Here is a 57,671-nt window from a genome sequence, read left to right as displayed (position 1 = left end):
CTTATTCGCTGATTCAGAGAACCTCGATTACATGTCATTGCTTGCTATCGGTATTAACCACAATACGGCTTCCGTTGATTTACGTGAGAAAGTCGCATTTGGGCCGGATAAATTACCACAAGCACTTAAGCAATTAGGTGACAATCCCTATGTGAACGGTAGTGTTATCATCTCTACTTGTAACCGAACTGAGATATACTGCGATGTTAAAACGCTAGGAAAAAGTAAAGTTATAGATTGGCTAGCACAATTTCATCAGTTAAGTCCAGAAGATATAAAACCCAGTTTATATCTTTACGAAGAGCAGGCTGCTATTCGTCATTTGATGCGAGTATCATGCGGATTGGACTCTCTTGTTCTTGGAGAGCCTCAAATTTTGGGACAAGTGAAGCAAGCTTACTCGGACTCACGTCAACATAAGTCTGTTGATACCGCGATGGATAAACTGTTTCAGAAAGTATTCTCTGTTGCGAAACGTGTTCGTACAGAAACAGATATTGGTGGAAATGCGGTGTCGGTTGCTTATGCAGCTTGTACGCTTGCCAAGCATATATTTGAATCACTTCGAGAATCGACAGTCCTTTTGGTCGGTGCTGGTGAAACGATAGAGTTGGTGGCTAAGCATCTAGCCAGTAATGGTTGCTGTGATATGATCGTCGCCAACAGAACTTTCGAGCGAGCTCAACCTTTGGCTGAGCAGTTTGGAGCACAAGTGATCGGTTTACCGGATATACCTAACCATCTTGCTCGCGCTGATATTGTGATAAGCTCCACCGCCAGCCCTTTACCTATTATTGGAAAAGGCATGGTTGAAACAGCGTTAAAGGCTCGTCGGCATCAACCCATGTTATTGGTAGATATAGCCGTTCCACGCGATATTGAGTCGCAGGTCGCGGAGTTGGATGATGCTTACTTATATTCCGTGGATGACTTGCAGTCGATTGTCGAAAATAATATGGAGCAGCGTAAAGTAGAAGCTATTCAAGCTGAAGCTATAGTGAGTGAAGAAAGCGCAACATTTATGTCGTGGTTGCGCTCATTACAGGCAGTGGATAGTATTCGAGATTATCGCAATGCTGCCAACGATATTCGTGAAGATCTGCTGAGCAAAAGCTTGCATTCATTGGCGACTGGTGCAGAGCCTGAGAAAGTTCTGCTTGAGCTAAGTAATAAATTGACTAACAAGTTAATCCATGCCCCAACACGAGCTCTGCAAAGTGCTGCTGAGCAAGGTGAGCCGGCGAAGCTTGCCATTTTAAGACAAAGTTTGGGTCTTGAAGACTCTTAAATATCCTTGGTTGGTTTTCGCCAGCCAATTTAATAGAACCCTGAGTTAAGAAAACTATGAAAGCCTCTATTCTAACTAAGCTAGAAACACTCGTTGAGCGGTATGAAGAAGTTCAACATTTGCTTGGCGAGCCAGATGTAATTGGTGACCAAGATAAATTCCGTGCTTTATCCAAAGAGTACTCACAATTAGAGGAAGTGACTAAGTGTTTTCAAGCTTTTCAACAAGCTCAAGAAGATTTGAAAGCCGCTGAAGAATTGGCAAAGGAAGATGATGAAGAGATGCGCGAAATGGCGCATGAAGAAATAAAAGATGCTCAGGAAAGTATTGAGCGCTTAAATGATGAGCTGCAAATTCTGTTAATCCCCAAAGATCCCAACGATGATCGTAATTGTTTCCTAGAAATTCGAGCTGGTGCTGGTGGTGATGAGGCGGGTATCTTTGCTGGAGATTTGTTCCGTATGTACAGCAAGTTTGCCGAGAAAAAAGGCTGGCGTATTGAGGTTATGTCCTCAAATGAATCTGAGCATGGCGGATACAAGGAGATGATTGCCAAGGTCAATGGTGATGGAGTATATGGTATCTTAAAGTTTGAATCTGGTGGCCATCGTGTACAACGAGTACCCGCGACAGAGTCTCAGGGTCGTGTACATACATCAGCATGCACGGTAGCCATTATGCCGGAGATTCCAGAAGCTGAAATTCCAGAGATTAAAGCGACAGACCTAAAGATAGATACTTTCCGATCGTCGGGTGCGGGTGGTCAGCACGTTAACACAACAGATTCTGCTATTCGTATCACTCACTTACCGACAGGTACGGTAGTGGAGTGTCAGGACGAGCGTTCACAGCATAAGAATAAAGCAAAAGCAATGTCGGTACTTGCAGCTCGTATTAGTCAGGCTGAAGAAGCTAGACGTGCGGCTAAAGAATCAGACACTCGTCGGAATTTACTTGGTTCGGGAGATCGTAGTGATCGTATCCGGACATACAATTACCCTCAAGGGCGGGTCTCTGATCATAGGATCAATCTTACAATTTACCGCTTGAATGATGTTATGGAAGGTGAGCTTGTTAGTTTGATTGACCCTGTTATCCAGGAGCATCAAGCGGATCAGCTTGCGGCACTCGCCGAGAATAATTGATCCATGAATGTACCGTCCACTGTAGAAGAAACGCTAGCATTTGCAGTTGAAAGACTAAAAAAAAGTGGTAGTGATTCAGCCTCTCTCGATGCATCCGTGTTGCTTTGTTATGTACTTGATAAGCAAAGGTCTTTCCTTTTGACATGGCCCGAAAGAATGTTGTCGGTGGAAGATACTGAGGTGTTTGAAGTCATTTTACAGCGCCGTTTGCAGGGAGAACCAATTGCCTACATTGTGGGTGAGCGAGAGTTTTGGTCATTGCCGCTTCAAGTTGCACCAAGTACACTTATTCCTCGTTCAGATACTGAGCGTTTGGTGGAAATTGCATTAGAAAAAGCTCCTCAGATACGGGGTGATATTCTGGATCTAGGTACTGGTACAGGTGCGATTGCTTTGGCCATTGCCTCTGAGCTTCCACAACGTAAAGTTTGGGGGATTGATGTGAAAGAGGAAGCGAGAACATTAGCTGAGTCTAACGCATTGAAGCTCGGAATTGAGAATACGACTTTCCTCTCTGGTGATTGGTTTGCTCCTCTGGAAGATGAGGGTCAGTTTGCGCTGATTGTGTCTAACCCCCCTTACATAGAAAAGCAAGATCCTCATTTAGCTCAAGGGGATGTGAGGTTTGAGCCTTTAAGTGCTTTAGTTGCAGAAGATAATGGACTAGCTGATATTAAGCATATTTCTGAGCAGGCACTACGATTTTTACTGCCAGATGCTTGGTTAATGTTTGAACACGGATACGATCAAGGATCCTCGGTTAGAAATATTTTGAGTGCTTTGGGTTACCAGAGTATTACCACTTACAAAGATTATGGTGAGAATGACAGAGTAACAATTGGTCAGTTTTCGCCATGTCAGGAAGAGAAATAATTATGTACGAAGGTATAAAGCATTTTCATTTAATGACAGTCGTCATAAGCGCGACTTTGCTATCGCTACGTTATGCTCTGATGATGGCAAACTCAGGTCTTTTGGAAAAAAAATTCCTCAAAGTCTTCCCACATATCAATGATACCTGTTTGTTACTGTCAGGCATTGGGCTTATTTACATTACAGGTTTTATTCCATTTACCTCAGCTGCGCCTTGGTTAAGTGAAAAAATTACTTGTGTGCTTGCTTATATAGCACTTGGGTTCTTTGCATTAAAGTTGGGTAAAAATAAATTGCTGCGTACTTTTGCTTTCTTTGGTGCTTTAGGTTGGTTGGCTATGGCGGGTAAAATTGCGGTGACTAAAGCCCCAATGTTTTTAGGTTAAGGTGTGTTAGTGAATTCCATGGTTGAGTTATTTGATGAAGATTTTGATGCGATTGAATTGGCTGAAGGGGCATTGATATTAAACAAAGCGATTAATCCGGCGACCAAAGACTTATGGGCCAAAAAGGAACTTCAACGTCTATTAAAAGAAGCTGAGCTTACCTTAAGTAATGAAGTAAATGACCAGCAACGTTTTGAAGCTTTATTGCGACTTTTTTATCATGAGTGGGGTTTTATTGGTGATCAAGATGCTTATTATGAGTCTTCCAATGCTTTTATCGATAAAGTATTAGAACGTCGTAAAGGCATTCCTGTAAGTTTAGGTTCCATTCTTTTGTATTTGGGAAGGAAATTAGGCTTTCCCATCTCTGGAGTAACATTTCCGAGTCAGTTTTTAATAAAGGTTGAGTGGTTTGGCGAAGCGCCGAAGTACATTAATCCCTTTAATGGCGAATATGTATCTAAACAAATACTTAGAGCTTGGTTGATCGGTCATAGTGGGCCTTTGGCAAGGCTCAAACAAGCACACCTTAAATCGACAGATAACCCAACTGTAATTGGTCGATGGCTAGCCTTGGTTAAAAGTGCTTTTCTGCGTGAAGAGCATTACACATTGGCACTTAAATGTACCAATCTCGCGTTAACTTTTGTGCCTGATGATCCTTATGAAATTCGTGATCGTGGTTTTATTTATCAGCAGTTAGATTGTCACCAAATTGCTCTAACTGATTATCTGTATTTTATTGATCAGTGCCCTGATGATCCTGCTGCAGAGTTATTAAAGAATCAAGTTAATGCAATGAATTTGACTCCTGTGACCGTGCATTAAGCATGGTATTAGACAGACATAAATAGAGAATTAAAATGGAACAAAAAATCGTTCATGTTGGTGATATCCCAGTAGCCAATGACAAACCGTTTACCTTATTTGCAGGCATGAATGTTCTTGAATCTCGTGACCTTGCGATGCAGATTTGTGAATATTATGTCAACGTTACCGACAAACTAGGTATACCTTACGTATTTAAAGCTTCTTTTGATAAAGCTAATCGTAGTTCAGTCCATTCGTATCGTGGCCCTGGTCTAGAAGAAGGCATGAAAATTTTTCAAGAGTTGAAAGATACTTTTGGGGTCAAAATTATTACAGACGTACATACCGAGCAACAAGCGCAACCAGTGGCTGATGTTGTTGATATTATTCAATTACCAGCATTTTTAGCGCGCCAAACTGATCTCGTTGAATCTATGGCGAAGACGGGATCGGCCATCAATGTTAAAAAACCTCAATATATGAGCCCTAGCCAAGTGGGTAATATCGTAGAAAAATTTGCAGAATGTGGTAATGAAAACGTTATTCTCTGTGAGAGAGGTTCTTGTCTTGGATATGATAATCTCGTCGTTGATATGTTAGGTTTTGGAGTCATGAAGAAAGCATCAAATGGAAGTCCTATCATTTTTGATGTGACGCATGCATTGCAAATGCGTGATCCTTCTGGTTTAGCATCCGGCGGTAGAAGAGAGCAGACGGTTGAATTAGCGAAGGCTGGTTTGGCTACCGGTATCGCAGGCTTGTTTATCGAATCACACCCTAATCCAGCACAAGCTCAATGTGACGGACCTTCAGCTCTACCTTTAGATAAAGTTGAACCTTTCCTAGTACAAATGAAAGCCCTAGATGACCTTATTAAAGGTTTTGAGAAAATCGATATTACCTAAGGTTTGTATTTGCAAGTACTCACCAGGTTGACCTTCAAGGCTAGCATTTTTGCTAGCTTTTTTTACCTCTAGTATTTAATTTGTTAGTGGTTGCTAGGCAAGTGAAACTAAGTCACTTTATTACATATTTAAATATCAATTATGGTGATCTCAACAACATATCCATGAAAACAAGATGTCAGGAGCAATAGCTTAATTTAAACTATTCCAAATTTTTATTGAGTACTCGTTAAATAAGTACCCAATTTGCCTAATCGCCCATTCATTGAGCAATTCTATACGTCCAAAGGTATGATAATGAAGCAACGCCTTATTCTTAAAACCGCATTAAGCGCGGCCATTCTTACTACTCTTGCTGGTTGCGCGACCGCACCTAAGCATGAGTGGGAAACAGATAAAACCTATAAGTTAACTGTTCTGCACACCAATGATCACCATGGCCGTTTTTGGCAAAATAAATATGGCGAGTACGGCATGGCTGCACGTAAAACCTTGATTGATGAATTGCGCGCAGATATAGAGAGTGAAGGTGGTAGCGTTCTTTTACTCTCTGGTGGTGATATTAATACTGGCGTTCCTGAGTCTGATCTACAAGATGCAGAGCCTGACTTTAAAGGAATGAATAAGATTGGTTACGATGCTATGGCATTAGGTAATCATGAATTCGATAATTCGTTAGATGTACTATTTAAACAGATAGATTGGGCTAACTTTCCAATGTTATCTGCCAATATTTATGACAAAAAAACAGGTAAGCGTATGTTTCAGGCTTACCAAATGTTCGAAAAGCAAGGCATAAAAATAGCCATTATTGGTCTGACAACAGAAGATACGGCTAAAATTGGCAATCCAGAATTTATTAGCGGTATTGATTTTCGAGACCCCAAAGAAGAAGCTAAGCAGCTTATCGCTGAAATCAAGACAGCTGAGGAACCTGACCTGATTTTTGCGGTGACTCACATGGGGCATTACGAAAATGGTAACCGAGGAATTAATGCTCCTGGTGACGTTGCATTGGCGAGGTATCTTAAAGAGGGAGACTTGGACATGATTGTCGGAGGTCACTCTCAAGAGCCTGTCTGTATGGAAGGGCCTAACGTTATAAATAAAAGATTTAAACCGGGTGATGAATGTAAACCAGACTTTCAAAACGGCACTTACATTGTACAGGCCCATGAATGGGGTAAATATGTTGGGCGTGCAGATTATGAGTTCCATAATGGAGAGCTGGAAATGGTTAGCTATAACCTGATCCCAGTAAATCTTAAGAAAAAAGTGAACGTTGACGGTAAAAAACAGCGTGTTTTCATTCAAAATGAAATCCCAGAAAATAAGGAAATGTTAGATTTCCTGCGCCCATTCCAAGAAAAGGGTCAAGATCAGTTAGAGGTGAAAATCGCCGAATCTAATGGCAAACTTGAAGGTGATAGAAATGTCGTTCGTTTTAAGCAGACCAATCTAGGACGACTAATTGCAACAGCTCATATGCAGCGTGCAAAAGCAGATTTTGGTATTATGAACTCTGGTGGTGTGCGAGATTCTATCGAGGCTGGAGAAATCACCTATAAAGATGTGCTGAAGGTACAACCATTTGGTAATATTTTGACCTATACAGACATGACGGGCAAAGAGATAGTAGAGTACTTAAATTCTGTTGCAACTATGCCAGTTGATTCTGGTGCCTATGCCCAGTTTGCAGGTATCTCTATGACGGTAGCGAATGAAAAAGTATCGAATGTGATCATTGGCGGCAAGCCGCTTCGTTTAGACAAGATGTATCGATTCACTGTGCCGAGCTATAATGCCGCTGGTGGAGATGGTTATCCTAAAATCAGTGACCATCCTGGTTATGTCAATACTGGTTTCGTTGATGCTGAAATATTAAAAGAATATTTACAAGAAAATAGCCCAGTTGATATTAATAAATTCGAGTCGACTGATGTTGTTTACCACTAGGTTTAAAATATGAACAACAAAAGGCGCTGTATTTCTATTTCAGCGCCTTTTTTTAGGCAGTAGAAATGCTATGACTCCAGCAATTAACCTTGCAAAGAAGAAGAAAATTGTCCATACCATTCATGAGTATGAGCACGATTCTCGCGTAGATAGTTATGGTTTAGAAGCCGTTGAGGCTCTTGGGCAGGATCCAAGTTATGTCTTTAAAACTCTACTCTATAGCCTTAATGGCGATCCTGAAAATCTCGCAGTGGCTGTTATTCCGGTCGACCATAAATTAAACCTAAAGCTGGCAGCAAAAGCGGCAAAGGTCAAAAAGGCAGAGATGGCTAATCCTGATATTGCTCAGAAAATAACAGGGTATGTGATTGGTGGAATTAGCCCTTTGGGACAAAGGAAAGCCTTACCTACTTATATTCATCAAAGTGCAAAGAGCAAAAGAACTATTTGTGTAAGTGCAGGAAAACGAGGGCTGGAAATCGAACTAGCACCGCAAGATTTAGTGTTGTTGACCAGAGGGAAATTTGCCGAGTTGTGTCTGTGAGTCGCAGAAGAAATATGGGCTACCATTTTTACAGTAACCCATGAAAAGAGCATCTATTTTAGCTGTTTTCATCTTCCATTTGCGTGCTATCGACGATATGGTTTTCACCTAAATCTTTAGGAAGGATCAGATTCATTAATATCGCTATGATACCGCATAAACTGACCCCTTGAAGATTGAATTCGCCAACGCCAAAAGCCATACCGCCGATACCAAAGACAAGTGTTATTGCAACGATCACTAAGTTACGTGATTGATGTAAATCCACTTTGTTTTTTATCAAGGTATTTAAGCCTACTGTAGCAATCGATCCAAATAGAAGAATCATAATTCCTCCCATAACTGGCATTGGGATCGTTTGCAATACAGCGCCGAGCTTTCCTACAAGCGCAAGAACAATTGCGGTAACAGCTGCCCAAATCATAATTACGGGGTTAAATGCCTTAGTTAGCAATACCGCCCCAGTCACCTCTGAGTAGGTTGTATTTGGCGGAGCACCAAGCATAGAGGCGGCGATTGTCGCTAGGCCGTCACCTGTTATAGTTCGATGAAGACCTGGTTTTTTGAGGTAATCTTTACCTGTCACATTAGATATCGCTAGCATATCTCCAACGTGTTCCACCGCGGGAGCAATGGCGACGGGAATCATGAATAAAATGGCGTTGATATTAAATTCTGGCGCAGTGAACTGAGGTAAAGATAGCCAAGCCGCTTCGGCTACAGGGCTAAAATCAACCATGCCGTAGGCGAGGCTGGTGACATAGCCAGCCAATATCCCACCTAAAATTGGCATCAACTTAAGAAAGCCTCTAGCAAAAATACTGATAATAATCGTCGTAAGTAACGAGACACTAGAAATAACCAAAGATGCGTTTGCGTCAAGCAATTGCGCACCATCACCTCCCTTTCCTAATGCCATGTTAACAGCAACGGGTGCTAGCCCTAGGCCAATTACCATGATTACAGGTCCGACGACAACAGGAGGCAGAAGCTTGTGAATAAATTCAACACCTCTAACTTTAATAAATATACCCATAACGACATACACTAGACCTGCCGCCATAAGCCCGCCCATGGTGGCCGGTATGCCCCAAGTTTGAACTCCGTATAAAATGGGTGCAATAAAAGCGAAGGAAGAAGCAAGGAATATAGGTACTGTTCGGTGAGTAATAAATTGAAAAATAAGTGTGCCGAGACCAGCGCCAAATAGTGCAACACTTGGATCTAAACCAGTTAACAATGGCACTAATACGAGTGCGCCGAATGCAACAAAGAGCATTTGAGCTCCTTGGATGGCATTTTTCATCTTACATTATCCTTTATTGGCCTATGGTGGTATGGCAGTTGAGCGCCAGTCATAAAATTTGCAGAATCTTACCATCTTGGTAAAGGATTGTAATCTGAGGACGAGCAAATAAAAGTCAACCAAGTTGAATGAACTTAGCAGAGTGTTATGAAACCTTAGGAGTGATATCAAGATAAAAATGAGCTTTAGTTGCTCCGCAGAGGATAGTTGCTTATCATCGTAAGTTGCAATTAAAAATTGATGTTAGGATAGCTATGCGTCGTTTCGCTTTTTTGGTTTTAGGATTAGTATGTTTTCCTGTACTTGCTTTAACTAATGTGGATTTATATCAGACTGAGATTGTGCTGGAACAAAGTGTTGATAATGCTGATGCGAAGGCTCGTGTTAGTGGTATGAAAGAGATTATTGTGCGTGCATCTGGTGATTTTGATGTTACCTCTAATCCGGTCATTCAAAAAGCTTTGAAGCAAAATTCGCAGTATTTATCGCAAATAAGCCACGGTCAACGTGAAGGTTTACAGACGTTGAAAATGGGTTTTAGTGCACCACATATACGTTCTCTACTTAGTCAGGCTCAGGTGCCAATTTGGCCTGCAGCTCGTGCCAATATCTTAGTATGGCTAGTCGAAGAAGTTCAGTATGATAGAAGTGTAAGTTGGGAACATTCTGATTCTAAGATCCTCACTGAAATGAAAGCTGAAGCTTTCAAGCGAGGCTTGCCACTTACCGTCCCTGTTGGTGATTTTGATGATATTACTGGTGTTTCAGCCTCTGATCTTTGGGGAGGTTTTGCGCGACCTGTAGGTGAAGCGAGTCAGCGTTACCCTGTGGACGCGGCTTTAGTAGTCAGATCGGATGGCAACATGCTTCGTTGGACTTTATATGATCAAAAACCTGCAACTATAGGTGTTACGCGTCAGGCACCACTCTCTGGTTCAAGTGCTGGAAAAAATGCATCATCAAAGATGATCAATCAAATAAGCGACTACTATGCGAAGAAAAGCTCGGTTATAGTTGCTAGTGAGCCTTCTGAAACGGTGAAAGTTCGTTTCAAGGCGCTAAAGAATGCAGTGGATTTCTTCACTTTAGAGAATAATCTTAAGAAACTTAGCTCTGTTGCATCGCTTGATATTCTTAAGATTCAACGTGATCAGGTGACTTTCACTGTACACTTACTGACTTCTCAAGCAAAGTTTGAGCAAGAGGTAGGACGTATGGATAAAGTCATTCCACTGAGCAATATAATCGACTCGATACCCGCTAATCATCAAGAAAAAGAAAAGGAACTTTCAGGAGAGGTAGCAAATTCGGACTTGAGTTATGCAGATGGTACTTATGTAGATCTTATTCCGGCAGAGCAAATTTTAATGTTTGAATGGCGAGGAACACCTATTGCAGTTACTACCGAAGAACAACAAACCCCTGAGTCTGTGCTTGAATTTGATGAAATTGAAAATGAATATTAAAAAGTCAGGCATGCCTGACTTTTTTATTTTTATTCAAACCTTTGTTTTTCTTCTTTTTCAACCTTAGATAGACGTTTTAGTTTTAGTCCCAGTTCTTGTCCACGGGTCCGAGCGTATAAAGTGTTGCAGATGAAGGCAAGAGTTGTGAATGCCAATTCCACACTCGCTAACCATCGTTCGCCATTGCCAATATACAATATGGTGAGTGCATGTAAAAAGTACAGCATGAGAACAAAGTTAGCCCAAGCATGAGTATAAGGCTTGCCAGCCAGTATTCCTGGTAGAGGTAAAAGAAGTGGAATACTCCATGCAATCGCAAGCGCAACGTTGTTGATATGTGGGTGTGGGGATAGGTTAAGTTGCCAGACAAGAACCCAACTTAGTAGGCCCAAATGTCCGCATAGAGCGAGAAAGCGAAACGCTTTTGTGTTTGAGCACATTTTCTGCATTCTAGCCTTCCTTAAGTTTCATGGCAGTGGTCGCTAAACGCTTACCCAAGTTTCGTGCAAGCTCGATTTCATCTTTAGTGAGAGCACTCTCTCCATGGCTGACGGAGGTTGCGCCATAGGGAGTACCTCCTGATTGAGTCGTATGAAGCTTTGGTTCTGAATAAGGGATTCCCATAATCAACATTCCATGGTGAAGAAGCGGTAACATCATGGTTTGCAGTGTTGTTTCCTGTCCGCCATGTAACGTTGAGGAGGAACTAAATACACAGGCAGGTTTGTCGATTAAATCTCCTGATATCCATACCGAAGAGGTCTGATCCCAGAAATGTTTAAGAGCGGCTGACATATTGCCAAACCAAACCGGGCTCCCCATAGCTAAACCATCGCATGACTTAAGTTCTTCTATTGTGATTATGGGATCTTGAGTGCTGTCTTTCGTCTCTATATCTTCTACTGTTCTTATCCATGCTTCACAGTTAGGAATGGATTCAACACCTCTAGCTATGTGCCTTGCCAATGAGCGAGTAGAGCCGTGCCGACTGTAGTAAAGAACTACAAGGGTACATTTCATAGAATATCAAGCACCTGTTCTGGTGGACGACCGTGCTTTGCTTGGTCATTTTTTACTACGATAGGGCGTTCTATAAGCTTTGGATTCTTGGACATAGCTTCAAACAACTGCTCATCGGATACATTGGCGAGGTTAAGCTCTTTATAGATATCTTCCTTGGTACGCATCATGTCACGTACATTAGGGAGATTAAGTTGAGAGTATAAGGTTTTTAGCTCAGAGATACTCAGGGGTGACTCTAAGTACTTAACAATTTCAGGTTGGATATTTCTTTGTTCTAAAAGTGCCAGAGTTTGGCGGCTTTTTGAGCAACGTGGGTTGTGATAAATCACCACTGACATAGGTTAGATCTCCGGTTGATGTATGGCTTTAGTCACCATGATTGGAATGTCTTCATCTCGTTAAAATATGATAACCGATGATTTTATTATATTTTTAATTGAGCTATCGATTATTGCAGCGCCATAAAGCGATCTCTTTTAGCCATCAACTGGTCAATGCGTGCATCATAACGAGCTTGTTTAAGGCTTCCTAACTCTGCTATTTGACTTGCTTGAGTATAGTACTGAATGGCTTTGTTCCAGTTTGCTTTGAGGGCTAATATTTCAGCTCTCGATGCTAAGTCTTCGTCACTTTGCCCAAGGTGGATATTGGCCTCGCTGAGTAAGTGCCATCCGTTGACATCATTAGGGTTGTCGTGGGTATATCGTTGAAGAACTCGTACTGCTTCTTTGTTTTTATCTTGCTTCATTAAAACGTTAGCAAAATTTATCGTCAATACAGAATTATTCGGCTTAGATTTCAGTGCGTTGTTAAGCATAGTTTCTGCTTTGGATGCTTGGTCTTTTGCGAGGTAAAGATCGGTCATCGCATCTAGATAGAAGTTATTATCAGGCTGAGCACTGAGTAGAGTTTGCAGTAGAGGATAGGCTTCATCAAGCTGCTTATTATCGAGGTGAACTAATGCTCGACCATATTGAAACGATGGTTTAATACTTGTAGGCGCTTTTTTTTCAGTACGTCGAAACCAATCCATGGCAGCTTCTGCGTTTATATCGGCATATCTAGCAACAATGCGAGATCGAGCGAGACTGTAGTTAAGCGAAGGGGACACCCTTCGTTCTGGATAATTTCTGGCTCTTGCTCGGCTGTCAGTGATGCGGTCTTCAGGCAATGGGTGGGTCAACAACATCGGAGGCGGTGTACTTGCGTAGCGATATTCATCGGCAAGTCGTGAGAAAAACCTAGGCATAGCGTTAACATCAAACCCTGATTTTGCTAACGTTTCTATACCAAAACGGTCGGCTTCTTTCTCATTACTGCGTGTATAGTTAATTTGGCCCTGTATATTTCCAGCAGTGGTTGCTGTTATGGCGGCGATTCCCGCTTCAGGTGCTGCTATGGCAAGTAATAATGAACCTGCTAATGCAGCCAAAGTTGCAGGAGAACGGCGAGCCTGATCCTCCATACTTCGAGCTAAATGTCGTTGAGTGACGTGGGAAATTTCATGTGCCATGACTGAAGCAAGTTCACTTTCAGTTTTTGCATGAAGAAATAGACCACTATGTAGAGCAACATAACCGCCAAAAAAGGCGAAAGCGTTGATATTACGATCGCGAATCATAAAAAAAGTGAATGGAGTTTTTACGTCATTGGCGTTAGCGACGAGTTGGTGGCCGAGGCTATCAATATACTCGTTGATGACTGGATCACTTATTATTGGGTGGCTACTACGCAGCATACGCATGTAAGCATCACCATACTGAAGTTCTTGATCTATAGTCAGGGTACTGCTGGCGGTGGTACCAATATCTGGCAAATCGATATTATTAGCGTAGAGAGGAGTTTGTATGCCTAGAGAGGCCGTTATACATAAGCAGATGAGTGAGCGTGTACGTTTAAACATATCTTACTGGATGTACTCCATAATCATTAGGCCTCTGATGAGCCTAATATCTATAATAACAGGTTTGACCACAGGATATCGAGTTTGACCCTCTTTTTGTGATAAGGTTTCACATGCTGTTATGCACTCTGTGGAACTTTCTTTCTTATTTTATGGGAACTTTGCTCCCAATGGTCAGTACAGTGTGAAACTTTTCCTAATGATTGTATTTGCCCTGACGTTGGAAAAAAAACACTATACAATATTCGTTTACTATTAATCATCAGGCTAAATAATGAAACAGAATATTTTGGATTTACGTCAGGAACGTTGTCCAATGGCTTTATTGCTTGTTAAGCGTCACGCCAAAGAGATGAACGCTGGCCAAAAAGCTATTATTTATGTTTCAGGCCACGATTCTTTATCTGATATAAAACGTTTCTTACTCAAGCAATCATTTAAATGGGTATGTGAAGAGTTAGATGGCTATTTTCGTGTTCAAGTAATTAAAGGGACCCTGTCGAATGTTTGAAATGGTGAGTCGTTGGTACAAGCGACGTTTTTCCGATCCTCATGCCGTAAGCTTGGTCGCGATCTTACTATTTGGCTTTGTTACGATTTATTTTTTCGGTAATCTAATTGCTCCGCTTTTAGTTGCTATCGTCTTGGCCTATTTATTAGAGTGGCCAGTAACACAGCTTTCTCGTTTTCATATACCTAGAAAGCTTGCAGTTATTCTGGTTATTTTGGGCTTTACTAGCTTGATGCTATTGGCCGTGTTCGGTCTTGTGCCAACGATTTGGAAGCAAGTAGGTAATCTGATTAACGATATCCCCACTATGTATTCGGGTGTGCAAAAAGTGATTGCTGAGTTACCACGGAAATATCCAGAATTAGATAACTTTCAAATCGTAGAGTCTGTAGTGACCAACGCTAAAAACCAAGTCATAGTGATGGGAGAGACCGTTGTCAAAGGCTCTCTTGCTTCGTTGGTTAGTATCGCAACTTTAGCTGTTTATTTAATCTTGGTACCACTATTGGTGTTCTTCTTACTAAAAGATAAACAAGAAATGATGTCTTTAGCGAGTGGTGTGATGCCTCGAAATCGCAAGCTGGCGACGAAAGTCTGGCATGAAATGAATCAGCAAATTTCAAACTATATTCGTGGCAAAGTTATGGAGATCTTAATTGTGGGTAGTGTTAGTTATGTGACATTTGCCATTTTGGATCTTCGCTATGCAGTATTACTTGCTGTTGCCGTTGGCCTTTCTGTGCTGATCCCTTACATTGGGGCAGCTGCGGTTACGGTACCTGTTGCTATAGTGGGATTATTCCAGTGGGGGTTTACACCGCAGTTTTATTGGTTGCTATTAGCATATGGGATTATTCAAGCTCTAGATGGCAATGTACTAGTCCCCATTCTTTTTTCTGAAGCGGTAAATTTGCACCCAGTGGCGATTATTGTTGCAGTTTTAGTGTTTGGTGGGTTATGGGGGTTTTGGGGAGTCTTCTTTGCAATCCCTTTAGCTACTTTAGTCAAGGCTGTATGGAATGCGTTGCCAAGTCACGACGAAGATGAGGCTTATAGTCATCCTGGTTAATGATATAATTCATATATTTACAATAAAAAGCCCGAATGCATATGCATTCGGGCTTTTTATTTGCGTAGAAGGTATATACTTTTTAAAAGATTGTTTTACAAAACATCAGTTTTGTAGGAAGTTTCTTAAGTCTGTGTTGGTTAGGACGATAATAATAAATGACAAGTAACAACTACAAACGAATTACTCTTTGAGGGACACTATGAGATTCAGTCAAAAGATCGTTGCAGCATCGTCAATACTGCTTTTGGTCACTGTCGTGTTACTTTCTATTCAGCAGCTTAGTACTGTTAAGAAAGAAGTTGAAGACTTGGTTGATACCAGTTTAACAGAGATGGTGAAAGGGGTTAAAAATACCGTTGTATCGGAGATGGCGAGTAAAAAATCTCTCGCTCAATCGACGACTGAGGTATTGGAACTTGATCCACAAAATAAGACACGTGTGAAGGATGTGCTCGAAAAACCTAACTTGAAAGGAACATTCTTAGCCGTTGGTTATGCATATGAAGCTGACGGATTTGTAGTCGAAAATGATGATGGATGGGAAGCTGGTCCAGATTACGATCCAAGGGTTCGTCCTTGGTATAAGGAGGCTAAAGCCCAAGGAAAGTTAGTGGTGACAGCTCCATATGTTGACGTATCTTCAAAAAAAGTCATCATTTCGATTGGAACACCAGTCAAGGATAATGGCCGGTTTACCGCTGCCATGTTTTACGATTTAGAGCTGACTGGGCTGGCAGAGTTAGTCAATAGCGCCAACTTACTTGATGCTGGCTACCTATTTATTGTGTCATCTGACGGAACGACTATCGCCCATCCTGATGCAGAAAATAATGGTCAGAACCTGTCAACTTATCTTCCAAACGTAACGCTCAAAGAAGGAGAGCAACGTTTTGAAAAAGATGGCCATTCCTTCATGGTTCACTTAACGCCAGTTCCGAGTGAAAATTGGTATATTGGTGCCATTGTTGATGAAGATATCGCCTTTGCTGCTATTACAGATATGCGCAATAGCTCTGTTGTCTACACCATTATCAGCGTTGTTTTGAGTGTATTGGTACTCAGTTTCTTAATTAAAGTTTTGATGCGCCCGCTCGGTACCTTAAACGAAGCGATAAAAGATGTGGCATCCGGTCAAGGGGATTTGACCAAGCGCTTAGATACCAATACAGATAAAGAATTTGCAGAGCTTGCTGAAGGTTTTAATACCTTTACACAAACACTTCAAACACAGATTCAGCAGTCGAAAGCGATCGGAGCTGAGATTTTACGTGGGACTGAAATGACAGTACAGGGCTCGGAAGAATCAGCTGAAGCAATGCGCAGCCAGTTACTGGAGCTGGAGCAACTAGCGACGGCTATGAATGAGATGGCCGTTACAGCAACTGAAGTCGCGAATAATGCCCAAGGAGCTGCTGGAGCAGCAAAAGAAGCCGATGAAGCTACCCAATCAGGTTCATCTGTAGTCAGTGATACTACTGCGTCAATAGATGCATTGTCAGCACGAATTGATCAGGCAGTAGAAGAAGTTCAAGGGTTAGAATCAGCCACGGCAAACATTGAAACCATCTTGAAGGTCATTAACGATATTGCAGATCAAACTAATCTGCTAGCGTTGAATGCTGCGATTGAAGCCGCACGGGCAGGTGAATCAGGTCGAGGCTTTGCAGTGGTAGCAGATGAAGTGCGAACTTTGGCGCAGCGTACTCAAGAATCTACGACAGAGATTCGCAGTATGATTGAACAGCTTCAGTCAGGTGCGAGTTCGGTATCAGCGGCGATGCGTGAAAGCAAAAGTACCGCTATTGACGCTGTTGAAAAAGCCAAAGCTGCGGATGAATCTCTCCAGCGTATTCGGGATTCTATTCAGAGTATTACAGATATGAATATGCAGATTGCTTCAGCTGCTGAAGAGCAAAGTTTGGTTGCAGAAGAGATCAACGCGAATACTGTCAAGATTAAGGATTTGTCTACTCAAGTTGCAGATGCGGCGGAAGACGCTAACGTTGCGATGAAAGTTCAAACTGAAAATGTCCGGGAACAAGACTCGATTCTTAATAAATTTATTGTGTAGTTGAGTCAAAAATGCCAGCAACAATGCTGGCATTTTTACTTTTTAAGAGACTATCACATGTGAATTATCTGTAGTAACTCATACACGATCTTATACATCCGCTGGTTAGTCACGACTAACTCGTACGACAGAATCGCTTGGTGATCACAGACAGCCCGTTGGTATCGTGACTTATAACTGGACATTTTTGTGTCAGTGAATTTGCTAATTTAGCTATTCACGGATAACTTCTCGTATCCCAAAGTGACGAACGGCACCTCTATGCGAGATGCCGTTCGTGAAAGCTTTTGAACAAAAGCTTCCATCTTAGGTATTTGTTAGTAATTTTATCCTATTCAAGATACGTACATAGATAGGCAGTAAGTCCAAGTGAGGCCTTCTCAGTATTGTGGAAGACCTCTGCTTTGCCGCTATCTACCGCTATGTCGTTTTACTAGCCCCCCTCTGTCCTTCGTACTTTTCCACTAAGTCTCGCTGAATGACTGCACCACCACTTATTATCCTATCTGTCATTACAATACCGTCTAAATGATCAATTTCATGCTGCAAAAGTTCGGAAAAATCACGATCTGTATTGGTCAACGAACATTGCTGTCCGCTCTCATCTGTATAGCGGATATCAATACTGCAATGCCTTTCTACTTCCACAGCAATATTAGGCATGCTCATACAGTCATCCCAGACCACCATCTTCTCTGAGCTTGTACGGGTAATTTGAGGGTTAATTAATACTTGGCTTTTTTGATTAATCCTAATAGCAATCATACGCTTGTTTATACCAATTTGCGGTGCAGCCATTGCTCTACCCCAGCCAAGCTCATACTGGAACTCTTTTAAAGCTACTATTAGTTGTTCAATCTCGTCGGACAAATCAGGATCGTTGAAGTCAACTTCCGCACTTGGAATATGTAAACTTGGTTCGCCAAAGGCTAAGATTTGCGCTTTTTTCATCTGACTAATCTCTTGTTTAAAGTTGTTAAAAACTATCTGTTGGTTTTTGCTGAGTTATGCTTGTTCAAACCGTTTTTCGTTCTCATTGGGTCTCTGTAACAATGATTAATGGTATAGCATTGCTTGGAACGGTGGAAAACATTAAGCCAGCTAATCCAGCTGCTCCTGATGTTGTTGTATTGATACCGTGGCTATAAAGCATGTTTTTAGCCTCTGTAGCCTGTTCATCTGTGACAGTAACAAAGCTGTCTGCACCTACTTTGAGGATATCAAATGCCAAGATTGAAGGTTCTTTACAATCTAGCCTCCCCATATTTGAAACAGGCCCTTTAACAGAAGTTATGACCCCATGTTTGACACTCTGCTGTAAACAGTTCGCCCATTCGGGTTCGGCCACAATAATTTCAGGTTGTACAGGCCATTTGTCTCGTATGTGTTGAGTTACAGCCGCTGCCATACCTCCCACACCAGCCTGTAAAACAACGTGTGTCGGCCATTGGGCTAATCGCTTAAACTCATCTAGCATCTCCTGAGCCAATACCGAATATCCCTGCATGACCAAAGAAGGATAATGCGTTTCACCTGCCCATGATGAATCTGTAATGAGAGTGACTTTATCTGCTTGTGAGCGAGACAAAGCGTTACTCATGGATTCCTCGTAGGTCATTCCTGCACGAATTACTTTCGCCCCTATTTGCTGCAAACGGTTTTCAAATGCACTAGGAACCTGCTCAGATATAAACACTTCGCACTTCAAGCCGAGAAGAGTTGCCCCTTTTGCAACCGAAAGACCATGATTTCCTGCTGAGGCGCAACAAATGGTTTCTTGTTTCAAATAATCATGACTTAATTGCATTACCTCTTTTAGGCTGAGAGTCCTTTTCAAAATTCGACACAGCTTTTCTTCAGCCAAAGAAAAAACGGCATACGCTCCCCCAAGAGCCTTGAAGGAACCAAGCCCCATTCTGTTGGTTTCATTTTTGATAAATAAAGTCGAGCCTCCTATGGCCTCACCAACAGGAGCTAACTCTGTCAATGGAGTTGGTTCATAATCTGTACAGTGTGTTAGCCATGACAGTGGCTTCGTTGGACACGATATTTCTATATAGTCTGAAGTTACCTTGTTCATCATACATCCAAGTTATACGTGCTTTTTTATAGCTTAACTTTTCTAGGTGATGTCTATGCCTCATACTTCTCTGTACTTTTGATGGTTATCCGTCAAAATCGTGCTATTAGTGTTAAAATGACACATGCATACGGATGATCTAGGAAAACTATGATAGAACTTGATAAAGCTGATTTAGCAATACTCTCTATTCTTCAGGAAGATTGTCGCTCACCTCTTGACCTGATTGCCGATGAAGTAGGGTTATCAACGGTTACTGTCCAAAGGCGAATAAAACGGTTACGAGATAGTGGAGTCATTCTGCGAGATGTGTCTGTTCTTGACCCAGAGCAACTGGGGTGGAAAATGACCTTTCTAGTTTTAGTCGAAATGGAGCGAGAGCGCTCCGATATGTTAGATAATTTTCGAAAAAGAATGATTAATGAGCCCCAAGTACAGCAATGTTACTACATTACTGGAGAAGCAGACTTTGCGGTGATTTGCTTGGCGAAAGATATGGAAGACTTCGAGGTATTAACCCATAGACTATTTTTCGACGATCCAAATATCAGGAGGTTCAAAACTAATGTAGTGATGAGACGCAATAAGGTCGGAATGAATGTAATGATTGAGCAAAGGCCTTGATAGAGACACAGATAATCATCGGTCACAAATTGAATCGTTATGCAGAATAGATTTTGCTTAATAGAACACCTGTTTTGCGCGAAATTGGGAGTTTCCTTGTAGTGCTGTTCTGACACCTGCCATAACTGCAAGTATCGCAAACTTAGCAACGAAATCCGCTGCTGAGTAATCGCACTAAGTAGAAAAGGGGCAGGACCAATTTAGGGCAACCTGTCACATCTAGGTTACGAAACTGACAGATTCCCTTGGTAATCACACTAATTCAAATTATCGCTTCACAGCCTCTGGTTCTGCTAGCTCGTTCCGTTTTAGCTGGCTTTGGTAGAAACTAGCATAAGGAGGACGAGTGACGTATTGACCATCCCCTGGCGCCGTTTTTAATTCTCCTTTATCCCAAGCAATCTTACCGTTACAAATTGTAGTAATTGGCTTACCTTGTACTTTCATTCCTTCGAAAATACTGAAGTCGATTTTCGACATATGTTCTTTTGCGGTAAAAGTCTTTTCTTGGTTGGTATCCCAAATGACGATATCTGCATCAGAACCTACTTCGATTGCTCCTTTACGTGGGTAAAGATTAAATATCTTAGCGGCATTAGTTGAAGTGATAGCAACAAACTCGTTTGGACTCAGTTTACCTTGGTTAACCCCTTTGTCCCACAAAACCATCATACGTTCTTCTACGCCTGCAGTACCATTTGGAATCATGGTGAAATTCTCTTTCCCCATCGCTTTTTGTGAAGCGCAGAAGGCGCAGTGGTCGGTAGCTGTTGTTTGAATAGCATCGCTTTGTAGCCCTTTCCACAATGCATCTTGGTGTTTTTTAGGGCGAAATGGTGGGCTCATAACATGTGCGGCCGAGTAGTTCCAATCAGGGTTTTTATATACACTATCATCGATGACTAGGTGGCCAGCCAGGCATTCACCAAACACAATTTGACCATTGTCTTTGGCATATTTTATGGCATCGACAGCGTCTTCTGTCGAAACGTGTACTAAGTAGATAGGGGCACCTAGAGTACCAGCAATATTGATAGCACGGTTGGCTGCTTCACCTTCGACCGCTGGGGGGCGAGAAAGAGGGTGAGCTTCTGGTCCTGTAATGCCTTTTTCTAGTAGCTTTTGTTGCAGGTGATAGACAAGTTCACCATTTTCTGCATGCACAGTTGGCACCGCACCAAGCTCAAGGCAGTTACTAAAGCTATATACTAAAATATCATCGGTGGCCATAATGGCGTTCTTGTAGGCCATAAAGTGTTTAAAACTGTTGACTCCATGCTCTGCGACTAGTGTTTTCATTTCAGCTTTTACTGATTCATCCCACCATGTAATCGCAACATGGAAGCTGTAATTACATTGTGATAGGGATGCCCAGTCTTGCCATTGGTTGTAGGCTTCGATTAAAGACTGATTGGGGGAGGGGATAACAAAGTCGATAATAGTGGTTGTGCCCCCTGCTAATGCAGCGGCTGTTCCAGAAGCAAAATCATCCGAGGCCACAGTACCCATAAATGGTAATTGCATATGCGTATGTGGGTCGATTCCCCCCGGCATGACCAGCTTGCCACCGGCATCGACAATTTCGGTGTCAGTTGGAATATCTAGGTCATGGCCTATTTGGCTTATTTTACCATCAATACACAATATGTCGGCTGAATAGGTTTGCTCGTGGGTGACGACGTCACCCCCTTTGATTAAAAGATTCATAGTTATTCCTTGTTCTTAATGGGTCAACAACGTAAAAGCTCCGTTGACCTTTTGTTCAATTATGCCTTTTCAGGCTGAGCACTAGCGACTGGACGCACCATCGCTGTAGAGGTCAAGTAGTATAGGATTGCGCCAGACAAGGCTCCGGTGAACCATCCGTAGTTATAGAACCAAATCAAAACGTCAAAAGTGATGGCGATGATGGTAAAGGTCACGGGAATGAAGAAGGAGATAAAGCCAGCATAGTTAATTGAAGGGCTTTGCTCTTGATCTGAGTAGAGAGAGGGAATGTCTAAGGTTTGCTTTTTGATCAGGAAGTAATCGACGATCATGATCCCCGCAATTGGTCCCAATAAGCTTGAATAACCTAATAGCCAGTTTGAGTACATAGCTTCAACACTAACATCTGATTCGATCCAGTTGAGTTTTTTCAATAGCTCCCAACTCATCAGACCAAGGCCAACCAGTCCTGTAAGCAGCACGCCACGGGTATGGTTGATTTGTTTCGGTGCAATATTCTGAAAGTCATTGGTTGGTGATACGACATTGGCAGCTGTATTGGTCGATAGGGTGGCAATGATAATGAGCACCATGGCAACCACTACCCAAAATGGACTTTCAATCTTACTGATAAGCGTTATAGGGTCAGAAATCGTTTCACCAAACAGGGTGAAAGAAGCGGAGGTGAGAACAACTCCTAATGCAGCGAAGAAGAACATGGTTAAAGGCAAGCCAATGATTTGTCCAATAATTTGATCTCTTTGCGATTTTGCGTAGCGGCTAAAATCTGGGATGTTCAAAGATAGGGTTGCCCAGAAGCCGACCATAGCCGTAAGACCAGCAAAGAAATAGCTAGCAAGCCCAGCATCTTCGGGTCGGTTTGCTGGAGTCATGATGATTTCCGAATATGAGACTTTGTCACTAGCCCAGAATATAAGGCCAAGACCAACTGCCAGCAGTAGCGGGGCAGAGAGGGTTTCGAGCCACTTGATTGAATCAGAGCCCTTGAGCACTATACCGATATTCAGTATCCAAAAGATAAAGAACCCAATTACTTCACCGATACCGCCAAGATTTGCCCAGTTGGTTGATAACTCAGACAATAGCAGGTGAATTGCTAAACCGCCGAACATGGTTTGGATACCAAACCAGCCACAAGCGACTAGACCACGAATAAGACATGGTATGTTGGAGCCCAGAGTACCAAACGACGAACGAAGAAGTATTGGGAAAGGTATGCCGTATTTGGTTCCTGGAAAGGCGTTTAGTGTCAGTGGTATCAGTACGATTGTATTGGCGAGTAAGATGGTGACTAGTGCCTCTAGCACCGATAGCCCGAAGTAAGTGGTTAACACACTACCCAAGGTATAGGTGGGAACACAGATAGCCATCCCAACCCAAAGCGCGGCGATGTTTACTTTGCTCCAAGTACGTTCTGATATTTTGGTAGGTGCTAAGTCTTGATTATAATATTTACTATCTATTAAGTCTTGGGCAACGTCTAGTTCGTAGAAGTCACCGATCTTTTTCATGCTTGATTGCTTCATTAATTTCTCATCCAATTGAGAAGTTGTCTGACAACAGAGGTTTACTATTCGGTTTCACACAGTGCGGAGTTTGCAGATTCCATTGCAATGCGCGTACTGGCTTCTAGCATTGTGTGCAACAAAACGTTAGCACCTGCCTCACATTCTTGCGGAGAAGTGTTTTCAATTTCGTTATGACTAATGCCGTTCTCACAGGGCGTGAAAATCATACCTGTCGGTACGACATCAGCCATATAGCAAGCGTCATGACCTGCTCCTGCATAGATATCCATGTTTGAATAACCGAGTTTTTCTGCCGCCGCTTTAACGTCATCAGAGGCGTTAAACTCAACTGGGGCGAAATACCAGAATGGGTCAATATCAATTTTGATTTCACGCTCTTTTTCAATGTCTGCGCAGTATTCGGTAAAGACTTTGTCCATTTTGGTAAGAACATCAGCATTTGGATTTCGCAGATCGACGCTGAAGGTTATTTCGCCGGGAATTACGTTACGAGAGTTAGGAAAAACGTGCATAAAGCCAACGGTACCAAGACCATTTTCATAGCGGTGAGCTAACTGTTCAACCTCTGCAATGATTTTTGCGCTTGCGACCATAGCGTCTTTACGTAAGTACATAGGAGTCGTGCCCGAGTGAGATTCACGCCCTTTGATGGTGACATTGTACCAGCGGATCCCTTGACCTAAACGGACTACACCAATAGTTTTTTCTTGATCTTCTAAGATAGGTCCTTGCTCGATATGAGCTTCAAAAAAAGCCCCAATATGGCGACTACCCGGATTTTCTTTTCCTAGATAACCAATGTTTTCAAGCTCATCTTTTAGACGAATACCATCAACATCGGTTTTATTAAGTTCGGTTTCTAAGTCGAAGCGACCGACATAGACGCCAGAGCCTTGCATTGCGGGTTGAAAGCGCGAACCTTCTTCGTTGGTCCAAACCGTAAACTCCATTGGCGCTGCGGTGAGAATGTTATTCTCATGTAAGGTTCTTAGTACTTCGACACCTGCTAGTACACCAAATACTCCATCAAACTTACCACCTGTCGGCTGGGTATCTAAATGACTACCAGTTGCCACAGCCGGTAGTGAGTTATCTTTTCCCTCGCGGCGCGCAAAGATATTACCCATTTTATCGACACTAATAGTGCAGCCGCATTTTTTGCACCAATCGACAAATAGATCTCTGGCTTTGCCATCCAGTTCTGTGGCTGCGAGGCGAGCACATCCCCCTTTTTCCGTTAGGCCAAACTGTGCCATTTCCATCAGGCTTTGCCATAGTCGATCGCCATTAATGCGTAAATCGTTCATAAATAATCCTTTACTCTATTTTTGTCAGCCGAATTGCTGGTGTTGGTACTGCCTGAAGATCTACATTAATGAGGACAGGCGCCGGATTGATTAAAGAAAAAATTGACCAATCAGATTCTGGCGTAAGCCGTGTTACCACCGCCAGAATCAAGTTTGACCCTTTACTACTGTTACAAGCTATAAACTTGGGAATGAAAATAAGGTTCCATCTTTCACACCACCAGATGGCCATCTTTGGCTGATAGCTTTACGCCTAGTGTAAAAACGTACTGAGTCAGGGCCATAAGCATGCAGATCGCCAAATAGTGAGCGTTTCCAACCTCCGAAACTATGGTATGACACGGGGACTGGTAGTGGGACATTTATACCAACCATGCCCACCATGACTTGGTCTGAGAAGTAACGGCTTGCTTCACCATCTCGTGTAAATATGCAGGTTCCATTTCCATATTCATGTTGATTGATAAGTGTCACTGCCTCTTCTAAAGAGTTTACTCTGACGACGACGAGTACTGGGCCAAATACTTCTTGTTGATAAATGGTCATTTCAGGTGTCACCTTGTCGAACAAGGTGCCACCAAAGAAGAAACCTGACTCAAAATTAGGTACGACGATATTGCGGCCATCGACTACGATTTCAGCGCCTTGCGCTTCTGCTTGTGTAACATAAGCGGCTACTTTATCTTTTTGAGCTGCTGTAATTAGAGGTCCCATCTCATTACTGTTATCGCTCCCTGGACCTACTTTGAGCGCTTGAACTTTTGGTTTCAGTTTGTTGATCAGGGCATCAGCGACGTTGTCACCGACTGCAACCGCCACTGAGATTGCCATACAGCGCTGGCCGCATGAACCATATGCAGCTCCCATGAGTGCGCTAGTTACATTATCTAGATCAGCATCTGGCATGATAACGGCGTGGTTTTTTGCCCCACCCAGAGCCTGACAGCGTTTGCCTTTTTCAGCAGCGCGATTGTATATAGCTTCTGCGATTGGAGTAGAACCAACAAAGCTGATAGCTTGGATAGCCTCATCGTCGATGAGTTGGTTAACAACATCAGCGCCACCGTTTACTACGTTGAGAACTCCTGGTGGCAGCCCTGCCTCTTCAGCTAATTGAGCAATATAAACAACGCAAGATGGGTCACGCTCGGAAGGCTTGAGTACAAAGGTGTTACCGCACATTATTGCACTTGGCCACATCCACAGTGGTACCATGGCCGGAAAATTAAATGGTGTGATGCCTGCAACGACGCCTAAGGGCTGAAATTCATTCCAAGCATCAATATCACGTCCCACATTACGGCTGTGCTCACCTTTGAGCAGCTCTGGCATACCGCAAGCAAACTCTACGTTCTCAATTCCACGTGCTAGTTCACCTTTAGCGTCACTTAGTACTTTTCCATGCTCACGGGAGATAAGGTTGCAGATGGTGTCTTGGTGTTGTTCAAGTAGTTGTTTAAAGCGATACATCACTTGAGCCCGTACCGCTGGTGGCGTATTTCTCCAAGTAGGATAGGCCTGTTTGGCTGCGCTTATCGCCATGGTGACCGTTTCTTTTGATGCCATACTGACTTGGGCACATGGCTCACCAGTTGCAGGATTAAATATTGCCTGTGCTTGGCTATTATCTGTGTGGATCTCACCATTAATCAGATGACCAATATGTTCTAACATGTTTACTTCCTCACTGGGTTTAATCTGTTTGCTCGAAGGCATCGCCCATTGCGTTGATAAGGCGATCTATTTCATGTTCTTGGGTGATGAAGGGTAGTCCTAGTTGGATGGTGTCACCGCCATAGCGGACATAAAACCCTTGCTGCCATAAAGTGGTGGCGATCTCCACCGGTCTAATGGTAGCGTCTCCGTCACGTGGTGCGACCGTGAGCCCAGCAGCAAAACCAAAGTTGCGAATATCCAAGATATGTTTGCTACCTCTAAGGCTGTGGATCGACTTTTCAAATACAGGTGCTAGTTCGGCGACTTGTGGGATAAGCTGCTCTTTTTCCAATATATCTAGGGTCGCTAATGCACAAGCACAGGCCACAGGGTGGCCAGAGTATGTATAGCCGTGGGGTAACTCAATATTGTGATCTGGGCCTCCTGCATGCATAAAGGCATCGTAAATCCCTTGCTTAGCTAACACTGCTCCCATAGGTATAGCGCCGTTAGTAATCTGTTTAGCAATACAAATCATGTCTGGTGTAACACCAAAGGTTTGGGCTCCAAAGTAATTTCCTGTACGGCCAAAGCCAGTGATCACTTCATCAAAAATTAGCAGAATATTATGTTGTTCACAGATGGCGCGCAGGCGTTGTAAGTAGCCTTCTGGTGGAACAATTACACCAGCTGATCCGGAAAATGGCTCAATGATAACGGCTGCGATATTGGATGAATCATGCAAAGCTATAAGCTCTAATAATTCATCTGCCATCTCAGCACCTTTAGGTGGCATCCCCTGAGTGAAAGCCATGTCGGGTTGCAAAGTATGGGCGAGGTGGTCTGCTTCCATCGCTTGGCCCCACAGTTTGCGATTGCCATTGATGCCTCCCCAGCTTATACCTCCCCAACTGGCTCCATGGTAGCCTTTGATACGACCGATAATTCGAGTTTTGGTTGGCTGCCCTTGTTGGCGCCAATAGGCACGTGCAATCTTGGTGGCAGTATCAGAGGCTTCTGAGCCGGAATTGACAAAAAAAACCTTGTTGATATCTTCAGGTGCCAATGTGGCTAAACGCTCTGCTAACTCAAAGGCTTTAGGGTGACCATATTGGAATGCCGGTGCATAGTCGAGTTCGAGCAACTGCTTCTCTACAGCATTGGCGATTTCTGTACGATTATGGCCTGCTCCACATGTCCATAGACCAGAAAGGCCGTCAAATATCTTGCGTCCTTTATCATCGATGTAATAGGCACCTTGAGCACCAGTGATGATTCGTGGCTCGGCTTTAAATCGGCGGTTTGCAGTATATGGCATCCAGTAGGCTTGCATCTCTGTTTCTATCTGCTTTGTGTCCATTTGATCTGGTTCTCCTTTGGTTATTTCCCATTTTCTTTGGAAAAAACATGGACTTGCTTTTACTTTAAGCACGAGATTTGGTTTGATAAATACCAAATAATCGAACTAAACATGCGGGGTGATGAAACAATGAAAGCGTTATTAGGACAGTTATCCGATTTGGATATTCGCTTGCTGCGAGTGTTTATGGCTGTTGTTGACAGCGGTGGCCTAAGCGCAGCCGAGATGGAGCTTAACATTGGTCGTTCAACCATCAGTCGTCATTTGAAAGACTTGGAGCAACGTTTGGGGTTAGTTCTTTGTCATAGGGGACGCTCTGGTTTCTCTCTCACCAGCGAGGGATTACACATTTATGAATCGGCGCAGCGTTTACTATTTTCTATTGATGAATTTCGTCATGAGATAAATGGCATGCACCATAGTTTGAAGGGGCATCTGATCATTGCGATGTTCGATACTATGGTGACTAACCCTAAGTGTAAGGTTGATCAGGCTATTGCCGATTATGTAGCAAGGGCTCCTGAGGTTGCGATTGATATCCATGTTTTGCCCGTGAATGAAATTGAAAAAGGGGTATTGGAAGGCAAATATCACCTTGGGATTGTTCCACCGCACCGTCGTTCGGCTAGTCTTGAGTATTTACCTTTGTTTGGTGAGCAGATGTATATGTATTGTGGTAAAGGTCATCACTTTTTTCATATGCGAAGGTTGGTGAGTGATGAAGAAGTGATGGAGCAGAAATACGCTGGGTTAAGCTTTAGCAGCCCCAATATGGAGATTGGTCGAGCGCTTAACTTACACAAGAGCGCTACAGCAAGTAATCAAGAGGGGATCACCATGCTTATTCAATCTGGGCAGTATATTGGATTTCTGCCTGAGCATTTTGCCGCTATTATGGTGTCACAGGAAAAAATGGTTAGAATAAATAATCCAAGATTCTCATATTATTGCCAATTTACTGCAATTCATCGAAAATCGCCTAAACCGACTAGGATTGTGCAGGAGTTCCTTGATGCACTTACCCGTATTCAAACTGAGGCAGATGAAGTTCAGCAACCATATTTCTAAGGTTAGTGATTATGACTAGTACGTCTTTTCAGTTAGCACCCAAAACTTCGAAAGAGACCAAGTTCTCCTCTGCTCGAGTCGCTACGCAAGCCAATATACAGGGAGCCGCAGAGGGAGTGTTTGCTGAGTTTGGCTATAAAGGGGCCACCATGGAGCGTATTGCTCAGCAGAGTGGTATGTCCAAGCAGAATCTACTGTATTATTTTTCATCTAAAGACTTGTTATATAGAACGGTATTACAGAGCATCGTTGACACTTGGCTAGAACGAATGGTGTTTTCTGAGCAGAAAAATGCTACTCCAGAGCAACTTATTGAACAATATATCCGCAGTAAGTTGCAGCTCTCCCACGACAACCCCGATGCTTCAAAGGTATTTGCCCAAGAGATTATTTCTGGTGCACCGATAATTCGTGATTACCTTAAAGCTCATTTAAGGCCGTTGTTTAAGCGTAACCTTAAATTGGTAGAAGGCTGGATGGATGAAGGTCGGTTACGTAGGATTGAGCCCGATCATTTATTTATTGCTATATGGGCTATGACCCAAACTTATGCCGATTTCGCTTCCCAGATTGAGTTGGTATTGGATAAGCAAAAACTTGAGCAGCCAGATTTTGATCGTGCGGCCAAATTTCTCACTGATATGGTTTTAAACGGCATCTTAGCCCCTAAATAATCCCCTACCTTTATAGGGGACTTGCCCCTTACTGACTTATTTCTAGTCAATGAAACATTCTCTTATTTACTATGTTTAAAAATATTCATAGTTCACCTTGTCATTAAGCGTATGTAATTAATGAACTTTTGATTATTTTTGCTTCCAATTTAGACTGCGATTGCACAACCAGAAATCATCCATGTAATTTTTTGCCATTTGGTAAAAAGAGTGTTACTTGTACCAGCGGATAAAAAGTGTGCGAATTTTATTTCTGATCAAATCTTAATTCTTAAGGTTAGGTGTAACGAATAACCATGGAGGAAATATGCTGAGCAAGGACGTAGCGATGCAAATGGGAAACGCCACCGATGAACTTCTTGGTAGGCTCTGTCAGCAAGCCGGTCAAGTACGTGATAGTCATTGGGGTCAGCAGGTGTCTTATTCACGCAAGGTGTTTATTCCGCTGACGAATATGTGTCGTGATACTTGCCGCTATTGCACTTTTGTCAAAACTCCTCAGTCGGGAGAGGCGCAGTTGATGAGTCCGGAACAAGTTCTTACCACTGTACTGCAAGGTCAGCGTATGGGGTGTAAGGAGGCGCTTTTCAGTTTAGGTGAGCAACCTGAGAAACGGCACAAACTCGCGAGAGATTTATTAGCAGCTCAAGGACACAGTACAACAGTGGGTTATCTCAAGGCGATGTCTGAACTTGTTCTGGAGAAAAGTTTGCTGGTGCCCCATATCAATGCGGGTGCACTTTCTTATCAAGAATTAGCAATACTAAAACCTGTCGCTGGATCTATGGGCATGATGCTAGAAAGTTTAAGTCCAGCTTTAACAAAAAAAGGTGGTGCGCATTATGGTTGCCCAGATAAAACACCTCAGCGTCGCATCGATACTCTAGAAGCTGCGGGTGAGTTAGGTATTCCGTTTACTACAGGGCTATTGATAGGGATAGGAGAGTCTTGGCAAGACAGAATTGAGAGTCTGCTAGTTATCGAACAATTACATGAAAAGCATGGTCACATCCAAGAAGTCATTATCCAAAACTTTCGTGCTAAGACAGGAACGGAGATGGCTGATGCCTCTGAACCTTCCAAGGTTGATATGTTGCGCACATTAGCGGTGGCTAGATTGATACTCTCACCCTCAATCAGTTTGCAGGCTCCACCTAATTTAGAACAAGATTATCAGGACTACCTTCGTGCTGGTATTAATGATTGGGGCGGGATCTCACCGTTAACGAAAGACTTTATTAATCCCGAGCGAGCATGGCCGCAGATAGAGCGTTTAGCGGAACATTGCCAATTGGCTGGATACCAATTAATCGAACGATTGACTGTATACCCTGAGTATCAGCTATCAGCTCAAACACCTGTAGAAAGTTTGGTTCACTCAAGAATACGTTCACAGGCTGCAGACAATGGTTTTGCCATGATACAGAGCCACGCTAGTTAAGTTGTCCAGTTAAGGAGATAATGATGTTGTCACGGAGCGACCAGTCAGAAATAACCCAGATCCCATATAGTCGTTTGAACTCAGAAATTAGAGATACTTTAAAGCAGGCACTTGATGGCAAAGAAATATCACCTAAGCAAGCCACAAATCTGTTTAATGCCAAAGGTCAGGATCAGCAGGCTCTACTTGATGTCGCCGATCAAGTTCGTCACAACTTGTGTGGTGATAAGGCCAGTTTTGTTATCACCCGTAATATCAACTTTACCAACGTTTGCTACATGGGTTGTAAGTTCTGTAATTTTGCTAAGCCTATAAAGCATAAAGATGCAGAGTTCATTTCACTTGAAGAGGTTGCTGATAGAGCCCAGCAAGCTTGGGATCGCGGGGCGACAGAAGTCTGTATTCAAGGTGGATTACATCCACAAATAAGCGCTGACTTTTACCGTAATTTACTTTTAGCGATAAAAAAGCGCTTACCCCAAATGCATATTCACGCCTTTTCACCTTTTGAAATTTGGTACGGTGCACGTCGTGCCAAGGTGGGATACAAAGAATTTCTACAAGATCTCAAACTCTGTGGTTTGGACACAATGCCAGGCACAGCCGCTGAGATTTTGGATGTTGAAATTCGTCAGCAATTGACCAAAAACAAGCTCAGTACTGAAGATTGGATCAGCATAGTTAAGGCTGCCCATGAGGTTGGCATTAAAACGACTTCAACCATTATGTATGGGCATATAGATCAACCTTATCATTGGGCCAATCATCTTGAATTATTGCGTAATACCCAGAAGGAAACAGGCGGTTTTACCGAGTTTGTTCCGCTTGGTTTCGTGCATTATAAAACCAAACTCTACAATGATAATCCGGGACAGGTGCGGCCAGGGCCGACTCGAAGTGAGCATTTTAAAATGCATGCGGTAGCAAGGCTGATGCTGCAAGGACAAATCAATAATATTCAGGCTTCTTGGGTCAAGATGGGTTCAGATGTGGCTATACAGATGTTGCGCTCGGGAGCCAATGATCTTGGTGGTACCCTAATGAATGAAAGTATCTCGCGTGCGGCGGGCGGCGAACATGGTCAAGAAATTCAGCCACAAGATATGGTGCGTTTTATTCACAAGGCCGGCCTGAATGCTTTTCAGCGTTCAACCTTGTACCGCTCTTTACAGGAGTACCCACTGCAAACCAGCAACCAGCAGCAAGGACAACTTATCTTGCCATCTCAAGAGATCGCGCGCTTTGAGGCATCGCTATGAGTGGTTTGAGTATTACCTTACTTGCCGGCGGTGTCGGTGGAGCGAAAGCGGCCGAAGGGTTAGCCAAAAGTTGTTATGCTGATGGCCTCAAAATCATAGGTAATGTTGGTGATGACCAACAGTTCCATGGTTTGTGGGTATCCCCCGATATCGATACTCTTATCTACACATTGTCAGAGCGAATTGATCGTAACCAAGGCTGGGGGCTAGCTGGAGACAAACAAAAAGTTCTGAGCGGCCTTAAACAACTAGGCGTGGATACTTGGATGCAACTGGGCGATATGGATTTCGCTACCCATATTTTTCGCACTGAGCAGCGCCGCTTGGGTGTTCGAGCGCAAAAAATAGTAGAGCAGATAGAGCGAGCAAACGGAATAAATATTCCTATATTGCTGCCAACTGATGACATAGTGCAAACCAAGCTCAAGTCAGGCGGTCAATGGTTGAGCTTTCAAGACTACTTTGTTCGCCTTCATTGCCAGGCTAAAGTCGATGAAATTCGTTATTTAGAGTGTGATAAAGCGAGTGCAACACCTGAGTCTATTGAAGCTTTGAGCTGTGCGGATCTAGTGCTGATTGCTCCGAGTAATCCACTGCTTAGTATCGGCTCTATCTTGTCGATCGGAGATATTCGTACTCAAATACAATCGCTTTCAAAACCGATTGTTGCCATCTCTCCTCTAATTGGTAGTCAAGCGATTAAAGGACCAGCAGTCGAGTTAATGCAATCACTCGGCTATAGCCCAAATGTCCTTGGTATTGCGACTTATTATTGTGAGCTGATTGATGTGCTAGTCATTGATCCTGTAGATGAACAGTATGCACTTGATATTGAAGCTATGGGGGTGCAGGTAGTGATTCAAAATATCTGGATGCGTAATGAGGCTGAGAAAATTGCTGTAATGACAAGTATCGTGGACCAGATCATCAAGCTACCACTAAAAAAGGTAAGTTGATGCTGGATAAGCTGAATATTGTCATTCCAATCAAGGCACCAAGTTCTGCTAAACAACGTTTAATGGGCGTGCTTAACATGGCTCAGCGTGAGGCACTTGTGTTAAACCTTTACCGGCAAACGTTGCAATTTTTTTCCCAGCACTACCCGCAGGTTAATTGCTTGGTGGTGACAAACTCAGCCAAAATTGCCGATATAGCCTCACATTTTGGCGCCAATGCTCTGATTGCAAAGCAACCAAAAGGCTTAAATGCAGCGATTGAGGCAGCCACTCGCTGGAGTCTTGAGTCTGGTTATCAGTTTCAGATGGTTATCCCAGCAGATATTGCCAGACTGAATGCCAGTGAAATTGATGTCTTGTTACAAGCGACTAAAGCAGGCAGTCAGGTTGTAATAGCAAGAGCCAAGGACTCAGGGACCAATGCTCTTATTACCACGCCACCCAATGCTATTGAATTTCACTATGGTCGCCAATCAGCTCTTGCTCATGTACAGCAAGCACACGCTAATCAACTTAGGGTCGAAGTGCTCAACCTTCCAGATCTTAGTCAAGATATCGATGTGCCAGATGATTTAATCCAAGCCTTTCCTGATTATCACCACAAGGAGTACTGCTATGAATAGTTCAGTAACCGCAGAGTCCGCTAACGCGCTCGCTGTTAATAAGATGCAGATGTTTAGCTTGTCTGGCTTACCGGATTTTAAACCCGGTATGGATCTGGTCCAGCATTTAATAGATGCGTTGTCTGCTCAGGGGGAATATCTGCAGCATGGAGATATCTTGGTGGTAGCACATAAAGTGGTGTCAAAAACGGAAGGTGCTGTGGTTGATATCGAGACTATGTCTGCTAGTGATCAGGCAATCGAATTGGCTGAAAAAGTGAATAAGGATCCGCGTAAGGTGCAGGTAATACTCGATCAGTCAGCGCGTATTGTGCGAAGCATAAAACGTGCAGAGCAGGATGAGGGCATCTTGATTGCTGAGCACAAATTGGGGTTTGTCTGTGCCAATGCCGCTGTCGATGAGTCCAATACTGACAGCGTAGGGCAATTGATTACCTTGCCCGAAAACCCCGACCGCAGCGCTATGCAGCTATGTGAGCGACTAGAAGCTCATTTTGGTTGTCGTCTTGGCATTGTCATCAGTGATACTTTCGGCCGACCATGGCGTCTTGGCCAAACTAACGTAGCGATTGGACTGGCGCGAGTGCCAGCCATTCAACAGATGTGCGGTGACGATGATGCTTGGGGGCGAGAGCTTAAGGTAACGGCACCTGCTTTTGCCGATGAATTGGCTGCCGCATCAGGCCTTTTAATGGGCAAAAGTGACAAGTGCCCAGTGATAATTTTTCGCGGGTTGAACTGGCGAACAAGCGACAGCTCAGCCAAGCAGATCTTAAGACCCATCAAGGAGGATTTATTCCGATGAATGAAACTAGCAAGATAGCAATTTTAGGTGGCACAGGTCCACAAGGGAAAGGTTTGGCTCTACGCTTTGCAATAGCAGGTGTTCCTGTTGTGATTGGTTCGCGTGATAGTGAACGAGCAGCAGAGGTAGCGGTAGAGTTGAGTGCTGCTTTACCTCAGGGAAGCGCAACAATTGAAGGCATGGAAAATTTAGCGGCCACAACAGCTGCGGATGAGATGATTATTCTATCTGTACCTTATTCAGCGCATGATGCGACGCTAGCAGATCTTAAACATCTTCTGAGTGGCAAAATCTTGATTGATATTGTTGTTCCTCTTGCGCCGAAAAATCCCAAAGCGGTGGTAATGCCACCAGAAGGTTCAGCAACCGAAGCTGCGCAAGCTCTATTAGGTAATGACATTGCGGTAGTGGGTGCTCTTCACAATGTATCTGCGGTCACGCTGAATAATATCGAGCAGTCGATCAATTGTGACGTTTTGGTGTGTGGCAATCAGTTAGATGCCAAAAAATCGGTAATGACTCTGATAGAAAAATTGGGTGTAAAGGCATACAACGCTGGCCTTGCTGAAAGCGCACGCTGTATCGAAGCGCTGACTCCAATACTGATCAGGCTCAATATCTCGAAAGAAGTGCCCTTTACTCACGCAGGCGTCACAATTGCGCCACCTGCTCACTAAACATATTACGTAAGGAAACAAAAATGGAATTTGGAATTACCTTTAAAGGCTTTGTGAGCCCAAATAGAGCAAGAAATCTGGTACGTCAGGCAGAAGAAGCGGGTTTTACTTACTGCTGGTTCTATGACTCACACATCCTTTGGCGCGAATCTTTTGTCGCAATGGCTATGTGTATGGAGCACACCAAAACCATGCGTTTTGGTCCGTGTGTGACTAATCCAAATATTCGAGATTGGTCGCTAGCGGCAAGTTTATACGGCAGCTTAGCATTGCAAAGTGAGGGCCGTTTTGATCTTGGTTTGGGACGTGGTGATTCATCTATGCGTGTTATGGGTAAAAAACCAGCTCCTTTGGCTCGTTTGACTGAGTTTACTCATAAAGTCAAAGCTATGGTTAAAGGTGAAGAACCAGTGTCCTATGATGACTGCGCCTCAGAGGTGAAATTCCCTTGGGCAGTAGGCTACGATCTTCCGGTATGGATTGCAGCTTATGGACCCAAAGCGCTCGCAACAGCTGGTGAACATGGTGATGGTTTGATTTTGCAGCTTGCTGAACCAAGTTTGGTGAAATGGTTTACCGACCAAGCGCTTGAAGCTGGTAAAAAATCTGGCAAGGACATGAGTAACTTTAAAGTGCAAGCCGCGGCTCCAGCCTATTTTGGCGACAAGCAAGAGTGTTTGGATAAAACCCGTTGGTTCCCTGCTATGGTAGGAAACCATGTTGCTGATATTGTTGAAAAGTATGGCAGTGACTCAGGTTTAGTGCCGACGAGCCTTACTGACTATATCGAAAAGCGTAAAGGTTACGATTACTCTAAGCATGGTCAAAGTGATAACCCTTATTTAGAGTTTATCTCAGATGAGATTATTGAAAGCTTCTCTGTACTGGGCAGTCCAGACGATCACATTACCAAGATTAAACAGCTCGAAGAGGTGGGCGTGACTCAGTTTAATATCTATTTAGATAATGGTGACGAAGAGAATATTATTGCTCAATATGGTCAGCATATTATTCCAGAGTTTAATCGGGAGTCGTAAGTGCATGTTTAAAAATGTATTCTTAGTATTCTTTTGGGTTATAAATGATGTTGTTGTATAAGGTCATCATTTAATTTTCATAGGTTTTATATGGGGAACAGGGTTGATGCTATTAAACGCTGTTCCTAACCTCCCTTGGATACAATAAAATTTTATCCGTCACTTAAGAATATATAATTACCCCAAATAAGGTCTGAAGGCGACATTTTAATGTCTTATAGCGTTAGTGTAATGCAATAAATTGACAGATAATTATCGCTATTTGCTTGGACTCCGTATGTTGCTATCAAAAGATATGAGCCGTGGTGAAGCATTAATCGCCATGCTAAAGAGTGAGCGTCGTAACGTTATCTTTTCGATCGGTAGTGCGGTTCTATGCAGTTTGGTTGAAGTTCTCCCTTGGTTGTGTCTGTTATTCTCTCTTGAAGCTTTAGTCTCAGAAGAATCTCCAATTTTATACCTGTCTATTTTTGCTATTGCATTGTTTGGGCGTTATGGGCTGTATGCCTTTGCGATCTGGATGGCGCATATTGCAGCCTATCAAATTATTCAAAAGGCACGCCAGCATATAGTGCGTGCTTTAGCTTCAATGGATATCGAATATGTGCGCAGTCAACAGCGCGGTGATATAGAGAAAAGGTTATCAGATGACTGCCAAGGCCTCGAGCCGCTTATTGCACATCATGGGACGGATGTGATAAATGGTGTATTGATGCCTATCTTGTTGACTTTAGTTCTGACTTATATTGATTGGAGATTGGCTCTCGTAGCTTTATTACCACTTCCTGTGGCACTTGGTGTTCAGATTATGTTGATGAGTGGGTTTCGTCATCGACAACAAAAATACATGGAGGTTGTAGCTAGGATGCACCAAGCTCAAATGGAGTTTCTGAATAGTATTGGTGTGATGAAGCTTTTCTCGGTGGATGCCGATTCCTACCTAGCTCTTAGCCGTACGATTCGATCACATAATAAAATTGTTAATGGTTATACAAGAGTTATGGTTGGAGCTTGGGTTACATTCGTTACCTTGGCTCAATCCTCAATGATGTTTGTAGTACCAGTGGCTATTTTACTTTTTGAAATAGGAGACTTGACATTAGTTGAACTGGTGATGGCTGTATGCCTTAGTATCGGTATACTCAAACCATGGTTGGACTTGACTCAAGTTTTTTCTCAGATTCAGCAATCTTTTGTTTCGATTGACCGATTATTGCCTTATTTTCATCAATCTCGAAAGTCTACAACAAGTTATGATGGGCACCTTGTTAGCTTATCTTGCGATAAACTGGATGTTTTTAGATCAGGTAACCATTTACTTAAAAATGTTTGTTTAGAGTTTCATCCGGGCGAACGTATCACAATTGAGGGAGAGTCGGGGTCAGGAAAAAGTTCTTGGCTTATGACTTTAAACGGCTTCGTTGCACCGATGAAAGGTGGATGGCAGATAAATGGTACTTCTATTAATGATTGGGACGACGAATCTCGCAGCCTTTATATCGCATCTGTAGATCAACATGTGGTATTTTTCTCTGGTTCATTACGGGATAATCTGGCTATTTCTAAGCAAGTTTCCACTGATGATGATTTATGGGAGTTGCTTTCACTTTTAGGACTAAAATCTCTAGTTACGGAATTACCAAACGGTCTAGATACTGACATCGGTGAAGCTGAGCGTTTGTTTAGTGGCGGAGAAATGCAGCGTTTAGCAATCATTAGAGCGGCTTTGGCCAAAACTCCTGTATTAATATTGGATGAAGCGACCGCCCACCTTGATCAATTATCAGAGCAAAGAGTTTTGGATGGTTTACGTGAATACCACTCTGAACAAATTCAATTAATTATTAGTCATCGGGCAATGCGAGTAGAACACGTTGAACGCCGTTTGTGTGTAGAAGCTGGGACAGTTAAGGAAGTGCATTATGACTAATATTCAGCTTCTTATTCGTCACAGCGGAATTGATTCCCGGCAATTTAGACTAGGCCTTATTGGAAAAGTGGCAGTCGAAGCTCTATCTGTGTTGATGGTAGGTGTGTTGTTTTTTTGGCTATTAACCCCAAATCCTATGTCTTGGGTAACGGTAGGATTCGTTGCTGCTTTAATATTAGCAGTTCAGTGGTGGGTGGGTCAGAGTGCTAAATACACCTTTCTAGGGGCCTATAAAATTACTCATGGACTTCGTAGTCAACTGCTCACGGATATAAGAAGACAACCTCTTTCGGTTCTAAGAGGCAAGCGCTTGGGTGAAAAGGTCAAGTTGTTGACCGCTGATCTTAAACAATTTGAAGATATATTTAGTCATCTAATAGCTGACTTTATTTCATCATGGGTTGTGCCTTTAGCAATGCTATTTGTGGTTGGATTCATTCACCCTATTTTAGGTATTGTAACATTTGCTGTATTTTTATTGGCGTTGAGTGTTTTGATTTTGTTTGAGAAAAACTTCAATCAACGTGCGTTTGCTCATCATAAAACCAACATAGATGTATCAAGTAGATTACTGGAATATGTTGACTGCTTACCTATGCTTCGCGGATTCGCAAAAACTGAACGCTTGGCGAAGCCACTATGCGATAAAATTGAACAACAAAGAGCTGATGGTCTTGGTTTAGAATGGGCTGGAGGTGTCGGAGTATTGTTTGCGACCCTAATGGCAGAATTTACAGTGGTATTTAATCTTGGCTTGGTCAGCTTCTATCTACAAGATGGCCAGTTGTCATTATCTGAATGTCTAGTGGTTGTCGTCGCTAGTGTTGCTTGTGTTCGGCCCTTAACAAGAATGACGGTCTATGCTGCTCTGTTAAGATATATGCTTCATGCTGCCAATAGGCTTGTAAATATTGTGCAATTACCTCAGCAAGTGGTTGAGGGTACTCCCCCGAGTTGCTGTGATGTTACCGTTGAAGACATGCACCTTGTGATAGATGAACAGACCGTTATTGATGGTATCAACATAAATATTCTAGAGGGCCAGAGGGTTGCTTTCGTAGGAGCTAGCGGTGCTGGTAAATCGAGCTTGCTGGATTCTATCGCTGCTTTTCATATACCTAGCTCAGGTTCAGTTAAGATTGGTGGTTTGCAAGTTGATGAAGTCGGGACAGGTCAGTGGTATAAGATGGTCTCTTATGTAACACAAGATGTTCAGTTATTAGGGGGGAGTTTACGTGACAATCTTGTACTGGCGAAACCTGATGCAACTGAAGAAGAAATCGAGTCGGTCGTTGATGCTGCAGGGTTAGCGCCTTTGGTTGCAGGTCTACCAAAAGGTATTGACAGTGATGTTGGGGAAAATGGAAATAGATTGTCGGGTGGGGAGCGTCAGCGAGTGTCAATCGCAAGAGCCTTGTTGCACGATGCCCCCATTCTTTTATTGGATGAGTTCACTTCTGCACTCGATGAGAATACTCAAGATAATATATTATCAACGATAGATAAGCTCTCGCGTGGTAAAACAGTTATTACCGTTGCACACAGGCTTGATACGGTGCGAAATATGGATGCCATTTACGTTTTAGACCATGGAAAAATTGTAGACTCTGGTACTCATGAAACACTTATAACCAAACATGGTCGCTATCAACAGCTTTGGCAGGCTGGCCAGAAAGCGTGATAGAGTTTCAGTGTTAAAAAGCCTCACTTCACATTGAAAGACCCCCAATAGTTGGACACCAATTATTGGGGGTCTTTTTATCAGGGACTATTCTGATGCCAAAGCGATCCTGTGGGACCTATGATGGCTTTTTTATCTATTTTACCTACAGCAGTTTTTGGAAGCGTTGGCAGGAGAAGTAATTCATCAGGCATTTTGAAGCGAGCCAAGTTTTGTTTGAGAAGGAACTCACGTATCTCTTGAAGTGTGATTTGCTCTCCATGACCAACTATAGCGGCACCAATACGCTCACCTAAGTGTTGATCAGGGATCGCAATGACAGCAGCTTGAATTATTTGAGGATGTGCTAATAAGAGATCTTCAATTTCATCGCTAGCAATACACTCTCCAGCTCGATTAATAACGTCTTTAATGCGACCCGTAACCGTTATATATTGCTCCTTATCTATACGGACTTTGTCTCCACTACAATAAAAACCATCATCGGAAAAGGAGAGTGTATTGTATTCGGGTGCGTTATAGTAACCACGGAGAGTATATGGCCCTCGAACCAATAGTTCCCCTTCCTCCCCTATAGTCACCTCATTACCATCTTTATCAACAACGCGTATCTCATCGAATTGGCTTACAGGTTTTCCCTGCATTGAGGCAACGACTTCTGGTGGATCTGTTAAGCGGGTACATGCAATTAGTCCCTCGGCCATTCCAAAAACCTGTTGTAGAGCTCCTGGTATTGTTTCTTGTATTGCCAGCGCGTCACGGTATGTGAGTTTTGCTCCTCCAACTTGAATACGTTTTAGACTCGCTAAAGTCGCATCCTCCCACTGAGTCGCCTCGGTCCAAAGTTGCGCTAAAGCAGGGACAAGCGCTGTTGCCGTTATTTGGAATTGTTCTATTAAGTCGAAGCAGTGATCTGGACTCGCTATTTGAGAAAAAATCACTTGGCCACCTTTGGATAAAGTCCCTAAAAACCCTGGACATCCCAATGTAAAGTTATGTGCTGCGGGTAGGACTGCAAGATATACTTCATGTTCACTAACTGCACTGGCTTTACAGCAGCAATTTATATTATAGAGATAGTCATTGTGAGTACGTGGAATCAATTTAGGTAACCCCGTGGTTCCCCCAGAGACTAAAAATATTGCAGTTGTATCTGGATTAATATCGACAGGGATGAAATTTGGAGAGAAAAAATTAGGTAAGCTAAACTTTTTGTTTTTACTGTTGATGAGGTATATACAGCTTAACCCTTTCTCTTTAAGGACTTTAAAAATCTGGTTGTCATTGAATTCCTCGCCAATATAGCCTTTAGCCTTTGAAATGCTCATAAAATGCTCTATTTCCTTCAAGCCATGCGCAGGAAGAGCTAACACAGGGATGATACCTGCACGTAATAGACCAAAGAAGACGATAGAAAAGTAACATGTGTTAGACAGCTGTATCACTATATGGTCGCCAGATTTCCACCCATCTTCAATAAGTCCTTGTGCGAGTTGATCGGCTTGATTCATTAGTTCTTCATATGTTAGTGACTCATGATCATCTCTTATTGCAACTTTTTGTTGAAGTGCTGTGGGATGTGACCACAGCAAATGCCATAAAGGTACATTTTTCCATATTGCTGCAGTTTGATATTGCAGAGCTTGAGTTGCTCGATAAGGAACTACTTCGTTGGATATATGAGATTGCTTCATACAAGAGTCTCTTGTGTTTGAGGAGAGGTTAATGAATCAATAGTGGTTAGCTGATCTTCAAAAATAAGATGATCCAGAACACAAGACATCTTTTCACAGGTTTCTTGCCATTCTCTTGTTGGAGAAGATAAGCTGATCACGCCCGCACCGGCTTGTAATCTGGACTTTGATTGATGTTTATATGCTGCTCTTAATACGAGGGCTGCATCGAAAAAACCATCATGATCAGCTATTAATATACTGCCGCTATAAAGCCCGCGAGTGGTATGTTCAAAACGGGAAATAGCCTCAATGGCTTCTCGCTTTGGTATTCCTGACGCCGTGATAGCAGGAAATAATATTTTAAATGCATTCCACGCAGACTTTCCATGTTTCAGCTGCCCCACCACCCTAGAGGCAAGGTGTTGTACGCTACCACGCTGATATACTTCCATAAACTCTGTCACACAGACTGTTTTTTCATTACACACCTGCTCAAGTTCTTCTACAGCGAGTTTTACGGATGTGGCATGTTCCGCAATTTCTTTTGGATCTGTTGTTAATTCATATTTTAAACGTTCGGCTTCAACAGGATCTGATGGTAACAATCGAGTACCAGCTAAAGGTTGGGTGCTTAAGTACCCTTGTTTGTCGACCTCAAGTACGGTTTCAGGTGAGAAGCCAAAGGCTTCGTGTTCGCCCAACTTAAGCATGAAGGAACGAGCAGGAGTATTATTGAGTCGGCCTAAGATGAAACTACGACACATATCGATAGAACGAGGTAAAGTTGCCACTCGAGAAAGAATGACTTTTTTGTAATTATTATCTCTAATGTCATTAACCGCAGATTCGACTATTTTCTGATAATTGTGCCTGATATTATCATTCTTGATTATGTCATCTTGTGTTAATTTCGCTGTGGTTGTGTTGGTTGGAACTGAGTTTTTTGTTTTATCTATGGTCTCTCTTATGATGGGTAAAATGGAGTCATTAGTGGTACGAATGACTAAACGGTTAGCTGTAATTCGAATGTCATGTTGAGCGATGAATAGTTCGAGAAGAGTATGTAAATCATCTTTTTGTGGGATCTTATGGGCAAAGTGACTGAACTCAAAATCTACTCGGCCAAATAGTCTCCATCTATCCCAAGGTAATGCTTGAGTCGCATGATAAATAGCGTCACAAATCAGGCCATGTTCAGGTTTAAGTGTGTTGCCGAAAAAATCAACAATAGTACCTTGGTTGTCTACGGTTAAACATGCGAGTTTATTAATACCGATAGCCCATTCATTGTGATGTTCATAGACTACATAGTTGTGGCAAAAATCTGCATTTATCAGCGTTGTAGCTAAAAGCAAAGGGTCACATTGATGCTCAAGGGTGATAGTTTTGTGCTGATTATCGAAAGGCTTAACCATGATTGTATACTCCAAGTTCGCGGTTGGGACTAGCAGCGTGTTCAATCACGCTTTTTATGAATAAAGCAGGGTGGTTTGTGATATAAAAATGATCACCAGGCAGGTATCCTATGGATGCCTCCTCGCGAGAAGAGAACCATTTCTGCCAAGCACTAACTTCACTACACCAAGCTTCAGGGTCTTGTTGGCCATACAGCAAACTGGAGTGTGTATGTGTCAATGTTGATCTACTGTCCCATTGTTGTCGGTAGGCTTCAGTGGCGTAAAAATCAGCTCTGAGCATCGGAAGAAACAGTGATAATAATTCTGGGTGCTCTTTTAGTACTGGGCTGCCACTACCAATTTCTATTAATTGTTCGACAAATTTTTCGTCGTTGAGATGGCTTAGCATACGTCTGCTTTCAAGGTGTGGAGCATGGCAACCTGATAAAACCAGATGAGACACTGGTGTGTTGGCACTAAATTCGACTTCAAAACGCCTAGCCACTTCAAAAGCTATTTGTGCTCCCATACTATGTCCACATAACCGTAAACGAGGAATTTTCTGCCTATCGGTGTATGATGAGTTCCAAGACATTAAATTTTGGAATAGATCGAAAGCAATAGCTTCGATACTGTTCAATGGAGGTTCTTTCATACGTTGATCACGCCCAGGATAGGTGGCAAGAAATATATGTGTATTATTGGGTAAATCATGCTCGTCCAATAAAGCCCAACTGGTAAATGCGCTATTACTCCCACCAGCAAATGGGCAAAGAACCCATATTTCTTCGACGTTGGTGCCTTTTTGACACAATAGTTTGAAATTATTTGTGATCATTGTTCTTCCCTGCAGAGTAAGTCGACAGGTTTTGCTGGTGTGAGTTTTGTTTCTTTAACGGGGCCACACAGGGTTAAAATATGTTCCCACAGTTGTGCTACACGAATTTGATGTTCTGAGGATAATGATCGCGCTAGTGAATCGGTGTCTATTTGGTTAATAAACATATTGATAGTAGTTTGAATACCTTCTGGTCCTAGAACCTCGAATGTATCAAGACGAGAAGCATTACTCTGGTAGATTTTTTGAGTCGCTTGTGCATGTAAATATGCACCTTCAGGTGTACCAGCAGTTTGATATAGGCTGAGATGATCTTTTTGATGATCCTTAGCATGAAGTACAGGAGTCCAAGTCACGGGCCCGTAACTGTCTGCTAATGAAAGGTAACCACTATTCCAACCAAGCATGATGCGATGCATTGCTAGGCTATGCATATCTGGATCGCTTGGATCCAGATGATTTTGTAATTGCAGCAAATAGTGACCACTACTGGAACTTAAATTAAGGACATCAAAGAGAGGTTGCCGATAGATCAGCTCTGGAGTTAAAACATCTGCGCCCAGGTCTAGACTTTGTACTAGCCAATCTAAGGTTGAATATAACAACTGCCGGCTAGTTGTCAGATTCCCATAACTAGCCGGTGAGCCAATATTTCGAGAAATATGGTCGGCACTGGACAACCAAGTTTGTCCAGCGGTGGTTGCAGAATAGAAACTGTTAACACAATAGTGGCGTTTATATTGCTTCGCGAGGCGATGATGGCGCTCTATTTCTTGAACTGAAACAGGATGTTCTTGAATGACATTAATGCCTTTAGCCAAAAGCTCTTCCACTAACAGGTTGCCAGTACCGCCGATTATCGATGCTCGAACGACAACACAAGCGATATCAATGTCTCTCGGTAGGTCAGATACTTGACGATATAATGGTATTCCAAAAGCTTTAGCGAGATTGTGTGAGCGTTGGCTACCTGTTGAAAGGAGGCCAACCAGCTCAATGTGATCTGGTGGCTCAATAAACGTATTGAGGTAAAGTTCGCCAAACTTGGCGCCAACGATAATGACTTTCTTTTTATTGTTCATTTTAAAGTTTTTCCATGAAAGATGATGTTAAGCCTTTTCATTACTGGGAGCGGGGCTCAGCACAGTGCCTAGCGTGTGGAGTAGTTTGTTAACGTGCGACTCTTGCAATAAGGTGTAGTGATCTCCTGACACTGTATAAGTTTCAAGGTCGCACAACTTTTCCCAGCCATGATTAGGACAATGCGCGGTGGCTGGGTTTTGGTAACTCATGAAATCTAAATGATTGTTCTGATCTGCTTTGATGAGAGTCACGGGCACTGAAAGTAACTCTGGTGCTTTATATGACAGCATCGCCGACAAGTTACGACGATAGACATCGAGTAATTGTTGGATGCTGTCTGCAGACATATCTTGGCTTATTTCAAGGCGAGAAAAAGTATCCGATAGCTGGTGACATAGTGAATTATCCGACGATATATTTGGTGATTCGGTATCCACTAACTTAGGGAAACGACCAATTAAATCAGCATAGAAATGATGGCGAACCTCGTCTTTAGTCAAATCTTGATTCAAAGGTGTCGGCACATAACTGTCAATTAGAATACAATCTTCAACGGCAATACCTTGTTGGCGGAGTTGATATGCCATTTCGTATACAACTACACCGCCAAAAGACCAGCCAGCAAGTCGAAATGGGCCGCATGGTTGAATACTCTTGATCTGTTTGACATAGTGCTGAGCGAGTTTTTTTACGCTGAATATTGGTGTGTGTTGGTCAATATGAGGATAGCTCAACCCATACAGTGCTATTTTTTCTAGGCCTTTCGCCAGAAATTGGTAGCTTAGGAGGTGTCCACCGATTGGATGAACTATGAACAAAGCAGGGTAGGCACTATTTTCAGGATTCAGTAAGATAGGCTTTTGATCTTGAGCTGATTCATGGTTATCGAGTGACGATGCTAATTGTTCAATAGTATCGTGCGATTGAAGATAGCTCACGGTGAGTCTGCGCTTTAGCGCCGTATTAATTTGACTGATAACACGCACTGCGGCTAATGAGTTCCCCCCGAGATCAAAGAAACTTTGGTTAGCTGGAATGGAAGTTTGCTTCAAACATTCTTCCCATATTGTAGCAATTTTCTTTTCCATTAATGACTTAGGCGGCCTTGCTGTCGCTGATACTGTGACTTCTGGTACAGGTAGAGCATCACGATCTATTTTGCCATTTGGGGTTAGAGGAATGGCATCAATTGATATGAATTGAGTAGGACACATATAGGCGGGTAGGTTTTCTCTTGCGTGCGCAAGAAGTTGAGTTAGATCTTGGGACGTGATTTGTGAGCAAACGATGTAAGCCACTAATCTAACACCTACTCCCTCTTCCTTGATTGGTTTGACAATAACGTTTTGTAGGCGGCTATTATCTTCAAACAGAAAGAGACGAAGGGTTGTTTCTATTTCTCCAAGTTCAATTCGGTAGCCGTTAATTTTTACTTGATGATCATTACGCCCCAAGAACTCAATGTTACCATCCTCTTGGTAGCGACCAAGATCGCCAGTTTTATATAAACGTTCTCTGCTCACTGGATGAATGATAAATGCTGCTGAAGTTTTAGCTTTGTCTTGCCAATAACCAAGAGAAAGGCCTAGCCCACCAATATACAGTTCACCTGCAACCCAATCAGGGCATGGATTAAGTTCCCTATCCAAAACAAAAAACATCTGATTTTTTAATGGCTTACCATAAGGGATGCTATTGTACTGGCTGTAACTGCCTTTAATATCATAGGCAATTGACCAAATTGCAGCTTCAGTTGCACCGCCCAAGCTGAGTAATTTAGCTTTAGGCGCAACGACTTGGAGGTGATCAGGAAGGGCAATAGGTATCCAATCACCACTCATCATAACATGTCGTAAGGAAAGGAGGCTTTTGCCACTTGAGATTAGACTATCGGCCAGCAGCTGTGCAAAAGCAGGCACACTATTCCAAATGGTAATGTGCTCTTTTTGCGCTGTATGTATAAGACTTTCAGGGTCTTGTGCTGGAGATATTTTGGGAATGACTAGGCATGCACCACAATGTAGAGTCGAGAAAAGATCAAAGACGGATAAATCAAAATTAAGCGCTGAAATGGCGAGTACACGATCGCGACTATTTAGCTCTATTCGTTGTTCAATGTCGAAAAGTGTATTGATCACGGCTTGGTGATCCATCATGACCCCTTTAGGTTGACCCGTAGAGCCTGAAGTAAAGATTACATAGGCCAAATCACTAGGTAAGAGAGGATCAGGTTTGAAACCAGAGGGTACGACTCCTGTGAGTGAGGGAGTAAGGACTCGGTATCTATCATACGTACGAATTTGCTCTGAGATAACGGTTGTGACTTGCCCTTGTTTTAACAAGGCAGATATTCTTGTTTCGGGATATGATGCATCTATAGGTAGATACGCTTTCCCTGCCAACATGATACCAAGTACAGCGACAACTTGTTGCCAGCCTTTGTCCATAACAATCGCCACTAAAGGAGCGTTATCTTTTTGATTTTGGATCTGGGATGCGAGCTCTGATGATGCATTCCAAAGCTCTTGATAGGTTATGCAAAGACTGCCCTGCTTAATAGCGACTCTGTCTGGATAGGCTTTGACTCCCTCATTTACCATGGATATGAGGGTGTTCGGTGTTCGGGGTTCTACATCATGATATTGAATATAATTGATGCCCTGACGTCGTTTTATCTGCTCATTTGGAATTTGGATGTGGAGTGGTTGAGCCCAGTTCTTTGACGGTAATGTTTCTACAATATCGACATAGGCTTGGAACATTGCATCGAATACACCTGGTTTTAAGTAATCACTCTGTATAGTCCATTTTATATTGACTCCACCACATGTAGATGCGATTAACATAGCATCAAGATAAACGTGGGGTGTTTGAGCTCCAAAGTTACGAAGAGTGCCAAGAGTATTATGACTCTCTTTTCCGACAGAAATAGTGTCGTTAAAAACGATGGGCATACCAGCACTAAAGTTACGATTGAGTTTGTTTTTTTCTGTCAGTATCTCTTGACCGTCAAATTGAGAATGAGCTAAATCATCCGACATCTGCTGTTGAACTTGCTCAATAAAAGTGAGTAGTTCGAGTTCTTTTGTCATGTCAACTTCCAGCATAGATGTTGTTGAAAGGTTTCCTACAAGACTTGCTGAATCAGGGGTTGATGCAGGGCGATTACTGTGCAGTACGTTTAACGAAAAGTGAGAATTATTACTCCAGCGCCTTAAAACCAAGCAGAATATTGCGAGCATTGTCATCGATGGCAGAACATTATTCGTAAAAGAATAATGTTGAATTTTCCTCCAGTTACTTTCTGATAGGAGATGAGTTAAAACACCTTGATTTAATACATCACTCCGAGATTCAGCGAGTGGCAGTTTTGGTGCGTCTGGCAATGCTGGAAGTCGATCCATCCAGTATTTTCGATCTGCGTCAATATTATTTGAGTTCTGGAGTTTTGCTTTCTCCATATATTCAGTGATATTGATTGCTGGTGTATCCAATACTTGTGATGGGTTTTGATACAGACTTTGCCATTGTTGGAAGAGCAAGTTGAGGCTCTTTCCGTCCGCCACGACCAAATCTACAACAATATGAATAAGGTGGCTTTTTTCCTCTATATGTAGAATATGAATATCAAATAGTGGCCATTGTTCGGTAGGAACCCCTTGGGTTGCAATTCGATGTCGGGCTTTGGTTAAATAGTCTCCTTTTTCCGCTTCACTCAGCTTTCTGAGGTCGATGTAATGAGGATTATAGTCAGGTACAGTTTGATGAATACAGTAACGTCCCTCCTGTATTTCTCCACGTAACTGATCATGATGGCGGATGAGCTCATTCCAACTATTGATGAATCTTGAACTATCTAAGTTCTCTATTTCTAGTTCGGCATAAAAATGCGCAATACTTTGGCCTAATGAAAAGAGTGTGCTTTCACCTAACCAGTATGCGTTTTGTAAAGGTGTTAAGGGATAACCCTGTTTTTTTTGAAGTTCATTAGCACTTTTTTGCTCGTTGATTGTGACTACATTTTGGCAAAAATCTGCAAATACGGGATATTCAAAAATGTTTTGCAGAGTAACCGTATCAAATCCTGCATGCTTTAAATTTACCACTAACTTGGTTGCCATCAGACTGTCTCCACCACAGAGGAAGAAATCTGTTTTTGGAGTCACATCTTGTTGAAGTAATGACGACCAGATATTGGCTATCTCTTGTATATGCCGGTTTGAATCAGGCTCCGATGTTGCCTGTTTGTAATCATTTTCAATGTTATCCAATGACTCTGTCTGGTCGCTTTGGGTTTCCATCGATATTGGGTTGTACTGATTCGATTGGGCCAATATTAAATGCTGACGCAAGACAGATGTATCTGTATCAGGATAACGGCATAAGACATCAAATCCATGTTCATAAAGTAGATTTTGCCAATCATTGATATTAAGCATGGCACTGTCAGCTTGTTGCCGAAAATCGTTAAAAGCATTTATCCCCTCGATAAAGCCGACAGTTGCAAGTTGCATTGGACTGTGTTGGACAGTGGCTTCTATCAGCAACAAATGTCCATTTTTTGCCAGTATGTCCCTAAGGTTTATCAATGTAGAGGGCAGGTTGATAGCGTCGTGTAGAACATTTACTGCTATCACTACGTCATAGCCACCAGCGAGTTTGTTTTGTGGTCCGATATTTAGATTTATATCCAATTGTCCGAAACTGACTTGACCGTAGTTTGCCAAGGACTGTTTTGCTTCGTTCAAAAAGGTTTGCGAAATATCTGTAAACCTGTAGTGGCCAATATATGAGGATGCGGTATCAAGAACCATGCTGGAGGTTGCAGCAGTTCCAGCGCCAACTTCTAAAACGTTAAGTGATGACCCTTTTTCTTTTGCCAGAGCTGCGATTAGGTTAGCGGTACTTTTATTGAGGATCGTTAGTGAAGGATTAGTTTTATAGAGAGCATCAGTGGTTTTCTGATCTTTGAACAAAATCTCCAGTGCTAATTTTTTACCACTTAATAGTTCAGAGTGTGATTGAATACATTCATCAAGGTACTGAGAAAGGTGCTGACACCAAATTGATTGAGGGAGTTTAGAAGTAGGGAAAATGGGTTCATAGTTTTGACATTCATAGGTGTCGCCATCAAAGTGAAGTAAACCTTCGCGGACAAAGTGGTTTAGCCAGAGTTTTACGAGTTTATGGTGCTTTGGCGTAGTTTTTAGTATCTCAATAATTTGTGAGTAACTGAATGTTTGACCTGGATGAACAAATAAGTTGTGTTTACGCAGAGTTGCCTCAAGTCCTGTTAGTGCTTGAGTTTCCAAATATTGCCAAGCATTTTCGACCTCTTTCTCGACTTCAGGCGTTATTTGGGGAAGTATGGATGTATAGCTCGTTGATTCTATTGTTGGGGTGAAAGCTTGGCGCTCAAACTCGATAGGTGATAATGATATTTCGTGCAGCCATTGACCATACTGCTCAAACATACGATCTACTATATCAGGGGCAAGCACACCATCCATACAATACCAATGGTATTTGAGTTCGCCATCGACTTCCATGATTTGGTGATCTAGCCAGACTTGAGGTGTTTGGCTTAACACAAACACAGGTTCGCCTAGCAAATGTGTCATGGCTTTTTCAATGTCCATACCATCCATAGACATCCCGAGCATGCTGGTGAAAACAATAGGTGTCATCGGTAAAGATTTTTCATGCTCAATCATAGTGCTTGAAGTTTTGCGATGTTTAGCCACTTCCCGCATAACTTCTACACCATTTACATTGCAATGGCTTAAGCGTGACCACAGTCTTTCTTGTGCTTGAGACATCTGCCCCTTGAGAGTTAGACCTTGAGACCAGTCGAAATCCATTAGTAGAACGGAAGTGAAGTCCCCAATAAGATCTTTCACATCATTATGGAATGGTTGACGATTAAAGAAGGTCATGTTGAGAGTAAATGCTAAGGATTCTGACCAATTAGCAAGCATGCGAGAAAATAATGTTAACAACCCCGCAGAAGGTGTGATCCCAGATTGCTGCCAATGTGTTTTCAAAGCAGACCATTGTGATTTTGGTAGCTGACCTTTGCGAGTAACAAATTTTGGTGTGCGATAGCTGGTCTGGCTTGCCAGCGGTAGTACCGGTGCTTTAGGCAGGACTGGTACTAGCTTCATCCAATAATCCCAAGACGCCTGCCATTCCGGTTGTTGTTGTAATGCTTGTTCATGTAGCACGTAATCGCGAAATGATAGTGCAAGTGGTGGTAGTACATGGCCGTGATATGCTCGGCTAAGGTCATCCATCATTATTTTGAAACTTTGGACATCAAACTGAAGTAAATCAAGATTCATGTGAATTCGATACTGTGTATCAGTAAGTTCACTAATGCGAATTTCGAACAACGGCCATTTTTCAGCAGGTCGGACATATTGGCTCATTGTTTGTCTGATCTGATTAAGGGCTTCGGACTTCATTTGCTCATCTAGAGCCTTTAGATCTTGTCTTGCAAAGTGATATTTAGGGACATCTTTTAAGATAACCTGCTCACCGGAAACTAAGACTGACATTCGCAACATATCATGGCGTTGAACAACAGCATTCCAAGCAGATTCAAGTTTGCTAATACTAAATTGATTGTGCGATGAATCCCATTCGAATACTACGTTGCATGCGATGCCTCCATATGGTACCCATGCCTCTCGTCCCACCCAATAAGCATGTTGGATAGGGGTTAACGGGAATGGATTGTGTTGTTCCTTTAATTGGATAATAAAGGGGGGGGTGCTTTTGGGATGCGATTGTCGGCTCTTCTCCTCAATGAGCAAATTAAGGCCTTCAAGTGTCATATTTTTATAAGCTTCTTCTGCGGTTAGCTTGATATCGAACTGTTTTTTAATTGCAGCGTTGAGTTCCAAAAACTGTAATGAATCTATACCCAGTTGCAGAAGATCTTGTTTTTGCTCGATGACACTATTTCCAGCTAGCGCCAACTGATAATGGATTCGGTTACTCAGCCAAGTCATAGAGTCCAATGTTTCTATACCAGAAGCCTCATAGCTAGAAGTATCTATTGGCAGATCTGAGGTGAAATACTTCCTAAATGGTTTTGAGTTAGAGCTTATGTTCATGGCAAATACATGCTCATTACCCATGATTAAGCTTTGACTCAAGTGCCATAAGCCTTCTTCTCTTGTCAGAGTATGCATTCCATTATCGTGGAGTCTAGCAACCAACTCCGAGTCTTTCGTCATGCCAATTTTATGCCATGCTCCCCAAGCTAAACTCATTACTCGGCAGTGCTTGTTTGCATGATTTGATTGAGCAAAGCCATCTATGTATGCATTGGCTGCTGCATATAAACCTTGACCAGGAGCACCTAAACTTGCAACCGAAGAAAATCCTATCAAGTAGCTCCCTTGCTGATTTTCAAGCCATTGATTAAGCGTGGAAAAGGTACCTGCTTTGACATTGAATGCACGCTTAGCTTCTTGAGTATCCCAACTCTCTAGGAGTTTATGGTGTACATTGCCTGCAGTATGTATGGCCCCAGAGATAGGCCGAGAATCGTCCCAGTTTGCTAAGAACGTTTCCAGTTCGTGATCGCTTGCTAAATCGACCAAATATGTTGTAATTTGACATCCGAGCTTGGCTATTTGTGAACAAAATTCTACCCAATCTGAATGTTGTTGATGACCGATGGCTGTGATGTGTTTTACACCAGAGCTTGCTAGCCATTGGATGACCAATCGACCTATTCCTCCCATTGCACCTGTGACAAGGTGAGTCCCTTCTTCGTTGAACCATGATGCCGGAATTGGGTCACCATGAGCCACAGCATGTGTCAGTTTCTGTGCCCAATATTGACCATGACGAAACGCCAGATCTTCGACATTGCTAAAGGGTGCGTTAGACAATAGCTGATTGAGGTCTGGGGCATGTAGGTTTTGGACATCCAAGACGAGAAAACGCTTATTTGGATGTTCAGTTCTCGCTACGCGTATGATAGACATTAAAGCCACTGCCGTTGGGTTCAATTCATCTTCCTGCGTGATCTTCAGCGCACCAGAGATGAGAATCAACAATGTATCAGGGGCATTACAAAGGATCTTTGCAAGCTGCTCTGCTGAAGCTGACAATGAGTTAGTGGAGATAATCAATATGCCTTTTTCTTGGTTTATCTTTTGTATGTAACCTTTGGTCTCTGATGAAACTTTGATTTCCTCAATTGTATTTAGAACCGAGTTTTTATCTGATTCAACGCGATAGGATTGCCACACATATCGGTTGTGTGGTGAGGGAAGGAGGGTTATAAGTTCTTTATTATCAGCATGCTTGGGTGTCAGTCTTGCGAGCCACTCCCAGTGTCCTTGTGGTACTTGAGCTCGTATGTCATAGCTTTCTTGTCCCCACATTTTTGGCTGCCTGCATATCGCGACGCGAGATAAATGTTTGGGTTGATATGTGGGTGAAACAGACAGCTCTCCTTGGTTGAGGTGAGCAGGTAAGTGTTGTAGCCATTGTTGATGAATTGCGCTTATTAGGTCAGTGTTCTCTGACACCAATGACCAGTCTTGATAGCTAAGATTCTGATATAGCTCTAGCTGTGTGCTCGAAGTTTCAACGACAGAGTCACTATGGGAAGTAACATTACCTTCCAACAATAGAACCAAATGTTTTTCCAGACTTGATATATGGCCGAGCTGACTCAATAAATCAGGCAAAGCGCGGCCTAGTTTGAGTAAATCTTGGCATGTTTTCTGGACACTAACTAAAGTTTCCGAATTGGCTTCGACGAGCCAATGCTGGACGATGGCTTCGGCATTTGGTAGTAATGCTTTTGACGGCAACCAAAGATTGTCCTTTCGATGGTAATAGCCTTGTGTGACCAATAGGTCGATTAGTGCTTGGATATGATGTCGATGCCGAGGCAATATGCGCCCACCCCGTATCACTTTTCTTAAGCTAAATATTTCTTCTCGCGCGCAAGTTTGTAGATAGTCTCGAATGACGGCACAGCGGAGCGTCATAGGTTCGAGAGAATACGAAGGCTCATCTTGCTGATTTGAAATATGGGAGCTTGTTCTTGATTCAACCCAAAAACGTTTTTCATCAAAGGGATACAAAGGTAATGAGCATCGCTTCCCACTGACATTAAAAACGTGTTGCCAATTTGCGTCGATACCGCAAGTATAGAGTTTACACAAGGCGTTATTCTCTTCAGCGTGTATCCAACTGGTCGTTTGTGACCACTGCTCACGCTTGCCGATCGACGTTAAATGCGGCTTAGGGCCCACTTCCATGAAAGTATGGCAGTCTAGAGTTAAGGCCTGCTCTATGGCTTGTTTGAATTGTACTGACTCACGCACATGACGGGTCCAATAATCAGCGTTTAGCTCGTTTGGATCATTTATGGTGTCACCCGTTACACAGGATATGAGTGGAATATCACCCCTAAGCGGTGTTATTTCAGCTGTAAACTGAGCGTAAGATGGGATCATGGGCTCTAGATGACGAGAGTGTGCTGCGCAAGATACGCCAAGCTGGCGGTACGAGATATTGGCACGTTCAAGATCTGAGCATGCTTGTTCTACGTCATATGTATCGCCAGAAAATACCCAATGTGATGCACCATTTTGGGCTGCTGTATCTAACTTTAGTATTGACTGGAGTGGAGCAATTTTCTCTATAGGGGCAAAAATAGCGAGCATAGCGCCGTCTTGATGTAGAGTGCATTGGTGCATTTTGTTGCCACGCTCAACCACTAATTGTATCGCCTGTTGGTGACTAAGGTAGCCAGCCACAGCACACGCTGAAATTTCGCCTACAGAATGGCCTAAAACAACATCAGGGGTTATTCCTTTTACTTTCCAATGTGCTGCCAACGCAATTTCAAATGCGACGATAGCAATTTGAGCATTGCTGGTTTGGGTCAATAAATCACAACGTGGGCCAAACATTATTTCAGTTAGAGGAGCTTGAAGCTTACCTTCACAATAATGTTGACTAAGTTCGATACTATCTTTAAACGTGTCACTTGAATGGTACCAATCTTTCCCCATTCCTTCATACTGGCTACCCTGACCAGTAAATATCCAAACCAGTTTGGAACGAGATTGGTGTTTTCCTATTAGTATTTCAAGTGGTGCTTTGCCAGTACTCGCAAACGCCTCAAGTGCAGTTGTTGCATTTTCAAGTATTGGGACTGCTAGTTTGTGAGTTAGATTGAGTGACCGCGTTTGCATGGCAGCATTTGCGATGTTCATTTGTTCCTGAGGCTTAGAATTTACCTTTAGGTGTTTAGCATAATCATGAGCAAGTTGGCGTAAAGACTGGGTAGAATTTGCAGAGAGAAGTAATGGAATATGTTCATTTTCGTTGTTGTTATCAGGTAATGAAGATATTGGCGCCGATAATGATTGAACGATCATATGGCAGTTTGTTCCACCAATGCCAAATGAAGAAACGGCAGCAGTACGGACCGGGTTTGTCCAATCTAAAGTTTGGGTTGCCAGTTCAAACCCAGACTCTTCGATGAGTAGAGCAGGGTTGGGTTGACGAATATTGAGCGACATCGGTATTGCTTTTCTTGATACTGATAATACAGTTTTAATCAAGGATGCAATACCAGCGGCCGTATCTAAATGACCAAGCCCGCTTTTGACTGAACCCAGTTTACATATTGGGGCGTTTGAACTTCTCTGGTACGCATTTCGTATCGCTTTAAATTCAATTGGATCGCCAAGTTTAGTCCCTGTTCCATGCGCCTCTATCATTTCAACTTCATCAGGGTGTATATCGGCAAGGTTGAGAGCTTCGGTTAAAACTTGCGATTGTCCATTTACAGAAGGAGCAGTGAACCCTACTTTATCCTGACCGTCATTGTTGATCGCACTGCCTCTGAGTACTGCAAGTACAGTATCTCCAGCTTCAATCGCATCGTCCAAGCGTTTCAAAACAACACTGCCTACACCATGACCACCAAAAGTCCCATTGGCTTGGTGATCGAAAGGGCGGCATAAACCATCCGGAGAGAAAATCATTTCTGGTTGGTATGCATAACCACTTTTCTGAGGGAAGGAAACGGCGACTCCCCCGGCAATGGCCATGTCACACTCACCAGAACGTAAGCTCTCACAGGCTAAATGTGTTGCTACGAGAGAGCTAGAACAAGCTGTTTGAACAGTAAATGCTGGTCCAGTAAAGTTAAATTTATGCGCAACTCGTGTGGCTAGATAGTCTTTATCGTTCCCGATCAGAGCTTGCAGCCCTTTAACTTGGCCTACTTGCGTGATGTCAAATGCTTCAAAAGATGGATAAGTACTGTTTCGAACTGCACCAAATACCCCTGTTCTTGAAGGTGTGCATGTTGGGGCGTAGCCTGCGTGCTCAAGTGCATGCCATACATTTTGTAGGAAGATACGCTGTTGGGGGTCTATTGATATAGCTTCTGCTGGTGAATAACCAAAAAGGTTGGCATCAAAGTATTCCGGCTTATCAATAACGGCACCACTTGGGACAAAATCTTCCCGTTGATATATATCTGAGCTAATACCTCCAGCTTCAAGTTCTGCTTCACTAAAAAAAGATTGACCAGACAAGCCATGTGTTAGGTTATGCCAGAATGACTCTAAATTTGGAGCTTTGGGGAACCGACACGCCATACCGATGACCGCTATTGGGTCACAGTTATCATATAAGTGATTTTTATCCATTTTTATCCTCTCTCATCGAGGCTCTGCTTCCACTCAAACCAGCCTCGAACAAAGTCTTTAATTAACGCGCTGACGGCGGGTAAGTTTGCGCTGAGTTTGTTTTTGTTTGCGTTGTGAAAGCGCGTTTGTTGATGGCTGCTGAACCATTGGGTTTTTATATGAGCCTGCTAGTAAAGCGGGTGACGGATAGCTAAATAGGTCTGTCACAGAAAGAGTGTTACCTTGTTTCACCAATAATGCGTGTAGCTGTACCAACTGTAATGAGCTGGCCCCTGCATCAAAGAAGTTGTCATTTTCACCAATGTATACTGAAACAATTTGTTCAAATGCGGTTTGGATTGTTTGAATATGTGCGGGTTCACCTTTTTGATGTTGGTCGTGGGAGCTGTGAGGTTGCTGTTCAAGACAATAGATGCTCATCGGTGTTTCTTGGTTTGGCAGCAAGCTATCCAGAGACTCTGACCACCTTTGTGGTTGACTTGCTAAGAGTCGAAGAAGAGCAACGTATTGCTCAAACATTGGTTTTAGAACGGGCATGGGCAATAGTTTTTCAACCGCATCCCAGTTCATGCAAAGTTTACCCTCTGACTCATAGACTTGGTGATCAAGCCAAATTTGAGGGGTTTGTGAGATGCCCCATGTAGGCTTTAACCAACCCTTATCTGATAGAAAATCACGATCAGAAGTACCAAGAGCACTGGTAAAGACGACAGGCATCTGGGCATTGACCAATTTTTGCTCACGGGCCATCTCCCTCATCACCCAAACAGCAGAGATGTTGCTGTGCTTTAAATCTTGCACGAGTTGTCTTTGGAGGCGTTTAAGACTATCTATCCAGCTGGTTCCTTTATGCCAAGCCAACAAAAGTAAAGTAGTGAAGTCTCCCAGAATTTGGTTGATTTGGGGGTGGACATCTGGCCTATCAAACAAAGTCAAATTGAGAGTCAATGAAGACTGGCTCCCCCACGATGCTAGTGTCGCTGCATAAGCGGTCAATAATACGCTTGATGGGGTGACTTGGTGTTTACTTGCAAGTTTTTTTAGAGACTGCCATTCCCCTATTGAAAGGCTATCTGCAATACGGATAAATCTTGAATTTGTTATGGTTGATGGGGCCGTTTGCAGTGGAAGTGCTGGTGCCGCGGGTAGGCTTTTTATTTGCTCTAGCCAATACGTCTTAGCTTGACTTTCAGCTTGAAGCGATCGGTTTTTGCGTTGCCACTCGAGAACATCTCTAAATGTAATATCAAGTATGGGAAGTTCTAAAGTTGGTTCTAGATA

The 57,671-nt window shown here is 42.8% G+C and carries 42 protein-coding genes (1 of these 42 only partly in view); 24 read left to right on the top strand and 18 right to left on the bottom strand.

All coding sequences use genetic code 11. The annotated features are described in order from the left end of the window. The first annotated feature begins 31 nt into the window (after positions 1-31). From hemA to ybaK, 8 genes are all read left to right on the top strand, one after another. Entirely contained in the window at positions 32-1,288 is a 1,257-nt protein-coding gene (hemA, locus tag KO511_RS18700) for a glutamyl-tRNA reductase (RefSeq protein ID WP_215988916.1), read from the top strand. A gap of 56 nt (positions 1,289-1,344) precedes the next feature. Further along, the gene (prfA, locus tag KO511_RS18695) at positions 1,345-2,433 is read left to right on the top strand and encodes a peptide chain release factor 1 (RefSeq protein ID WP_125319395.1); all 1,089 of its coding nucleotides are present in this window, start codon (positions 1,345-1,347) and stop codon (positions 2,431-2,433) included. Between the two features lie 3 nt (positions 2,434-2,436). Further along, a complete protein-coding gene (gene prmC, locus KO511_RS18690) occupies positions 2,437-3,306 on the top strand; it encodes a peptide chain release factor N(5)-glutamine methyltransferase (RefSeq protein ID WP_215988915.1) in 870 nt (289 codons plus the stop codon). A 2-nt stretch (positions 3,307-3,308) separates the two neighbouring features. Continuing rightward, positions 3,309-3,692 (top strand): SirB2 family protein, encoded by a 384-nt coding sequence (locus tag KO511_RS18685; protein ID WP_215988914.1) that lies wholly within the window; start codon positions 3,309-3,311, stop codon positions 3,690-3,692. An 18-nt stretch (positions 3,693-3,710) separates the two neighbouring features. Beyond that, on the top strand, positions 3,711-4,520 hold the full coding sequence (locus KO511_RS18680) for a SirB1 family protein (protein ID WP_215988923.1): 810 nt from the start codon (positions 3,711-3,713) through the stop codon (positions 4,518-4,520). Between the two features lie 35 nt (positions 4,521-4,555). After that, positions 4,556-5,407 carry a 3-deoxy-8-phosphooctulonate synthase gene (gene kdsA, locus KO511_RS18675; protein WP_215988913.1) on the top strand — a complete coding sequence of 284 codons (852 nt, stop codon included), beginning with the start codon at positions 4,556-4,558 and terminating at the stop codon, positions 5,405-5,407. Between the two features lie 297 nt (positions 5,408-5,704). Beyond that, complete coding sequence (ushA, locus tag KO511_RS18670; RefSeq protein WP_215988912.1) at positions 5,705-7,363, top strand: bifunctional UDP-sugar hydrolase/5'-nucleotidase UshA; 1,659 nt, start codon at positions 5,705-5,707, stop codon at positions 7,361-7,363. A gap of 70 nt (positions 7,364-7,433) precedes the next feature. Then, complete coding sequence (gene ybaK / locus KO511_RS18665; RefSeq protein WP_215988911.1) at positions 7,434-7,907, top strand: Cys-tRNA(Pro) deacylase; 474 nt, start codon at positions 7,434-7,436, stop codon at positions 7,905-7,907. Positions 7,908-7,965: 58 nt separating this feature from the next. On the opposite strand, the gene KO511_RS18660 is transcribed toward ybaK, so the two are convergent. After that, positions 7,966-9,213 (bottom strand): uracil-xanthine permease family protein, encoded by a 1,248-nt coding sequence (locus KO511_RS18660; RefSeq protein ID WP_215988910.1) that lies wholly within the window; start codon positions 9,211-9,213, stop codon positions 7,966-7,968. 254 nt (positions 9,214-9,467) lie between these two features. Between KO511_RS18660 and KO511_RS18655 the strand changes: the two genes are divergently transcribed. Beyond that, entirely contained in the window at positions 9,468-10,679 is a 1,212-nt protein-coding gene (locus KO511_RS18655) for a DUF2066 domain-containing protein (protein ID WP_215988909.1), read from the top strand. A gap of 29 nt (positions 10,680-10,708) precedes the next feature. On the opposite strand, the gene KO511_RS18650 is transcribed toward KO511_RS18655, so the two are convergent. From KO511_RS18650 to KO511_RS18635, 4 genes are all read right to left on the bottom strand, one after another. Continuing rightward, a complete protein-coding gene (locus KO511_RS18650; protein WP_215988908.1) occupies positions 10,709-11,128 on the bottom strand; it encodes a DUF2069 domain-containing protein in 420 nt (139 codons plus the stop codon). 1 nt (position 11,129) lies between these two features. Then, a complete protein-coding gene (gene wrbA / locus KO511_RS18645; protein WP_215988907.1) occupies positions 11,130-11,699 on the bottom strand; it encodes an NAD(P)H:quinone oxidoreductase in 570 nt (189 codons plus the stop codon). Continuing rightward, positions 11,696-12,040, bottom strand: coding sequence for an arsenate reductase (glutaredoxin) (gene arsC / locus KO511_RS18640; protein WP_215988906.1), 345 nt, complete (start codon positions 12,038-12,040; stop codon positions 11,696-11,698). The genes wrbA and arsC overlap by 4 nt, the downstream gene beginning before the upstream one ends. A 110-nt stretch (positions 12,041-12,150) precedes the next feature. After that, on the bottom strand, positions 12,151-13,605 hold the full coding sequence (locus KO511_RS18635) for a beta-barrel assembly-enhancing protease (protein WP_215988905.1): 1,455 nt from the start codon (positions 13,603-13,605) through the stop codon (positions 12,151-12,153). Positions 13,606-13,879: 274 nt separating this feature from the next. On the opposite strand from KO511_RS18635, the gene KO511_RS18630 reads away from it, so the two are divergent. From KO511_RS18630 to KO511_RS18620, 3 genes are all read left to right on the top strand, one after another. Further along, complete coding sequence (locus KO511_RS18630; RefSeq protein ID WP_215988904.1) at positions 13,880-14,116, top strand: sulfurtransferase TusA family protein; 237 nt, start codon at positions 13,880-13,882, stop codon at positions 14,114-14,116. Further along, positions 14,109-15,185, top strand: a complete 1,077-nt coding sequence (locus tag KO511_RS18625; protein WP_215988903.1) for an AI-2E family transporter — start codon at positions 14,109-14,111, stop codon at positions 15,183-15,185. Before KO511_RS18630 ends, KO511_RS18625 begins: the two co-directional genes overlap by 8 nt. Positions 15,186-15,387: 202 nt before the next feature. Beyond that, positions 15,388-17,259 carry a methyl-accepting chemotaxis protein gene (locus tag KO511_RS18620; RefSeq protein ID WP_215988902.1) on the top strand — a complete coding sequence of 624 codons (1,872 nt, stop codon included), beginning with the start codon at positions 15,388-15,390 and terminating at the stop codon, positions 17,257-17,259. A 420-nt stretch (positions 17,260-17,679) separates the two neighbouring features. Here KO511_RS18620 and def read toward each other — a convergent pair whose 3' ends face one another. Then, a complete protein-coding gene (gene def / locus KO511_RS18615; protein ID WP_215988901.1) occupies positions 17,680-18,210 on the bottom strand; it encodes a peptide deformylase in 531 nt (176 codons plus the stop codon). An 82-nt stretch (positions 18,211-18,292) separates the two neighbouring features. Next, positions 18,293-19,342: a diaminopropionate ammonia-lyase gene (locus tag KO511_RS18610; RefSeq protein WP_215988900.1), complete on the bottom strand. Its 1,050-nt coding sequence runs from the start codon at positions 19,340-19,342 to the stop codon at positions 18,293-18,295. 147 nt (positions 19,343-19,489) lie between these two features. Between KO511_RS18610 and KO511_RS18605 the strand changes: the two genes are divergently transcribed. Next, a complete protein-coding gene (locus KO511_RS18605) occupies positions 19,490-19,963 on the top strand; it encodes an Lrp/AsnC family transcriptional regulator (RefSeq protein ID WP_215988899.1) in 474 nt (157 codons plus the stop codon). Between the two features lie 267 nt (positions 19,964-20,230). Here KO511_RS18605 and hydA read toward each other — a convergent pair whose 3' ends face one another. The 5 genes from hydA to KO511_RS18580 form a co-directional block, all read right to left on the bottom strand. Continuing rightward, positions 20,231-21,670 carry a dihydropyrimidinase gene (gene hydA, locus KO511_RS18600; protein WP_215988898.1) on the bottom strand — a complete coding sequence of 480 codons (1,440 nt, stop codon included), beginning with the start codon at positions 21,668-21,670 and terminating at the stop codon, positions 20,231-20,233. 59 nt (positions 21,671-21,729) lie between these two features. Beyond that, the gene (locus KO511_RS18595; RefSeq protein WP_215988897.1) at positions 21,730-23,217 is read right to left on the bottom strand and encodes an NCS1 family nucleobase:cation symporter-1; all 1,488 of its coding nucleotides are present in this window, start codon (positions 23,215-23,217) and stop codon (positions 21,730-21,732) included. Between the two features lie 44 nt (positions 23,218-23,261). After that, positions 23,262-24,527, bottom strand: coding sequence for a Zn-dependent hydrolase (locus KO511_RS18590; RefSeq protein WP_215988896.1), 1,266 nt, complete (start codon positions 24,525-24,527; stop codon positions 23,262-23,264). 177 nt (positions 24,528-24,704) lie between these two features. Continuing rightward, complete coding sequence (locus KO511_RS18585; protein WP_215988895.1) at positions 24,705-26,201, bottom strand: CoA-acylating methylmalonate-semialdehyde dehydrogenase; 1,497 nt, start codon at positions 26,199-26,201, stop codon at positions 24,705-24,707. 19 nt (positions 26,202-26,220) lie between these two features. After that, positions 26,221-27,543: an aspartate aminotransferase family protein gene (locus KO511_RS18580; protein ID WP_215988894.1), complete on the bottom strand. Its 1,323-nt coding sequence runs from the start codon at positions 27,541-27,543 to the stop codon at positions 26,221-26,223. Positions 27,544-27,672: 129 nt separating this feature from the next. On the opposite strand from KO511_RS18580, the gene KO511_RS18575 reads away from it, so the two are divergent. The 11 genes from KO511_RS18575 (at position 27,673) to KO511_RS18525 (ending at position 39,694) form a co-directional block, all read left to right on the top strand. Next, complete coding sequence (locus KO511_RS18575; protein WP_215988893.1) at positions 27,673-28,611, top strand: LysR family transcriptional regulator; 939 nt, start codon at positions 27,673-27,675, stop codon at positions 28,609-28,611. 11 nt (positions 28,612-28,622) lie between these two features. Then, complete coding sequence (locus KO511_RS18570; RefSeq protein ID WP_215988892.1) at positions 28,623-29,285, top strand: TetR/AcrR family transcriptional regulator; 663 nt, start codon at positions 28,623-28,625, stop codon at positions 29,283-29,285. Between the two features lie 307 nt (positions 29,286-29,592). After that, positions 29,593-30,726, top strand: coding sequence for a 7,8-didemethyl-8-hydroxy-5-deazariboflavin synthase CofG (cofG, locus tag KO511_RS18565; RefSeq protein WP_215988891.1), 1,134 nt, complete (start codon positions 29,593-29,595; stop codon positions 30,724-30,726). Between the two features lie 20 nt (positions 30,727-30,746). Next, positions 30,747-31,985 carry a 5-amino-6-(D-ribitylamino)uracil--L-tyrosine 4-hydroxyphenyl transferase CofH gene (gene cofH / locus KO511_RS18560; RefSeq protein ID WP_215988890.1) on the top strand — a complete coding sequence of 413 codons (1,239 nt, stop codon included), beginning with the start codon at positions 30,747-30,749 and terminating at the stop codon, positions 31,983-31,985. Continuing rightward, positions 31,982-32,941, top strand: coding sequence for a 2-phospho-L-lactate transferase CofD family protein (locus KO511_RS18555; RefSeq protein ID WP_215988889.1), 960 nt, complete (start codon positions 31,982-31,984; stop codon positions 32,939-32,941). Before cofH ends, KO511_RS18555 begins: the two co-directional genes overlap by 4 nt. Next, positions 32,941-33,564 (top strand): 2-phospho-L-lactate guanylyltransferase, encoded by a 624-nt coding sequence (cofC, locus tag KO511_RS18550; protein ID WP_215988888.1) that lies wholly within the window; start codon positions 32,941-32,943, stop codon positions 33,562-33,564. Before KO511_RS18555 ends, cofC begins: the two co-directional genes overlap by 1 nt. Continuing rightward, positions 33,557-34,369, top strand: a complete 813-nt coding sequence (gene cofE / locus KO511_RS18545; protein WP_215988887.1) for a coenzyme F420-0:L-glutamate ligase — start codon at positions 33,557-33,559, stop codon at positions 34,367-34,369. Before cofC ends, cofE begins: the two co-directional genes overlap by 8 nt. Continuing rightward, entirely contained in the window at positions 34,366-35,046 is a 681-nt protein-coding gene (gene npdG / locus KO511_RS18540; RefSeq protein ID WP_215988886.1) for an NADPH-dependent F420 reductase, read from the top strand. Before cofE ends, npdG begins: the two co-directional genes overlap by 4 nt. Before the next feature lie 23 nt (positions 35,047-35,069). Further along, positions 35,070-36,083 (top strand): TIGR03842 family LLM class F420-dependent oxidoreductase, encoded by a 1,014-nt coding sequence (locus tag KO511_RS18535; protein ID WP_215988885.1) that lies wholly within the window; start codon positions 35,070-35,072, stop codon positions 36,081-36,083. A gap of 277 nt (positions 36,084-36,360) precedes the next feature. Continuing rightward, positions 36,361-38,013, top strand: coding sequence for an ATP-binding cassette domain-containing protein (locus tag KO511_RS18530; RefSeq protein ID WP_215988884.1), 1,653 nt, complete (start codon positions 36,361-36,363; stop codon positions 38,011-38,013). Further along, a complete protein-coding gene (locus KO511_RS18525) occupies positions 38,006-39,694 on the top strand; it encodes an ABC transporter ATP-binding protein (protein WP_215988883.1) in 1,689 nt (562 codons plus the stop codon). The genes KO511_RS18530 and KO511_RS18525 overlap by 8 nt, the downstream gene beginning before the upstream one ends. A gap of 80 nt (positions 39,695-39,774) precedes the next feature. Here KO511_RS18525 and KO511_RS18520 read toward each other — a convergent pair whose 3' ends face one another. The 6 genes in view from KO511_RS18520 to KO511_RS18495 are tightly spaced (at most 57 nt apart) and all read right to left on the bottom strand, a layout consistent with a single transcriptional unit that may run on beyond the window. Continuing rightward, positions 39,775-41,388: a (2,3-dihydroxybenzoyl)adenylate synthase gene (locus KO511_RS18520; protein ID WP_215988882.1), complete on the bottom strand. Its 1,614-nt coding sequence runs from the start codon at positions 41,386-41,388 to the stop codon at positions 39,775-39,777. Continuing rightward, complete coding sequence (locus KO511_RS18515; RefSeq protein WP_215988881.1) at positions 41,385-42,785, bottom strand: salicylate synthase; 1,401 nt, start codon at positions 42,783-42,785, stop codon at positions 41,385-41,387. Before KO511_RS18515 ends, KO511_RS18520 begins: the two co-directional genes overlap by 4 nt. Beyond that, the gene (locus KO511_RS18510; protein WP_215988880.1) at positions 42,778-43,605 is read right to left on the bottom strand and encodes a thioesterase II family protein; all 828 of its coding nucleotides are present in this window, start codon (positions 43,603-43,605) and stop codon (positions 42,778-42,780) included. The genes KO511_RS18515 and KO511_RS18510 overlap by 8 nt, the downstream gene beginning before the upstream one ends. Then, positions 43,602-44,687: a Gfo/Idh/MocA family oxidoreductase gene (locus KO511_RS18505; protein WP_215988879.1), complete on the bottom strand. Its 1,086-nt coding sequence runs from the start codon at positions 44,685-44,687 to the stop codon at positions 43,602-43,604. Before KO511_RS18505 ends, KO511_RS18510 begins: the two co-directional genes overlap by 4 nt. Before the next feature lie 27 nt (positions 44,688-44,714). After that, positions 44,715-56,390 carry a non-ribosomal peptide synthetase/type I polyketide synthase gene (locus KO511_RS18500; protein ID WP_215988878.1) on the bottom strand — a complete coding sequence of 3,892 codons (11,676 nt, stop codon included), beginning with the start codon at positions 56,388-56,390 and terminating at the stop codon, positions 44,715-44,717. A gap of 57 nt (positions 56,391-56,447) precedes the next feature. Next, on the bottom strand, positions 56,448-57,671 hold the end of the coding sequence (locus tag KO511_RS18495; protein ID WP_215988877.1) for a non-ribosomal peptide synthetase. Its footprint extends 4,908 nt past the window's final position; only the last 1,224 of its 6,132 coding nucleotides appear in the window; its start codon lies beyond the right edge, outside the window; it ends in the stop codon at positions 56,448-56,450.

Origin of the sequence: Vibrio hepatarius, from assembly GCF_018860525.1 — a bacterium.
GTDB lineage: Bacteria > Pseudomonadota > Gammaproteobacteria > Enterobacterales > Vibrionaceae > Vibrio > Vibrio hepatarius_B.
Note: the sequence above shows the minus strand (reverse complement) of the source record. Positions and strands in the feature narration are given on the sequence as shown.

Excerpts from the sequence above, each read along its gene's own strand:
- KO511_RS18620 (WP_215988902.1), top strand. The coding sequence starts at position 15,388 with ATGAGATTCAGTCAAAAGATCGTTGCAGCATCGTCAATACTGCTTTTG.
- KO511_RS18500 (WP_215988878.1), bottom strand. The coding sequence starts at position 56,390 with ATGGATAAAAATCACTTATATGATAACTGTGACCCAATAGCGGTCATC.
- KO511_RS18595 (WP_215988897.1), bottom strand. The coding sequence starts at position 23,217 with ATGAAGCAATCAAGCATGAAAAAGATCGGTGACTTCTACGAACTAGAC.
- hydA (WP_215988898.1), bottom strand. The coding sequence starts at position 21,670 with ATGAATCTTTTAATCAAAGGGGGTGACGTCGTCACCCACGAGCAAACC.
- KO511_RS18685 (WP_215988914.1), top strand. The coding sequence starts at position 3,309 with ATGTACGAAGGTATAAAGCATTTTCATTTAATGACAGTCGTCATAAGC.
- KO511_RS18635 (WP_215988905.1), bottom strand. The coding sequence starts at position 13,605 with ATGTTTAAACGTACACGCTCACTCATCTGCTTATGTATAACGGCCTCT.
- KO511_RS18610 (WP_215988900.1), bottom strand. The coding sequence starts at position 19,342 with ATGATGAACAAGGTAACTTCAGACTATATAGAAATATCGTGTCCAACG.
- KO511_RS18515 (WP_215988881.1), bottom strand. The coding sequence starts at position 42,785 with ATGGTTAAGCCTTTCGATAATCAGCACAAAACTATCACCCTTGAGCAT.
- KO511_RS18575 (WP_215988893.1), top strand. The coding sequence starts at position 27,673 with ATGAAAGCGTTATTAGGACAGTTATCCGATTTGGATATTCGCTTGCTG.
- KO511_RS18530 (WP_215988884.1), top strand. The coding sequence starts at position 36,361 with ATGTTGCTATCAAAAGATATGAGCCGTGGTGAAGCATTAATCGCCATG.
- KO511_RS18585 (WP_215988895.1), bottom strand. The coding sequence starts at position 26,201 with ATGTTAGAACATATTGGTCATCTGATTAATGGTGAGATCCACACAGAT.
- KO511_RS18650 (WP_215988908.1), bottom strand. The coding sequence starts at position 11,128 with ATGCAGAAAATGTGCTCAAACACAAAAGCGTTTCGCTTTCTCGCTCTA.
- KO511_RS18605 (WP_215988899.1), top strand. The coding sequence starts at position 19,490 with ATGATAGAACTTGATAAAGCTGATTTAGCAATACTCTCTATTCTTCAG.
- cofG (WP_215988891.1), top strand. The coding sequence starts at position 29,593 with ATGCTGAGCAAGGACGTAGCGATGCAAATGGGAAACGCCACCGATGAA.
- ybaK (WP_215988911.1), top strand. The coding sequence starts at position 7,434 with ATGACTCCAGCAATTAACCTTGCAAAGAAGAAGAAAATTGTCCATACC.
- prfA (WP_125319395.1), top strand. The coding sequence starts at position 1,345 with ATGAAAGCCTCTATTCTAACTAAGCTAGAAACACTCGTTGAGCGGTAT.
- KO511_RS18505 (WP_215988879.1), bottom strand. The coding sequence starts at position 44,687 with ATGAACAATAAAAAGAAAGTCATTATCGTTGGCGCCAAGTTTGGCGAA.
- ushA (WP_215988912.1), top strand. The coding sequence starts at position 5,705 with ATGAAGCAACGCCTTATTCTTAAAACCGCATTAAGCGCGGCCATTCTT.
- cofC (WP_215988888.1), top strand. The coding sequence starts at position 32,941 with ATGCTGGATAAGCTGAATATTGTCATTCCAATCAAGGCACCAAGTTCT.
- KO511_RS18580 (WP_215988894.1), bottom strand. The coding sequence starts at position 27,543 with ATGGACACAAAGCAGATAGAAACAGAGATGCAAGCCTACTGGATGCCA.
- cofH (WP_215988890.1), top strand. The coding sequence starts at position 30,747 with ATGATGTTGTCACGGAGCGACCAGTCAGAAATAACCCAGATCCCATAT.
- KO511_RS18520 (WP_215988882.1), bottom strand. The coding sequence starts at position 41,388 with ATGAAGCAATCTCATATATCCAACGAAGTAGTTCCTTATCGAGCAACT.
- KO511_RS18590 (WP_215988896.1), bottom strand. The coding sequence starts at position 24,527 with ATGAACGATTTACGCATTAATGGCGATCGACTATGGCAAAGCCTGATG.
- KO511_RS18535 (WP_215988885.1), top strand. The coding sequence starts at position 35,070 with ATGGAATTTGGAATTACCTTTAAAGGCTTTGTGAGCCCAAATAGAGCA.
- hemA (WP_215988916.1), top strand. The coding sequence starts at position 32 with ATGTCATTGCTTGCTATCGGTATTAACCACAATACGGCTTCCGTTGAT.
- KO511_RS18570 (WP_215988892.1), top strand. The coding sequence starts at position 28,623 with ATGACTAGTACGTCTTTTCAGTTAGCACCCAAAACTTCGAAAGAGACC.
- KO511_RS18510 (WP_215988880.1), bottom strand. The coding sequence starts at position 43,605 with ATGATCACAAATAATTTCAAACTATTGTGTCAAAAAGGCACCAACGTC.
- KO511_RS18625 (WP_215988903.1), top strand. The coding sequence starts at position 14,109 with ATGTTTGAAATGGTGAGTCGTTGGTACAAGCGACGTTTTTCCGATCCT.
- npdG (WP_215988886.1), top strand. The coding sequence starts at position 34,366 with ATGAATGAAACTAGCAAGATAGCAATTTTAGGTGGCACAGGTCCACAA.
- KO511_RS18630 (WP_215988904.1), top strand. The coding sequence starts at position 13,880 with ATGAAACAGAATATTTTGGATTTACGTCAGGAACGTTGTCCAATGGCT.
- arsC (WP_215988906.1), bottom strand. The coding sequence starts at position 12,040 with ATGTCAGTGGTGATTTATCACAACCCACGTTGCTCAAAAAGCCGCCAA.
- KO511_RS18525 (WP_215988883.1), top strand. The coding sequence starts at position 38,006 with ATGACTAATATTCAGCTTCTTATTCGTCACAGCGGAATTGATTCCCGG.
- wrbA (WP_215988907.1), bottom strand. The coding sequence starts at position 11,699 with ATGAAATGTACCCTTGTAGTTCTTTACTACAGTCGGCACGGCTCTACT.
- KO511_RS18555 (WP_215988889.1), top strand. The coding sequence starts at position 31,982 with ATGAGTGGTTTGAGTATTACCTTACTTGCCGGCGGTGTCGGTGGAGCG.
- KO511_RS18680 (WP_215988923.1), top strand. The coding sequence starts at position 3,711 with ATGGTTGAGTTATTTGATGAAGATTTTGATGCGATTGAATTGGCTGAA.
- prmC (WP_215988915.1), top strand. The coding sequence starts at position 2,437 with ATGAATGTACCGTCCACTGTAGAAGAAACGCTAGCATTTGCAGTTGAA.
- KO511_RS18655 (WP_215988909.1), top strand. The coding sequence starts at position 9,468 with ATGCGTCGTTTCGCTTTTTTGGTTTTAGGATTAGTATGTTTTCCTGTA.
- KO511_RS18660 (WP_215988910.1), bottom strand. The coding sequence starts at position 9,213 with ATGAAAAATGCCATCCAAGGAGCTCAAATGCTCTTTGTTGCATTCGGC.
- kdsA (WP_215988913.1), top strand. The coding sequence starts at position 4,556 with ATGGAACAAAAAATCGTTCATGTTGGTGATATCCCAGTAGCCAATGAC.
- cofE (WP_215988887.1), top strand. The coding sequence starts at position 33,557 with ATGAATAGTTCAGTAACCGCAGAGTCCGCTAACGCGCTCGCTGTTAAT.
- def (WP_215988901.1), bottom strand. The coding sequence starts at position 18,210 with ATGAAAAAAGCGCAAATCTTAGCCTTTGGCGAACCAAGTTTACATATT.